This window comes from Fischerella thermalis PCC 7521 (assembly GCF_000317225.1).
Classification (GTDB): Bacteria; Cyanobacteriota; Cyanobacteriia; order Cyanobacteriales; family Nostocaceae; genus Fischerella; species Fischerella thermalis.
The window spans coordinates 1-57671 of record NZ_AJLL01000097.1 but is presented as its reverse complement, the minus strand read 5'-3'; the positions used below and the strand labels follow the sequence as shown (position 1 = coordinate 57671).

Annotated in this window: 41 protein-coding genes, 1 tRNA gene and 2 pseudogenes (1 of these 44 running past the window's edge); 14 read left to right on the top strand and 30 right to left on the bottom strand. The window is 39.4% G+C overall.

Annotated features, from left to right (window positions below; genetic code table 11):
• The 17 genes and pseudogenes from UYK_RS0120515 to UYK_RS0120440 all read right to left on the bottom strand — a co-directional run.
• Window positions 1-445, bottom strand: partial view of an alpha/beta hydrolase gene (locus UYK_RS0120515; protein WP_009456393.1) — the 5' end (the start) only. 455 nt of this gene lie to the left of the window's left edge; the window shows 445 of its 900 coding nt (coding positions 1-445); the start codon lies at window positions 443-445; the stop codon falls past the left edge of the window.
• 631 nt (window positions 446-1076) lie between these two features.
• A complete protein-coding gene (locus tag UYK_RS0120510; protein ID WP_009456392.1) occupies window positions 1077-1469 on the bottom strand; it encodes a hypothetical protein in 393 nt (130 codons plus the stop codon).
• Window positions 1470-1724: 255 nt separating this feature from the next.
• Entirely contained in the window at window positions 1725-2894 is a 1170-nt protein-coding gene (locus UYK_RS0120505) for a glycosyltransferase family 4 protein (RefSeq protein ID WP_016872075.1), read from the bottom strand.
• A 47-nt stretch (window positions 2895-2941) separates the two neighbouring features.
• On the bottom strand, window positions 2942-4108 hold the full coding sequence (locus tag UYK_RS0120500) for a glycosyltransferase family 4 protein (RefSeq protein ID WP_016872074.1): 1167 nt from the start codon (window positions 4106-4108) through the stop codon (window positions 2942-2944).
• A gap of 94 nt (window positions 4109-4202) precedes the next feature.
• A complete protein-coding gene (gene hepA, locus UYK_RS0120495; RefSeq protein ID WP_009456389.1) occupies window positions 4203-6080 on the bottom strand; it encodes a heterocyst formation ABC transporter subunit HepA in 1878 nt (625 codons plus the stop codon).
• A gap of 4 nt (window positions 6081-6084) precedes the next feature.
• Window positions 6085-7281, bottom strand: a complete 1197-nt coding sequence (locus tag UYK_RS0120490) for a glycosyltransferase family 4 protein (RefSeq protein WP_016872072.1) — start codon at window positions 7279-7281, stop codon at window positions 6085-6087.
• A 32-nt stretch (window positions 7282-7313) separates the two neighbouring features.
• Window positions 7314-8444 carry a glycosyltransferase family 4 protein gene (locus UYK_RS0120485; RefSeq protein WP_009456387.1) on the bottom strand — a complete coding sequence of 377 codons (1131 nt, stop codon included), beginning with the start codon at window positions 8442-8444 and terminating at the stop codon, window positions 7314-7316.
• Between the two features lie 43 nt (window positions 8445-8487).
• On the bottom strand, window positions 8488-9447 hold the full coding sequence (locus UYK_RS0120480; protein ID WP_009456386.1) for a glycosyltransferase family 2 protein: 960 nt from the start codon (window positions 9445-9447) through the stop codon (window positions 8488-8490).
• A 72-nt stretch (window positions 9448-9519) separates the two neighbouring features.
• Window positions 9520-10473 (bottom strand): glycosyltransferase family 2 protein, encoded by a 954-nt coding sequence (locus UYK_RS0120475; protein ID WP_026086536.1) that lies wholly within the window; start codon window positions 10471-10473, stop codon window positions 9520-9522.
• A gap of 163 nt (window positions 10474-10636) precedes the next feature.
• Window positions 10637-10777 (bottom strand): annotated as a pseudogene (locus UYK_RS25375) (glycosyltransferase family 2 protein); the annotation flags it as partial.
• Between the two features lie 15 nt (window positions 10778-10792).
• Window positions 10793-12013 carry a glycosyltransferase gene (locus UYK_RS0120470; protein WP_016872070.1) on the bottom strand — a complete coding sequence of 407 codons (1221 nt, stop codon included), beginning with the start codon at window positions 12011-12013 and terminating at the stop codon, window positions 10793-10795.
• 159 nt (window positions 12014-12172) lie between these two features.
• Window positions 12173-12901, bottom strand: a complete 729-nt coding sequence (locus tag UYK_RS0120465) for a class I SAM-dependent methyltransferase (protein ID WP_016872069.1) — start codon at window positions 12899-12901, stop codon at window positions 12173-12175.
• Window positions 12902-12940: 39 nt separating this feature from the next.
• Window positions 12941-13651 carry a class I SAM-dependent methyltransferase gene (locus UYK_RS0120460; RefSeq protein ID WP_040469503.1) on the bottom strand — a complete coding sequence of 237 codons (711 nt, stop codon included), beginning with the start codon at window positions 13649-13651 and terminating at the stop codon, window positions 12941-12943.
• Window positions 13652-13661: 10 nt separating this feature from the next.
• A complete protein-coding gene (locus UYK_RS0120455) occupies window positions 13662-15083 on the bottom strand; it encodes an O-antigen ligase family protein (protein ID WP_016872067.1) in 1422 nt (473 codons plus the stop codon).
• Between the two features lie 33 nt (window positions 15084-15116).
• A complete protein-coding gene (locus UYK_RS0120450; protein WP_009456379.1) occupies window positions 15117-17261 on the bottom strand; it encodes a GumC family protein in 2145 nt (714 codons plus the stop codon).
• Between the two features lie 97 nt (window positions 17262-17358).
• The gene (locus UYK_RS0120445; protein ID WP_009456378.1) at window positions 17359-18531 is read right to left on the bottom strand and encodes a glycosyltransferase family 4 protein; all 1173 of its coding nucleotides are present in this window, start codon (window positions 18529-18531) and stop codon (window positions 17359-17361) included.
• A gap of 73 nt (window positions 18532-18604) precedes the next feature.
• Window positions 18605-19804: a glycosyltransferase gene (locus UYK_RS0120440; RefSeq protein ID WP_009456377.1), complete on the bottom strand. Its 1200-nt coding sequence runs from the start codon at window positions 19802-19804 to the stop codon at window positions 18605-18607.
• Window positions 19805-20855: 1051 nt separating this feature from the next.
• Here UYK_RS0120440 and UYK_RS0120430 point away from each other — a divergent pair.
• From UYK_RS0120430 to UYK_RS0120410, 5 genes are all read left to right on the top strand, one after another.
• A complete protein-coding gene (locus UYK_RS0120430; protein ID WP_016872065.1) occupies window positions 20856-22556 on the top strand; it encodes a dynamin family protein in 1701 nt (566 codons plus the stop codon).
• A gap of 14 nt (window positions 22557-22570) precedes the next feature.
• Complete coding sequence (locus UYK_RS0120425; protein ID WP_016872064.1) at window positions 22571-22933, top strand: zinc ribbon domain-containing protein; 363 nt, start codon at window positions 22571-22573, stop codon at window positions 22931-22933.
• A gap of 745 nt (window positions 22934-23678) precedes the next feature.
• Window positions 23679-25721 carry a dynamin family protein gene (locus UYK_RS0120420; protein WP_016872063.1) on the top strand — a complete coding sequence of 681 codons (2043 nt, stop codon included), beginning with the start codon at window positions 23679-23681 and terminating at the stop codon, window positions 25719-25721.
• An 82-nt stretch (window positions 25722-25803) separates the two neighbouring features.
• On the top strand, window positions 25804-26772 hold the full coding sequence (locus tag UYK_RS0120415) for a M48 family metallopeptidase (protein ID WP_016872062.1): 969 nt from the start codon (window positions 25804-25806) through the stop codon (window positions 26770-26772).
• A gap of 6 nt (window positions 26773-26778) precedes the next feature.
• Window positions 26779-28593, top strand: coding sequence for a dynamin family protein (locus UYK_RS0120410; protein WP_016872061.1), 1815 nt, complete (start codon window positions 26779-26781; stop codon window positions 28591-28593).
• Between the two features lie 42 nt (window positions 28594-28635).
• Here UYK_RS0120410 and UYK_RS25680 read toward each other — a convergent pair whose 3' ends face one another.
• Window positions 28636-30444 (bottom strand): WD40 domain-containing protein, encoded by a 1809-nt coding sequence (locus UYK_RS25680; protein ID WP_016872060.1) that lies wholly within the window; start codon window positions 30442-30444, stop codon window positions 28636-28638.
• 729 nt (window positions 30445-31173) lie between these two features.
• Window positions 31174-31407, bottom strand: coding sequence for a Nif11-like leader peptide family natural product precursor (locus UYK_RS0120395; protein WP_009456369.1), 234 nt, complete (start codon window positions 31405-31407; stop codon window positions 31174-31176).
• A 141-nt stretch (window positions 31408-31548) separates the two neighbouring features.
• On the opposite strand from UYK_RS0120395, the gene UYK_RS26350 reads away from it, so the two are divergent.
• The gene (locus UYK_RS26350) at window positions 31549-31776 is read left to right on the top strand and encodes a hypothetical protein (RefSeq protein ID WP_131474237.1); all 228 of its coding nucleotides are present in this window, start codon (window positions 31549-31551) and stop codon (window positions 31774-31776) included.
• Here UYK_RS26350 and UYK_RS0120390 read toward each other — a convergent pair.
• Window positions 31754-34081: an NHL repeat-containing protein gene (locus tag UYK_RS0120390; protein ID WP_016872059.1), complete on the bottom strand. Its 2328-nt coding sequence runs from the start codon at window positions 34079-34081 to the stop codon at window positions 31754-31756. The two genes, UYK_RS26350 and UYK_RS0120390, sit on opposite strands and share 23 nt — an antisense overlap.
• 1063 nt (window positions 34082-35144) lie before the next feature.
• On the opposite strand from UYK_RS0120390, the gene UYK_RS0120385 reads away from it, so the two are divergent.
• Together UYK_RS0120385 and UYK_RS0120380 are read left to right on the top strand one after the other, a co-directional pair.
• A complete protein-coding gene (locus UYK_RS0120385; protein ID WP_009456367.1) occupies window positions 35145-36329 on the top strand; it encodes a glycosyltransferase family 4 protein in 1185 nt (394 codons plus the stop codon).
• An 84-nt stretch (window positions 36330-36413) separates the two neighbouring features.
• Window positions 36414-37553, top strand: coding sequence for a glycosyltransferase family 4 protein (locus UYK_RS0120380; RefSeq protein WP_009456366.1), 1140 nt, complete (start codon window positions 36414-36416; stop codon window positions 37551-37553).
• 30 nt (window positions 37554-37583) lie between these two features.
• Here the strand turns inward: UYK_RS0120380 and UYK_RS25340 are convergent, their stop codons facing one another.
• Both UYK_RS25340 and UYK_RS0120370 read right to left on the bottom strand, forming a co-directional pair.
• Complete coding sequence (locus UYK_RS25340; RefSeq protein ID WP_257998929.1) at window positions 37584-37901, bottom strand: transposase; 318 nt, start codon at window positions 37899-37901, stop codon at window positions 37584-37586.
• A gap of 90 nt (window positions 37902-37991) precedes the next feature.
• Window positions 37992-38861, bottom strand: coding sequence for a DUF5895 domain-containing protein (locus tag UYK_RS0120370; protein ID WP_016872058.1), 870 nt, complete (start codon window positions 38859-38861; stop codon window positions 37992-37994).
• A 723-nt stretch (window positions 38862-39584) separates the two neighbouring features.
• On the opposite strand from UYK_RS0120370, the gene UYK_RS0120365 reads away from it, so the two are divergent.
• Together UYK_RS0120365 and UYK_RS0120360 are read left to right on the top strand one after the other, a co-directional pair.
• Complete coding sequence (locus UYK_RS0120365; RefSeq protein WP_016872057.1) at window positions 39585-40952, top strand: sensor histidine kinase; 1368 nt, start codon at window positions 39585-39587, stop codon at window positions 40950-40952.
• A gap of 96 nt (window positions 40953-41048) precedes the next feature.
• A complete protein-coding gene (locus tag UYK_RS0120360; protein ID WP_235182363.1) occupies window positions 41049-41372 on the top strand; it encodes a cytochrome P450 in 324 nt (107 codons plus the stop codon).
• 24 nt (window positions 41373-41396) lie between these two features.
• Here UYK_RS0120360 and murD read toward each other — a convergent pair whose 3' ends face one another.
• The 5 genes from murD to UYK_RS0120335 all read right to left on the bottom strand — a co-directional run bounded on the left by murD (window position 41397) and on the right by UYK_RS0120335 (window position 50366).
• Window positions 41397-42803, bottom strand: coding sequence for a UDP-N-acetylmuramoyl-L-alanine--D-glutamate ligase (gene murD, locus UYK_RS0120355; RefSeq protein WP_016872056.1), 1407 nt, complete (start codon window positions 42801-42803; stop codon window positions 41397-41399).
• 84 nt (window positions 42804-42887) lie between these two features.
• Window positions 42888-45074: a glycine--tRNA ligase subunit beta gene (gene glyS, locus UYK_RS0120350; protein ID WP_016872055.1), complete on the bottom strand. Its 2187-nt coding sequence runs from the start codon at window positions 45072-45074 to the stop codon at window positions 42888-42890.
• Window positions 45075-45483: 409 nt separating this feature from the next.
• Window positions 45484-45554: transfer RNA gene (locus tag UYK_RS0120345), tRNA-Gly, on the bottom strand.
• Between the two features lie 52 nt (window positions 45555-45606).
• Window positions 45607-46740, bottom strand: coding sequence for a hypothetical protein (locus UYK_RS0120340; RefSeq protein ID WP_009456358.1), 1134 nt, complete (start codon window positions 46738-46740; stop codon window positions 45607-45609).
• A gap of 128 nt (window positions 46741-46868) precedes the next feature.
• The gene (locus UYK_RS0120335; RefSeq protein WP_026086533.1) at window positions 46869-50366 is read right to left on the bottom strand and encodes a response regulator; all 3498 of its coding nucleotides are present in this window, start codon (window positions 50364-50366) and stop codon (window positions 46869-46871) included.
• A gap of 751 nt (window positions 50367-51117) precedes the next feature.
• On the opposite strand from UYK_RS0120335, the gene UYK_RS0120325 reads away from it, so the two are divergent.
• Together UYK_RS0120325 and UYK_RS0120320 are read left to right on the top strand one after the other, a co-directional pair.
• Entirely contained in the window at window positions 51118-51738 is a 621-nt protein-coding gene (locus tag UYK_RS0120325) for a GNAT family N-acetyltransferase (protein ID WP_016872052.1), read from the top strand.
• Window positions 51739-52552: 814 nt separating this feature from the next.
• On the top strand, window positions 52553-53107 hold the full coding sequence (locus tag UYK_RS0120320; protein WP_009456352.1) for a hypothetical protein: 555 nt from the start codon (window positions 52553-52555) through the stop codon (window positions 53105-53107).
• A gap of 7 nt (window positions 53108-53114) precedes the next feature.
• Here the strand turns inward: UYK_RS0120320 and UYK_RS0120315 are convergent, their stop codons facing one another.
• Both UYK_RS0120315 and surE read right to left on the bottom strand, forming a co-directional pair.
• Complete coding sequence (locus UYK_RS0120315; RefSeq protein WP_009456351.1) at window positions 53115-53795, bottom strand: YqiA/YcfP family alpha/beta fold hydrolase; 681 nt, start codon at window positions 53793-53795, stop codon at window positions 53115-53117.
• A gap of 262 nt (window positions 53796-54057) precedes the next feature.
• Window positions 54058-54777 carry a 5'/3'-nucleotidase SurE gene (gene surE / locus UYK_RS0120310; RefSeq protein WP_009456349.1) on the bottom strand — a complete coding sequence of 240 codons (720 nt, stop codon included), beginning with the start codon at window positions 54775-54777 and terminating at the stop codon, window positions 54058-54060.
• Between the two features lie 343 nt (window positions 54778-55120).
• On the opposite strand from surE, the pseudogene UYK_RS24425 reads away from it, so the two are divergent.
• Window positions 55121-55541, top strand: a pseudogene (locus UYK_RS24425) (SRPBCC family protein).
• Between the two features lie 64 nt (window positions 55542-55605).
• Here the strand turns inward: UYK_RS24425 and UYK_RS0120295 are convergent.
• Window positions 55606-57204 carry a CocE/NonD family hydrolase gene (locus UYK_RS0120295; RefSeq protein WP_016872051.1) on the bottom strand — a complete coding sequence of 533 codons (1599 nt, stop codon included), beginning with the start codon at window positions 57202-57204 and terminating at the stop codon, window positions 55606-55608.
• Window positions 57205-57281: 77 nt separating this feature from the next.
• Here UYK_RS0120295 and UYK_RS0120290 point away from each other — a divergent pair, with 77 nt between their 5' ends.
• Window positions 57282-57653, top strand: a complete 372-nt coding sequence (locus UYK_RS0120290; RefSeq protein WP_009456345.1) for a GxxExxY protein — start codon at window positions 57282-57284, stop codon at window positions 57651-57653.
• Window positions 57654-57671 lie beyond the last annotated feature (18 nt).

The window sequence follows — 57671 nt, the reverse complement described above, 5'->3', positions numbered from 1 at the left end:
GCCCTAATGCCACTTTTACCAGAGGCAGGTTAACTTTTCCTAAAGCAGGTGCTGTCAGGATCAATCCTTGCAAGCTTTGAGGAAAGCGCAAGGCGTAATCTACAGCTATCACTGCGCCTAAACTGTGACCCCACAAAAAATATGCACAGCCAGAACTTTGTTCCTGAATATGTGTCAAAAAGGTATGTAAATCTTCTCGCAACTCTGCCCAAGAGTTAATATGTCCTCGTTGTCCAGGCGATCGCCCATGTCCTCGCAGGTCAAAAGCATAGACAGCATAACCCAAGGGTAATAAATGTTGCACGGCATTCATAAATAATCCGCTATGTGCTCCCAAGCCGTGTACTATGGCAATAATTGCCCGTAATTCTCCTTCTGGCTGCCAACTTTGATAATAAAGACTCAGCCCTCCTGCTCCTATGAAGGTTCCTTCGATGTGTGTCATTGCTGTACCTACCAAATGCGTTTTTCTACAATTCAACCTCAAGACGCAATTGGAGTTTTTTGAGTGTAGTTTGTGCAATTAGTAGCCTTTGTAATCTAGCGATCGCTAAAGTTCTGCTACAAATTTCGACAACTAATCAGCTATTACTTAGTTAAAATTTTACCGTAGATATCCTCTTACCATTTGGTCGCTACTTTACGGCGCTTACCAAGTTAGGCATCGATTATACCTATGTAAAAATGTTAGCATAAGCAAGTTGCGTCTTGAAACCTTTGATACAAATTGATTCAGGAATTTGTTAGGTCTCAAAACTTAAGTATTAAAAGTTATTGTGCATCTTTGTTATAACAAATATAGCTCATTTGCATTGAACTATCATCTAACGATTTGAGGATATAGCAGTCCACTTTAGATATTTGAAATTAATCGTAGAGGTAGGCAATAGAAAAGAAAGCTCTTTGGTGTACCTAGCTTCGCAACACTCAAATAGGAGTTTTGTATGAAATAATTTATACGTAATATAAAATTCTATAAGTTAAATAAAGTTTGGTTGCAATTATCCGGATTGTACATTTTTTCCATTGCCTATCAAGGTGTAGGCGATCGCTACGTACAATTTAATTTCATAAATTTAACCAGCTTTATTGCCTTTTAACACTTGATCTAACAGGTTTCTAGCTGGTTGCGCTTTAGCCAATGCTGCTTGATGTTCACTATAAGTACGAACCAGACGAACAAGACCACTTACACCTGACTTGAGTTGCTCAAGTTCTTCACCAGCAAGCAATTCTCCATCAAGCATCCGCATCAGCAAAGGTTTAATATCGCCCACTTCTTGTCGGACTTTTTGGAGCTTTTCTACAGTACTTAGTAAGGTTTTTAAAGAATTCAATACGTCATCAATATCCTGGATATCTTCCAATTGTTCCGATGAATCTTTAATTGCGGCTGTATCTTCAGAATCTAAAATATCTGGTGAAACTTCCGCTGATGTTTGATTTTTTAACCCGTTTGTCCGTGCCATCAACACTTCCTCAAGAAATCTTCCCTAGTTTATCATCTATTTCCAGTTGCCCAAGATAGTATTGTTATAATTTTTTAGATACTATGGTCGTGGAATGTGCGGTACATTTGCTCAATCAAATACTCACATCTACAATCTGTGTTCATCGGTGTTCGTAATTATCAATTCTCCTGATTTTTGCAGGAAATTTAACATTTATAGCCTTATTTTTTGACCAATTTCTATTCCTGAAAATTCTTATGCATACAAGATTTTTCATTTTTTAGCAACCTGTAATAACACTTTCTCAATACCATCAATCATTTTATCTATAGTGAATTTACCTAAAATATGCTCACGACACCTGTGAGCTAAATGAGAGTCACGATCTCTCCAATGAATCATCCAATGCAATTTATCTGCCAAATCTAGTTGATTACCAGGTTCAAATAGCCATTGTTGAAATTCTCCCGTCAAAATTTCGGGAATACCGCCAATTCTGCTAGCTACCACAGGAGTTCCACAAGCCATTGATTCAATAATTACTCTACCAAAAGGTTCTGACCATTGACTAGGTAGAACAGTGACATCACTGACTTGGTAAAGGGAGACTGTATCTGCTACATGTCCCAAAAAATCTACATTCTTTTCTATACCTAAATCTATTGATAACTGTTTTAAGGAACGCTTGTATTTTTCACCTTCTTCAGGATTTTCTTTCCCATCAGCAGCAAAGTGAAGTATAGGATTCCCAGCAATCAATAACTTGGCATCAATACCACTTTTTACAAGTAAAGAAAAGGCTCCAATCAGCGTTTCTAATCCTTTATCTTTATCCAGTCTTCCTACATATGATACAACTCTAATATTTTCAGGAATATTCCATTTATTTCTAACATAGAAGAAGTTTTCTGACAGTTTATACTTTTCAATGTTAGTACCATTATATACAACATCAAATTTATCCTCTTTAATGCCACACTTTACCCAATCAAGTTTTGTTTGATTGGATACAGTAATAAATCTCTTTGAATTCTTAAATCCAAGTAATTTTTGATAATTAAAATTTTTACTAAAAGGCGGAATTTGAAAATAACAAACAAAAGGGATGTTTTTCATGATAGATAAAACATAAGCAAAAAAAATGAAATCATAGGCATTGCAAAAAATAACACTGTTTTTTATAACTGGAATATTTATGGTACTAAAAATTCCAGGCAAAAAATATAATAATTCATTAATTTTATAACGATTAAACTCATAACTATTTATCTGTCTTAGATAATTACAAAATTTCCGGTACTCTTCCAGAAGATTTCCTGATTTTAAATAAATCAGACTAATATTATGTCCGCGCTGAGATAATCCATTGCAAATCTCAAACATGTTCAATTCCTGTCCACCACGGAAAGAAGAAAGTTCGTTTTCTAAACCAATAAAATGCATAAAAACACCGATTTTATTTTCAAATTATTAGCAATTTTTAGGCAATATTACACTAGCTCAATAATTAATTGTTTTGCTGTTTTTGCAGCTACTTCCCAACTTAAACGAGATTTATATTCATGGAATGATGAGCGAGCTAATCTTTTATATTCACTATAATTAGATATGAGAGAAGCAATATAAGTAGAATATTCTCCCACTCTAGAGTTAACGGAAAAAGTTTTTCCGTTGACACCATCTTTGATAATAGTTGGTATACCGCCAACGTTTGTAGCTATAGAAGGAAGTCCAAAAGAATTTGCTTCACAAAAAACGTGTCCATAGGTTTCTGCTCTGGAAGGTACAATTAGGAAATGGGATGTACAAAATAATTCGTTGATTTGCTTAATACCTTCTGTTGTATATTTATTAATAAATCCAATAAATTTGACATAATTGGGAAAAGTTTCACTTGTTGGAGGTTCAGAGCCAACTACTATTAATTCAGTCTTCAAGCCACTTTTATTTAATTCTTTAGCCACATGCAGAGCCGTATCTCCTCCTTTTCTTAACCAATCAACTCCAATAAATAATAATCTACAAGAACGTGTATTTTTAGATTCCACTATATTATTAATATCCTCATAGGTTCTATTACATTCTATATTTGCTCCCCAAGGAACTATTCTTACTTTAGATGGGTTAATTCCATAAATATTGATAGCATTTTGAGCAGCCCAATCTGATAGAAATATTACTAATTTACTTCTATCTAATGCTGCTTTTTCTAATGCATATACGTGTCTTTTAGACTCATCACAGAAATTGCTAAAAATAGAGTAAAAATCGATTAATACTGTCTGAGGTGCATCTGTCCAGAGAACAATAGGTTGCTTACATTCGAGATATGCTATTGTTTGAGCATTCTCTGGGCATAAAACTATATTTGCTGTGGAACTAGATAGTTTTCTATAGACTTGATCTGCATAGCCTCTAATCACTGCTGGATCTGCCCAACAGGCATAAACTTTATGCAAAAATTTCCTATAAAATTTCCTCTTCAACCTATTTATAAATCTATATTCTTGTTTTAATGGCCCTATATAATCAAGTTGTACAGATTGCTTTTCTAAGTGTTGTGCTAAATGATAACCTGCTCCTCGAAGTCCTACTAGATTTTCAGGCCAATCCGAGTGGTCTAAGACATTATAACTAGTAACATATGCTAGATGCATAAATTGATAAAACCTCCTTAAATTTTTATTTTTGTAATCTTATCCAGTTTCCTTGTACCAAGAATATTGAAAGTTTCTTGACAGGTTGATTGTTCTACCCTACTTGACTCAATTCATGTTGAAGTTGGTGATATTTCCAGAGTTTGCCATGTTGTGCTAATAAATCTTGATATCCTCCTTGCTCTACAATGCGTCCCTGTTCAAGCACTACGACTTTATCTGCTCGGACAATTGTAGAAAGGCGATGAGCGATCGCAATCACTGTTCGACCAACAGCAAGCTTGTCTAAAGACTCTTGAATTAACCTTTCAGACACAGAGTCTAAAGCACTCGTCGCCTCATCTAAGATCAGAATATCTGGATCACGCAGCAAAGCACGAGCGATCGCTATACGCTGACGTTGTCCTCCAGATAGCCGGACTCCTCGATCTCCAAGCTGGGTATCAAAGCCTTCAGGTAACTGTTGAATAAATTCCAGCGCATGAGCCAATCGAGCTGCTTCCATAATTGCAGCTTCATCTACCTCTTCCATTGCATAGGCAATATTATTGCGGACAGAAGTATTGAAAATGAATGTATCCTGACTGACGACAGCTATCTTGCGGCGTAGCGAGTTAATCTCATACTCTCCCAGTTCTACACCATCCATGAGAATTTTACCTCTGGTTGGGTCGTAAAATCGTGGAATTAAATCAGCCAGTGTTGATTTACCAGCACCAGATGCTCCAACGAGTGCTGTCATCTTTCCCCGTTCGATAGTTAGAGAAATATTATGTAATACCAATTCATTAGCATCGTAGCCAAAATCTACACCTACAAACCTGATGGCTCGCTGCAATCCCGAAAACTGGACTTTACCATTTTGTAAGTAAAGTTTGTTGTCAGTTCTCAACAGCTCCTTAATATTGTTGAACGCTCCCTGAAAATTGTTGAACTGCGCTCTGGCTGCATCGATCGCACGCACATTTGGCGCAACACGCAATAAGACGAATAAAAATGTCAACAGCGAAGCTGATTCCAACAGTCCATTCTGAATTAGGAACCTAAATGCTAGAATCAGCATACCAATGAGCAGTGTGATCGAAACCCCTTCTGAGACGGGTTCTATCAATGACATCGCTGAAACAGATTTGGTCGCGCTTTGTAGGAGCTTCGTACTAGCATCATAAAACCGTTTGCGCTCATAGTCTTGAGCTGCAAACGCCTGAACTGTGCGAATACCATTGATAAATTCCAGCGCCACTGAAGTATACCAACTACCAGCGCTTGTCCTTGCAAAACTAGCCTCCCGTACTCGTCCTAATAATGTTGTCATCCCTACCGATAGCAAACTAAACAGCATCACGGAAATCAGCGTTAGTTGCCATGATAGTAATAACATTGACACTGTATAAACTAATAGAATTGAACTCCTGGTCAAAAGAAAAGAAATTACATTAAAAGCTTGTATTAACTGGTAGATCTCAGATGTGATGCTATTAATTAAATCACCAGAACGCGTCTTGGTAAAATAACTCAGACTTAATGCTTGCAATTGTTCAAAAACTCGTCTACGTAGTTGATCAGCAAGATGCAACTGAGTTTTCTGATTATAAACCTGTCCTAAGTAATTAAAGAGTGAACGTAACCATGTCGTCATGATTATTAGCGCACATATTCGATAGATGCGCTCAGCAGCAGGAGCATTTACTCCCAATATCCAAATATCAAACCAGGAAATGCCTGTTTTAATTGGTGGTGCAGTGGGATTGGTCAAATTTTGTAAAAATGACAGAATAAAACCAATCCCAAATCCTTCTAAAATTGCTGCTATGAGAAGATACACCAGAGCCAAAATAGCCATGCGCGGAAAGTATTTGAACTCTCGGAAGATAAAATAGTTATCTTGCCAAAAATTCGTAGCTTTTAACAACCTAGAAATTGGCATTGCCAGTTTAAAATGTATGTAATTTCCTACAGCAGTAAATATCATAGCCCTAGTTCCTCGCTGAACTGAATCGGCGTTCTAGTACTTTTTCAACACCATCAATCATTTTGTCCAAACTGAATTTTTTTAACACATGTTCACGACATCTTTTACCTAACTCGGAGTCATTCTCTCTCCAATTAATTATTTGATTGAGAGTATCTGATAAATCTCGCTCATTTCCTGGTTCAAATAGTCCTTTTTGAAACTCTCCTGTCAAAATCTCTGGTATTCCTCCAATGCAGCTAGCTACCACAGGAGTTCCACATGCCATTGATTCTACAATTACTCGTCCAAAAGGTTCTGACCATAAACTAGGTAGAACTGTGACATCACTTACCTGATATAGACTTGTAGTATTACTTATATGACCTAGAAAGCTGACATAATTTTCTATGCCCAAATCGATTGTTAGCTGTTCTAATGATTTTTGATATTTCTCATCTTCGTTGAGAGGCTTTCCAGCAATTAATAATTGAGTCTTACTACCATTTTTTAGCAAAATAAAAAATGCTTTAATTAGCGTTTCTAATCCCTTTTCTGGATCTAATCTGCCAACATAGGAAATTACTCTAGTATTTTCGAGGATATTCCATTCTTTTCTTCTAAGAACAAAATTAATTGGAGATGTGTATATTTCTAGGTTGATTCCGTTATGTACGACCGCAATTCTATCTGCTGGATAACCATTTTTAACCCAGTCTCGCTTCGTCCGATTGGAAACAGCAATAAACTGCTTCACACCTTTTAATCCAGTTTGCCACTGCCATCTAATATATGACTCTCTGAAAAACTGTTTTACACTTTTTATTGCGGTGTTACCAATTAATATTCTATGAGATGGAGGTAAATGCAGATAACATACCAAAGGTATATTTTTTGATAAAGCTAAAGCACGAGCAAAAAAAGTATCTTGATACTGATTACTCAGCAATATACTATTTTTAGTAACTGGAATTTTCCTATTTATTTTAAAAATATCAGCTAGAAATCGAAAGTTAGATTTTGGTGGATAAATTGTAAATAAATTAACCTTGATGACATGGCTACAAAACTTTTGATACTGCTCAAGTAAATTCCCTTCTTTAGTATAAACAAGGCTAATAATATGTCCCCTTTGAGCAAGACCACGGCAAATATCGAATAGGACTATTTCCTGTCCACCCCGACAAGAAGTTGGTTCTAGTTCTAAAACAATCAGGTGCATAATCAAGTTTTGTTATTTAACTAGATACTTCATCATGAATTAACACATTTTTGAAATAACTTAATATATTCTGGACGCGCTTGATCCCAACTAAATCGTTCGTAAATAGTACGATGACGACGACGCTGTTTAGATATGTCATGAGATTCTGCTAGGGATTGAGGTATTAAACTTGCCAAACTACCTGCTAATTCAAAATTAGCGAAATATCCCTCTTTACCTAATATATAGCGGGGAGTTTCATAGTCATGAGCTAAACATGGTAGACCGTAAGACATTGCCTCTAAAAACACACGTCCAAATCCTTCGCTCAGAGAAGCTAGAACGAAAGCATCTGCTATTTTGTAGTAATCTGCCACTTGATTGTAAGCAACAGTTCTAATTTGAAAATGCTCTTTTCCTAATAATTCATTACCTAAATTTAAAATTTCTGCTGATTCCTCACCTTGTTGACCAAGTAACAAAAGATAAGGACGTGGCTGAGATAAACTAGCAACTTCACGAATCACATAATTCATCCGCTTGTGAGAGTTATTGATAGCTGCCACAGAAAGAATCAAAGGTTGTTTTTCAGGTAATTCCAGCTTATGTCGCAAAGCTTCTCGTTCACTTGTAGTAAGTGTCTGAAATTCAGAGTTCATGTGAACTCCATAGAAAAGTAAAGTTTGTTTTTCAGCAGGCACTCCTACATCTAAAGCAGCTCGAAAATGAGTAGGAGATAATTGTAATATATGATCCCAACGATAAAATAGAGTTGGTGTACAGGGACCTCCATTTTTAAATAAGAGCTTATAATTTTGCTTTGTTAAATGCCGCCATTGTAATAAAAATGTCCCTAAACTTGGTTCACTAAAAAAGATGACATCTGGTTTTTTTATATGTATATGTGGCACTAGACTAATAAAAAATGATAATAACTGAACAAAGTAAGGATCTCTTCTTTCAACTTTTTTAAAAACTCTACTGATTTTCCTAGCTAGATTAGCATGATACGGTAGATTCCATAAAACAATTTCTTGACTAGAAGAATTTCCTCTACCTTTAAAAAGAGTGATGTCTAGATAGTTATCTTTTGATAATGCATCAAAAATTTCTTGAGCAAAAGACTCATACCCACGTCGAATATAACCAAGTCCTGGACAGAGGATAAACACTTTAATCATGGTTTTGAATTTGCTAAAAGATGAAATTTAAAAATAATCAATCTTAGCTGGCGATACCTAAGATTAGCCGACGCATAGTACGGGTTAGCGATCGCACTTCCTGATAAGTTTGAGATCCAAGCCAACGTATGATTGCTATTGCTACACTCAAGCGTACATACATCAACGTGTAGCGTAGTTGGGGGTAGTGTAAAACAGCTTGTCGACTAAAATACATTGCGTCGTTGTAGTTATTCTCTCCTAGCAGAGCAGACCAAGCTGCAAAATAGTTCATCCAGCCATAGCTACGATTTCGCAAATACAGCAATTCTAAAGGAGCAGACTGAAAACTTTTCTCGATTACCTGATGCAGTTCATGAACTATTTTTTTGCTGTTTTTAGTTGTATTTCTAGAATGTCTACGATAGAGAGTTAAAGGTTCTTTGACCACTGCAAAGGGGTAACGAGCAGCAATGCGGCTCCACATATCTCGGTCTTCACCAATACTAATATTGGCGTCAAATACTCCTACAGATGCAAAACATTCACGGCGAATCATTGGTGAACTACCTGTAGAGATCATGTCTCTGACAACAATTTGCTCCCATACATTCCCCTCTGCATTAGAAACAATTGTTACACCTGTAGGCTTATCTGATTCATCAATAAAATTTGTCCAGGTATAAACTAAACCTACTGCTGGGTTATCTTCCAGACAACACACTTGTTTTTCTAACTTGGTTGGTTCCCATAAATCGTCTGCGTCCAAGAATGCAATGTATTCTCCTTGTGCATGGGTAATACCTGTGTTGCGTGCAACAGATACACCCTGGTTTGGTTGCGAAATCAACCTGACACGTGGATCTGTTATCTGCAACGCCCATTCAACGATATTGTCTGAGCTACCATCATTAATGATGAATACTTCAAAGTCTGTGAAAGTCTGCTGCAAAACACTTTCTAGAGTTTTTGGCAGATAAGTCATGCTATTGTAGGCTGGGATAATAACAGATACCTTGGGCATATAGTTTAGTTTTTGGTAATTGGTAATTGGTAATTGGTAATTGTTAGTTGTTTACTCCCCACCTCCCCTACTTCATATACTGAATACGTGGCGACGCATGGTATAAATAAATGCCATTACTCTGCTGAAGCCGAATGGCCCAAACCATTTCATGATTGCGATCGCTAAAGTTAGACGGATGTACTGGCGAGAGTAACGCAACTGAGGATAGTATTTGACGGCTGAGCTAAGAAAATGACGTGTCCACTCGCAGTCTTTGTCGTCACTTTGCAGAGCTTGCCAAGCTATATAGATGTTGCTATGACCATAACATCGATGTTTTAGATACTGAGCTTCTGATGGTATCGATTGGAACACTTTCTCAATCACTGGACTCAGACCTTGTTCTATCAATCGCCAGTTTTTGGTCGTATTATGAGAGTGCAGTCGATAAAAAACCAAAGGTTCTTTGACTACTGCCAATAGATAACGAGAAGCAATACGTACCCATAATTCCCAATCTTCAGCAGAACGTAAATTTTGGTCAAATACCCCTACTGTTTCCAAACAACAGCGACGAACTAAGACTGTGGAAGTTTGGATAGGGTTTTGTTCAACTACTTGCTTCCACGCATTACCCTCTGCATGTGAGGATATAACTCTACCCAAAGATTTACCTTGCTCATCAATTAAAACTATCCAAGTATGCACAAAGCCTATTGCTGGATTTTCTTCCAGACAATGTACCTGTTTTGCTAATTTAGTTGACTCCCACAAATCGTCAGCATCCAGAAACGCTATATACTCTCCTTGGGTATGGGTAATACCTGTATTACGTGCCGCAGATACACCTTGATTTTCTTGGGAAATTAGTTTCACACGCGGATCTACTATTCCACAAGCCCATTTGAGGATAGGATCTGAACTACCATCATTAACAATCAATACTTCAAAATCTGTGAAAGTCTGCCGTAAAACACTCTCTAGGGTTTGTGGCAGATAAGTCATTGCATTGTATGCCGGAATAATAATAGATACTTTGGGCATATTAAGTGGTTGGGCAAAAGGAATAGGAGAAAATGGGTGTTGTTTATTGTATTGAACCGCCAAGACACCAAGTACGCTAAGGTTTTGTAGAAGGTGGTTTGTTAGCTTTTTAAGGTTAAGATACGTCGTCGCAAACCACGGCTGAAGTTTGGCATTTCATTGATTCCTTGTAATTATCGGTGCTACCGTCGTTGATAATTAATATCTCGAAATCAGTAAAAGTTTGTTTCAGAACGCTCTCCAATGTTTTGGGGAGATAGTTCATAGAATTGTAAGCTTGAATGATGATAGAAACTTTAGGCATAATATACCCCTCAATTTAATTAGTTTGTAAAGATAATTTCTTCTGAGATTGCACAATCGTTTCTAGAATCACATCACGATAACGCAGCGCGATCGCATCCCAACTAAACCGTGCTGCATTTTGTTTTGCACGCTCACTCCAATTGCTACTCAAGGCATCTTTAATTGCATGAGCATAAACATCTAGATTGGTGACATCACAGAGAATCCCGCCGTCGCCAATGATATATCGCCGCATTTCATCTTCAGTAGCGACTACAGGTAAACCAGTAGCCATTGCTTCTAGATAGACAAGCCCAAACGGCTCATAGATAGAAGGAAGGGTAAATGCATCAACACTGCGGTAGATTTCAGGCATTTGTTCAAAGGCAAAGGTGCGAATGGCAAAGCGTTCTGCACTCAAAAGACGTTCACCTAGTGACTGAAAATGGGCGCGATCAGGGCCATCTCCACAGATCAGAAGACTAACTTCACTGAAGCGAGATACAGCCTGAATGGCTAGTTCAACTCGCTTTTGGTTCTTGCGATTCAACGAGGCGACACACAGCACCACTGGTTTGGGCAAACCTAGATCAATTTGATTACCATCACAAGTAAATTGATCGAGATTTACACCATTGGGAATGATGCTGATTGGTTGCGTTGGTTTGAGAGTACGAGCAAATGCAGCAGCAGCTTCATCGAAAACTACCAAACGATCTGGACAAAAGCGAAGATTCCGCCTCAAGCATCGGCCATTTTTTACTAATGAGCCATCATCTCCTTTTCCCAGTAAGCTATTGTGTTCGGTGAAAAGTATCGGGGTTCCCCTGAGCGATCGCACAAAAGCAGCCATTGCTAAACCACCATAATCGTTGCAGGGAAAAATCAAGTCAGCAGGACGAGTCAGACAGCGAATTGCACAGGGTAAGAAACTGGTAAGGTGTTCTATAACAATCTCAGGATAATTGCTCAAACTACCCAACAGGGGAGTAATTAGAGGATGACGCACCAAACGGTAGGAATAGGTGCGGGGAATACCTCCCGCCGGATAGCTGAAGCAACCGCACGGAGAACCACTCAGAAGTTCTACTTCAAAATAAGCACTCAGCCGACGTGCTAGTTCGATCGCCATAATCTCCGAACCACCACTCCAGTTAACTCCTGCACTGGGATGGACTATAACAACCCGGTAAGGTTGTTTGTCTTTTACCCGATGCTGGAGATGATTTTTAGAGCCAATTAATTGCTGAGTCATATCATGTCCGTTTGAAAACTTGTATTATTCGTTGAGGTCGGTAATCGGTAATGGGAAAACCAATGACATAAGCTCAATGACTAAGCTTTATATCGTAAGCAATTAGCCGGACTTGATATCATTCGATTTTGGATAGGTATAACGGTTTTTTGGAAATATTCAAGACATAAGGACAACATTAACTTGTTGCTTTTTCAGCATCACAATACAATCCGTAAGTTCTGCATCAATTTTGCCAAAACTAAGTATTTTGATCATTGATTTGAGCAAATTCCATCCTCCTCTTAATATTTTATTTTTCTCTTTCATCTCTTTCTGACGAAAATTTTCGTATAAGACGAAATGTTCAATTGTTAAACCATTCATCATGGCAAATTGCTTGATTGATTCTGGAGCAATAAAAAATCTTGAGAATGTCCGAAAAGGCCCAAGGTGTCCTGCTCTACCTGCTCTCTTTTCACCAAAGATATGTTTATATACCCAGATATGGAACCAGAGCGGAGTATATTTTGTGATTAAACCCCAGATAGACATAACATTAGGAAATGCAAGAATGATAATTCCATCTTCTTTGACAGCATGAAAAAAATTGTTGAGAGCTTTTTCTGGTTCAGGAAGATGTTCCAAAACATACCAACAAACAATTACATCAAAATTTGCAACTGGTAAGTTGTAGACTTGTATATCTCCTAAAATCTTTTCGTTTAAGACAGAGTTACTTTTAAGCTGTTCTTCTGATATGTCAATGCCTACCAAATATGCATTCTGCCCAAAGTTAAAGTGACTTGCAGAACCACAGCCTGCTTCCAAAACTCGGATATTTTTTTTGTTGCTTAATAATTGATGAGATATTACTGACTGTAATTTATTTATTTCTTCCTGACTCATTGATTTTCCTCCACTGAGATTAATGGTTGAAATTGCTTGCTAGTCAGAATTTGTATTCAAAATAATTACAAAATCAAGGACAAAAAATAGGAATCGATTTTTGATGATTTTAAATTCGGTAATTCCAGCAGCATTTATTAGCCTGTGCAAGTCTCGCAGCGACAATAAGTGCATATAATCATCAGCCGCCCATCCCTTACCTATAAAATGTAAATAGCGGTCAAAAAATTTTTTGGGCAAAAAATGTAACAATGGCGTGCGCGTATGCACTTCAATGGGAAAATATTTATTCGGTGTAGTAATAAATGCTTTTTTAGCTACTCGTTTAATCTCTTTTAAAAAGATAATTTGCTGTGTCTCGTCACCTACATGTTCTAAAACAGCATTTGACCAACAGATATCAAATTTTTGATCGGCAAATGGAAAATTTTGACCATCATAAGTAACAATTTTTAATTGCGGATATCGTGATGAGGATTCCTGTCTTTTCGATACAATTTTCTCTTCAGGAATTTCAAGCTGTGAATCTTTACGGGCATACAGATATAAATCAGGAGTCTCAATACAAAGAGCAGTTATTTGCTGTAAATAAGGATAATGTTTCTCTAAATAATTATCCGTATTGCTGTATTCTTGTTCACTAAAACCAACATCTAAAATTGTGGTTGCAGGAGTCGGCTGAATTTCTGACAGGAACAAATGCCATTTACGTCTGCGATTCCAAGCAGATACTTTGTAAGCAAGCGACATAATATCTCCTTCAAACATGTGTAACGGGCATAGATTTATCCCAAGTCTGCTTTTCGTTCCAGTTCCAGCCACAAACAGCAAACACAGTCCAATAGTAAAAATAGAAAGCAGTTGAAACTGCTACATTTTCGGACAACATACCTACAAGTAAAGCTATAAAAACGGCCAATAGATTCCAACACAATTGATGCTGAATACTGTTGGGAGGTGTACGCCAGAGTAACTGAACCAAACGTGCAAACTGTGCGCCGAAAAATATTAAAAGAGCAGTGAAACCAAAGATTCCTCCTTCTACCAAAGCCCTGACGTAATCATTGTGGGGAAGATGTTGATCAGGATGTATATGGCTACTTAACCCTAAACCGTAACCAAAGATGGGAAAATGCTGCCAGGCTTGTATGAGGTAATTCCAATAGGCAATTCGCCAGTTAAAACTGTTATAGTCTCCCTGTGATAAGAGAATTGCTCGAGATATATCAATGTCTGGATTGAGTAGGGGTGTCTGAGTAATTGTGCTAAGGCGTTCTTGTCCTAATTCCGTACTGACAAATAGTCCTATGAGGGCTGCAAACAAAAGCACTCCAGCAATGAGGTTAGTTAGGCTCAATTTCGGAGCTATCATGACTATCACAAAAATGCAAAGCATCGCTAAGCCAACCATAGTCTTGGTAGTTGAAAGAACAAAAACCAATAAACCCAGCAAAAGAACCCAAGACCAACGCCGTCTGGCATAACCTAATTTCCACCAAGTCAAACCGATGAACAAAAATAGATAGACTGTAAAGTTGTTCGCGTGAACAAAAGTACCTTTTATTCGAGTTATACTTCCACCACCCAGCACTTGAGGCAGTACTGAAGGCAGAAATATCTGGAGTAACGCAACTGTAAGTGGGAAGACCAAGGAGAAAAACAACAGAGAAACAATCTTTTCAGGATGAAGTTTGTCCTTAAGCTGCATGATCAGCAAATAAATCATCAGAAAAGAAAATAGACGTATCCACTCACGGATGCTAATCGGTAATAAGGAAGCATCCATTCCCAGTTCTCCTAGAGGTAAGAGTATCAGCCACAAAGCTTGTAGCATTATCCAGCTTGCAAATAACCACCAAAAGCGATCAGTGTGTACTGGACGACCAAGCAACAGCATCACGATTACGTATAGCAAAGTCAGGCCATCTAAACCAATCGCAAATGCAGCTGGTATTTGCAGAGCAAACCAAGAATCGAGAGAGGAACGTAGGATCAATAGACCCATTACCGTTTGTTCAAACTTGGTAAAGAAGAAGATCAGCACAGGTACTGCTACTAGAGCTAAGCACAGGTAAAGAGGTTTAGCACCTGCAAAAAACCCTGCAACTATACCAACTCCTACACCTAATAACCCAACCAACAGTGGCAAAAAAGAAGAATGTACACGTTGATTAGTCAACATAGTTAGCTAGATTTCAAATGGTTTTTAGCAACTTTAAGCGGAACCACCCCCACTCAAACGTCTAGATGACAAAGGTTCATAACCATTAACGGCATAACGGTAATATCGTTCTGTTTGGTCTGTAATTCCATTGACAACTACTCCCATGATTGGTATTTGATTGTGTGTTAATTCTGATACTGCTCTTTGTAGAACTTCTTTGATTGTAAAACCGGGACGTGTAACTAGCAGAATTCCGTCACTTTGTCTTCCTAAGGTATGAGCATCAGCACAAGCACTAAGAGGAGGAGTATCTATAACTACAAAGTCATACTGCCGAACTGCTTCTATCAGCAGAGACTTCATAGCCTCGGACTCTAGTAAATGTGAGGGACGCCCGTGCAATTCACCGCAAGTCAATACAGAGAGGTTAGGAATATTAGTTCGTTGCACAGTCTCTTCTAGGGATCTTTCTGAGTCAATCACATCCGTAATACCTGGTCTGGGAGCTAAGTTAAACAATGTGTGGAGGATGGGACGACGCAAATCTGCATCAATCAGCAGTGTCCGTCGAGATAACATAGCGGAAATCGCAGCTAAGTGTGAAGCAACTACAGATTTACCCTCCCCGGTAATGGTGCTACTAACAACAATCGATCGCAACGGTTCACTACTACGAAACTCTAGGTTTTTAAATAGAGTGCGGTATGGCTCAACCAAGCCGACATGATCTAAAAATTGTGCGGATGGCTCCAGAGCGATCGCATGACCTGGTAAACGTGGTAATACTCCTAGCAATGGCAACTTCAGTAATTCCTCTGCTTCGGAAGCATCTTTCAAAGTGTGATCCATCAACTCTAGCAACAGGACAATACCTGTGGCTAAAGCAGTCCCAAATACGATAGCGATCGCCAATACGGTTCTTTTGTTGGGTAAGGAGGGTTGAGTTGGTGGTTGTGCTGCTTCAATAATCTGGATATTACCAACTAGTTGAGCTTCAGCAATTCGTGCTTCTTCTAGTTTGCTTTGCAGTAACTTCAAAGATTCCGCCGACTCTTCTCGTTGGCGTGTGAGTGGAGTCAGCTGTTGCTGTTGAATTGGTAATTGTGCTAGACGAGTCTGGAGGTTAGCCCGATTAGTTTGTACAACTTTTAGCTTGTTTTCCAGTGCCAAGCGCTCAACATCATTAATAATCAGTTGAGAGGTCAAGTCTTGACTGATTTGATCGCCTGCGACAGAGCCAGAAGAGATAGATTGATTTCTGGGGGATACGCGGGCTAGTCCTTGTTGATACAAAGCACCTAAACCGTTTCTTTGTCCCAGCAGATTTATGACAGTCGGATGATTATCTGTTAAAGACAAACGAGCTTGAACTAGTTGAGTCTCTATCTCTGCTAACTTATTGCGTAAGGCTTTGAGTTCTTCATCTTGACCACCACGTACAGCTGCATAAGCTTGATTGAGAGCTTTCGCATCGGTGACTTGTTGCAATGAAGCTTCCTTGGAACGCAATTCTTGAAGTTGAGCTGAAAGAGTGTTCTCCTGCTGTTCCAAATTAGCCAGGCTCTCCACCAAACTTTTGGTTTGCTCATCAAAGGAGACAATACCGCTACTTTGTCTATATCTGTTTTCCTTCTGTTCAGCTTCCTGTAGCTGCTTGCGGGCTTCAGGAACCTTTTTTTCTAAGAATTTGCGGACGTTGGCAGCTTCTTGACGAATAACTTGAGTATTATCCTCAACCATTGCTCTGGAAACAGCATTGACGACTTTGGTTGCGAGTATAGGATCTTCGTTGAGATAGCTGACCTCCAAAATGTTGGTAGCAGGAACAATTTTGATTTTCAAGCCTTGACTGAGCTGATCGACAGTAAGTTCATTTTCCGGTGAACGAAATCCAGACTCAGCCGTAACCTCAGTCAACGCTCTTTGGAGAACCCGTTGCGACTTGATTAATTCTGCTTGATCAGCTAAGGGGTTAGAACCACCTGGTGTACCTGAATTGAGTTGCGTCAGGTCGCGTCCCAATTCTGAAACGCTTACCCTCTTTTGATCCAGCATCAGTCGCGTCGATGTCTGATACTGACGTGGGGTAATCTGAAGGTAGGCGATCGCTCCACTAATGACAGCAGCAAATGTAACTAGGGCAGGTAAAGCACGCCGTTTCAAAATAGATGGTAAAGATGACAAGCCTTTTTCCATAATTTTTTGGGCATCAGGGATCGGAGACAAGGGAAGGGGGACAAGGGAGAATAACCAATGACAAATGACTAACAATCAACAACCAACAATCAACAAACTATTGACTCTTGACCATTGACTCTGGACTATTGACTACTAGTTCAGGTGAGTTCAACAGAGTTGTATATAGTTTTAAGGTTTCTGAGGTAATGCGATCCCAGCCGTAGTGAAGTTGCACATGTCTTTGTGCATTCTCAGCCATTGCAGCTATTTGTGTTGGGTGATGAATTGCCCAATCTAGAGAACGAGTACAAGAGTGGAGATTTCCAGCCTCAAAAAGCATTCCTCGTCCTCCACTAATCAATTGCTGGTGGGGTGGAATATTACTTGCCAGGACTGGTATACCTTCGTGCATTGCTTCTAACATTGCTAGAGGTAGTCCCTCTAAATCAGAAGGCAAAACAAATAATCCTGCGCCCCGGACGATTTCCCACAGACGAACACCCCTGAGTTCGCCTGCAAATATGATATTGGGATTACTAGCAATCTTTTCTAACAACCTTGCGGTAAAGGATTTTGTATCACTAACACCTCCAGCTACAACTAGTTTCCATCCTTTGGGTTTCAAGCTACTGAAGGCTTCTATAAGTAAGTCGGGACGTTTTTCCGGGACTATTCTGCCCAAAAACAGGATGTAGCGCCCCCAATCAAGACCTAGCTGCTTTCCATAGGTGAAATTTGGATCTGATTCACCATACCTGGCTGGAGCATTGGGAATGTAGACTGTCTCTCGACCATAGGTTTGTAAAAAGTAGGATTTCAGCGCATCTGATACGACAATGATTCCGTCAGCAAAACGTACTGCTGTTTTCTCGCCCATATGAATTAAGCGAGTGGAAAAACTACCCCACTTGGCGCGTTGCCAATCTAATCCCTGGCAGGTGACTACCACTTTGGCGGTAGTGGTAATTTTAGCTAAACCAGTAAATAGAGATGGACCAAGAGCATGGAAATGAATAATATCGTATTTTTTTCCAGCAGCAGCGATCGCACTTAATGCTGAGGTCAGGAAAGCGTCTACGCCTTTCATTGGCAAACCGGGTAAGGAGATGACTCGAACTCCTTGAAAATTATCATGAACCAGCCAGGAACTCTGGGTATAGGAACAGCGGGCAAATAAATCTACAGTGTGACCCTGTGCTGTCATGCGCGGATACATTTCTGCACAGTAATGTTCGATTCCACCCTGTTTAGGAGGTAGACCTTTTGCACCAATAACGGCAATCTTCATACCAACATACCAATCAGTTGTCCTTGTGCTCTAAAGCCTCTTGATATAAGAGTCAAACCTCAAATTGACACGGTCAATTTGATTTGTTCCAGCGTTGCCACATTTGGCTATAAACTTCTTTAATGACAGTATGTGCAGCATAAGGCTTGGCAGCCTGTAGACAAGACTCAGTTGGATAATTCTCTGGATGCAGCAATACCTGTTTTAAAGCATCTGCTATACCCTGGGGAGTGCGTTCTTCACAAACAACTCCAGTATCAGCAGCCAGAATTTTTGGGGTTTCACCGCATCTAGTTGTAACTACAGGTGTTCCACTAGCAAGTGCCTCAAGCGCCACTAAAGGTAAACCTTCGTAGGCACTGCTGAGAACAAATGCATTGCTGATACGATGCAATTGTGCCATTTCTGTTTGCTCCACTGCGCCCAGCATGGTCACTTGCCTAGATAAGCCTAATCGCTCAATTTCTGTACGTACAATATTTGTTAACTCCCCATCACCTGCCAACAGTAAATGAACATTGGTAATGTTCAACGCCGCAAATGCACGTACCAACAAAACCGGGTCTTTCTGTGGGTGTAATCTGCCAGCAAATAGCACAAAATGCGTATCTTCAGCCAACCCTAAATCAGATGCTAGTTTGCATCTTGATGCTTCTCGTTCTTCCTTACTCAATGGATAAAAAATTTCATTGTCAAATGAATTTTTGATGTAAGTTACACGTTCTGCTATTGTTGGGTAGCGCTGTCGGTATAGTTCTACTGCATCAGTGTTACATGACAATATGTGGTGAAACTGTCTAAGTAAAAATTTTTCCAAGGCAAAATAAGCCGCGGGAAATTTTCGCCACAGTATCGCCTTCTTGTCACCCCCAGCCTGCATCTGTGCCCGAATATCATTATGAACAAACAGAGTTTTCTCCCCACACCAATTCAGGGCTGCTAAGGTTGGTTCCAATCTGTGAAAATGCATGAAGTCTGAAGCAAAGCAATGCCCTACAAGGGCGCTTGTATACTTCAAGGTGGTAGGTATCAAACTTCTGATATTGTCATTGTGCAATGTAAATAAAGGCAGGAAACTAATTACCCTACCAGCTAATTCTGCTTCTTGCCATTTACCTACAGCTTGGCTGCTACTGCATCCTGTTCCTACCAGGCGCACCTCAAATTCACTGGGAGCGTACTTGATAAAATTCTTGATGAGTGTCTGAATTCCGCCAATAGTGGTATTCCAAGGATTGAATTGATAAAAAATTGTCAGAATAGGTTTACGCATGAGATGCACCCTGCACAACAATTGTGCAATTAATGAGGTGTTTTCACTTCAACAAACTCTCAAGAAATATTGTCTACTTCCATCGGTTCTGTATTTTTTCAAATGTAAAAACATTGATGATTTTTGAATTCCTCCGATGGTAGTATTACGTGTTAAGGATCTATTTGGAAACTTTGAAAAATACCTACGCTTAGCCACAAAAGCAGATTGCTCTCGCATATACACTGAGCAAGCCTTCTACTTTCCAAAACACGCAAAAAATTTTTATGCTGTTTTCATCAATGCTTCATTACGCCTTTAAATAAAAATGTAGTCTTTCTGAAGTTGAATGACACTTAGATCAGGAAAGCTTTACACAATCTTTATTTTGTTTTGAGATTAAGGTTTTTTTATGAATAAAAGTATTATTTTTTACCATTTTTTTGTTATTTTTGATGCATACTGTATTTTTTTATGAAGTTTTCATTAAGTTTGTAATTTAAAAAACTTTATAGTGATTTGAAAATTAAGATATTGATTTACACAAGTCTTATATTAGGATTTTTTGAACAATTAGAAGTTTACTACATCAGGCTTTACCCAAAACTGAAGTAAGCTCAAGTATAAAGTGAGCAGTTATGAGCGATCGCTTATCCCAGCCAATTGATGTTTGCGCGTGAAGACTTGCAATTCGACAAAAAAGTTGGTGTTTGCATATGACGCATCGTGCTTACTGCAATTCCAAAGCGCGCATTGCTCCTATCCGGGTTAGACTGGCTAGCAGGTTAGTACTCGATCATATAAGTTCTGAGGGGTTGCGAGGGGCCAGATCCCTGGCTTTTTAAAAAGTCGGGGATCTCAAAGCCTATCAAAATTAATGTGGTTGAGTACTAGTATTGCTCTACTGAAGGACTAACTCTTTGTATCAGCCTTAACTGGAAGTCATCACATTTTTCATTGGAACTGCCTTGTGTCTTTATTCAGTAAAGTGGAGTAAGACACAGTGTATCGACAAGATTTTTGATGCATTGTTAGTATGATACGTAATATATCACAGCATTATTAAATATATATGTCGTTTGCCGCCGATTATAAGCAATTAGTGCTTACGCTGGTAGCTTATTTAAAGCAATTACGAAATTTTTCAGAAAAATTTCATCTGGAAAAGCTGATCCAACAAACTGATAATGCCATCAAGCGGATTGAAACAGATTCATTTTCTATTGCAGTTGTTGGCGAATTTAAACGAGGTAAAAGTACGTTTATTAACGCTATTTTAGGCGATGAAATTCTGCCAGCAGATGTTTTACCAACAACGGCTACTCTTAACCGCGTAACTTATGGTTCAGAACCATTCGTCAAGATTATATTTAAAGACGATGAAGAGCGGGACATAGCTATTCACAAATTAGTCAGCTTTGTGACTAAACTCACACCAGAGTGTGAAGCTGTTGCTGCAACTGTTAAAGAAGCTGTTATTTATTATCCAGTAAATTACTGTCGCCAGAATGTAGAAATTATTGATACACCTGGCTTAAGTGACGATGAAAACATGACAGCAGTTACACTTTCTGTTCTGGAAAAGGTTGAAACTGCCATCATGGTGACATCAGTATTAGCACCTTTTGGTGAATCTGAAGGTAATTTTCTTACCCAGAAGTTGCTCACAACTGATCTGAGCCAAATTATATTTGTAGTCACAGGAATTGATCACTACAAGCGACATCAAGATATTGAGAAGGTATTAAAAACCGTTAAACAGCGTATCAAAGACTTTGTTCAAGATTGGGTTGAAGAAAATTTTGAACAGAATTCTCCAGCATACAAACTCTATCTTAATAAAGTTGGCAGTATCAAGATTTTTGGTCTTTCTGCTTATCAAGCATTGTCAGCAAAAATTGCTAAAAATGATGTACTTTTGGCTCAAAGCCGTTTTCAGGAATTTGAATTTGCACTCCAGAAAATTGTATCGCAGGAACGAGGAAAAATACTTTTACAGGTAGTTGTAAATCAAGTTATTAGTATCTCTACAGAAATTAGAGACTACTTGAATAACACAAAGAATAAATCATCGTATTCTTATCAAGAAATTGAAAATAAATATGCTAAAACAAACAATCTAATTACAAATTTGAAAAATGTAAAAAATCAAAAAAACTTACAGATATATGCATCTATTGATAGTATCAAAAAACAAATAAATCCGTTAATTAATCAATTAGAAGATAGATTAAAACAAGCAGCAGAGCAAATAATTGAATCAACAGAAACAAACTCTTCTCATGATATCAATGCTCTACTACAGCAATTTGCTACTCAAGTTGACAATGCAGTGCAAAAGGTTAGTCAAAGCATAGCCAAGGAAATTCAGGCTGTAATTCATCGAGAATTATCAACAGCTTTGCAGCAAGTCAGCACTTTAGTAGAAATTGCATCTGAAGTGATGCGTACTGTTGAAACACATTTTAATCAGTTTGATGAGAATATTATAGTTGTTAAAAGTAATTTAGGAGCAGTCAACAACTCCCTGTATCAAGCCCTGCATGAATTTAATCAAGAACAACTTGGAAATTTATCAAACTTGTTTCCTAGCAGTTCAGAAGTATTTCTGTTGAAAGATGAGGCCAATGGTTTATACACAATTGTTGGTGGGGTTGCTGGTTCCTTGTTTGGCCCTGTAGGAATGGCTGTAGGTGCAGCAGTAGGTGCTGGATTAGGTAATTCTCAGAAAGTTAAAAATTTAAAAAAAATTATACATCGAAAGTCATTTTAGAGATTGAAAAACAATTGCGATCGCACAACAGCAATCAAATAGTTGATGATTACGTTTATGCAGCTAGCAGAAGAATAGATAAACTCAAAAATCACATCGATCAAGAACTTACTTCCTGGATTGAAGATACTCAAAATACACTCGCCAAATTACAGGGAAAACAACAGGCTGTGGTTGAAAGCGAACAGAGAAAAATCAATGCAATGCTCACCGAAACCCAAAATATCCTCAATCATGCTTGGGTTTTATCTGAGCAGCTTTACCAAACTATGCAACAGGAAGATAAGTTAGAAACAAAGATTTGTCCAAATTGCAGTTACGAGAATGCGGCTAATTGCAAATTTTGTATTAAGTGCGGTACTAGACTATCTGAGTAGATAGCTAGATGAGCAAACTACGTGAGATTTTGTAAATATTTTCTTGCAAAGAATTATAAGAAACGTAACATCCCGGATTTCAGGTAGGTAATTATAAACCTGATTTTAGCTTTTTCTGGATTGCAAAAAAATAGTAACAAAGCAACGAGCCAGATATAACTTCTATATTTGCAATTATGATGACATAAAACTGCTCATTTGTCATAAAATGCTGACAATAAAATTTTAGCCAATCCGAAATCGCTGCATTTCAAGGTGTATTGCTCATTAGTCTGCTAAAAAAAATAGCTAGCGAATCGTATTCGCTACTAAACATATCAAATCTGTTCATCTCATATTTTGCGCGGTATTTTCACAAGCATATCTATCAAGCGACAAAGCCCTTTACTGGTCAATAGTTCATACAGGTAGATATGCTTTTGTTTTACCATGATTTACCCCTGTTTGGGCTTTATGCAAGATATCCCTGTTCTGTCACTCTCGGAAAACAATAATCTCGGCCAACTTCTGAGACTTTGATTTCATCCGGGTTTGAGGCTTTATTTTCTAACAGAAACTAAAATTTATAGACGAAAAGTGGAAACTAAAGCCCCGTAACTATTTGAGCGATTGGATTCTCCCAAAGTGACAAATGAGGGATATGAACATCGGATCAACAGACCTACTCAAGAAATCTAATCAGAACCACAAAGTCTAGTATTTGAGTCGAAAGTTTTGGAAGTAAACCACATATACAGGAGTGAAAATGAAAGCTGACACTAACCAAAATACACCGCTGATCTCACTCACAGATTACAATAAGTTAGCTAATAACTTAGTACTAGATTTGAAAAGATTGCGCTCTTTTTCGGAAAAGCTAAATATCCAACAATCTCTGACAGCAATTGATGATGTTTTGGAAAAGATAGAAAATAAAACTTTTTGGGTAGCAGTTGTTGGAGAATTTAAACGTGGTAAGAGTACCTTTATTAATGCTTTGTTAGGACAGGAAATTTTGCCCTCAGATATTGAACCCTGCTCTGCTACAATCAATCGCGTTACTTATAGTTTGAATTCTTATGTAGAAGTGGAATTCAAAGATGGTCGTAAAGAGAGAGTAGAGATTGACAAACTAAGTGAATATGTCACGAAATTAACCCCAGAAGCTGAAGCAACTGCGGCAAATGTTAAAGAAGCGGTTGTTTATTATCCGGCTCCTTATTGTAGAAATAATGTAGATATAATTGATACCCCAGGATTGAATGATGATCCGAGTATGACAGGGGTGACACTTTCAGTTCTACCAAAGGTTGATGCTGCTATTTTGGTAATTATGGCGCAGTCGCCAGTTTCGGAAGTGGAAAGAGACTTTTTAGAGAATAAACTATTAACAAATGATCTCGGTCGGGTCATTTTTGTAGTCACGGGAATTGACCGCTGTAATCGGCCTGGAGATGCTGATAAAGTGATTGCCAGTGTCAGAAAGCGAATCAAAGAATATGTATTAGAGCGAGCAGCCCAACAGTGGGGTGAAGACTCAGCAGAATATGAGGTTTACTTGAAAAAAATTGGTGAACCGAAAGTTTTTGGTCTGTCTGCTTACCAGGCTTTAGAAGCCAAGGATAACAATGATGATGAATTGCTGGCTAAAAGTCGTTTTCAGGAATTTGAAAAAGCATTAGAGCAATTTTTGGCAAGAGAACGGGGTGCAATTGAATTGCAAGTGCCTCTCAATCGAGTAATTGCTTCGGCTGGGGAAATTTTATCAACAATTAACATTCAAGAGAATGCCCTCAAAATGAAGCTGGAGGATTTTGAGAAAACCTACGAAACTTCTATTCAAGAAATTTCCGAATTGCGCCGTAGAAAAAAAGAAGAAATGCAGCTAATTGATCGAGCAGCTGAAAATGTCAGATACAATGTTAGACCTTTATTGAATAAGTTAGAAGAAGAGTTGAAGCAAACAGCAATCCAAGTTATTGATTCAACTACTATTACCGCCAAGGAAGTCAGCAACAAAAAAGCTCTGACTGAGAAACTTGGTCGCAAAGTTTCTAATAGCTTGCAAAATACTGGGCAGAAGTTAGCAGATAAAATTCAAACAGAGATTCAAAAAGGGTTGGCAGAAGAAATTGACCGCTTACAAGATTTTGCTAACTCTGTGGTGACTGTTTTAAATCGCATTGAAATGCAGTTTGTGGATGTAGAAGCTGATGCTAAACGCAAAAGAAGTGCAGGCGGAGAAGCGGTTGCTGCGGCTTTAGCTGTATTCACAGGATTTGGTGGTATTTGGGCAGGTTTTCGGATTGCGGGTGTGAAGGGTGCAGCAGTTGGTGCAGTTGGTAGTTTCGGTACAGCATTTGGTGCAGGGATGTTAGCCGCATCAATTGGATTACCTATTACCTGGCCTGCACTTGTTGCTATTGGTGTTGTGTCTATATTCACAGGTGGTTGGCTGACGAGACTGGTGTTTGGTGGTGAGCAAGTGGAAGCCTTTAAGGAAAATTACAAAGCAGCTATTCTCCAAGAAATTGAAAAACAAATGAAATCAAATCCCATCAACCAAAAAGTTGAGGATCACATTTCTGCGAGTTTCGATCATCTCAAACAAACGCTTTCTCAGGAAGTAGAAGCTTTGCTAGATAACACCCAAAATACTCTCACAGAACTGAACCAAAAACGGCAGCGGAACGAGGCTCTCACCGAAGCTGAACAAAAGGAACTAGATGAGATGCGTGCAGAGACAGAGAGAATTTTGGGTAGTGCTCAAAGACGATCGCAGGAGCTGGTCGAAATCATGAGTGTATAAAAATTTACATAAATGCAACTGTGAGGTTGAAAACTCTGACCTCACAGTTGAGAGATTGCATTTCACAATCCTGGTTTGAACTATGCAAAATCCATCACCTACCAACCCGACAGCAGCAGTTGACCTGAATTTTGGCCATTATTTGGAAGTGCGCGATCGCCAATTATCTGCTCATTTGGTCGCTGGAATCCCCGACTATGCCTTTTCTTTAGATCAAAAACTGCGCCAGCAACTCACAGCAATGGGGCCAGTCAGAACTGTAGCTCAGGCGTTAGTTAGTTGGTCTGTGCCTATTTTTCAGCAATTACTCCTGATGGAAAGTATTGAGGTAGGCCCACAACAATATCCCAATATCTATGCACTTGGTGAAGATTGCGCTCACAGATTGGGTATTGGTGTCCCGCAGATTTTTATTCAGCGCGGCTCTGAGTCTGATGCTTATACTTTCGCCACTGATGATATCGCACCAATTATTGTCCTCTCTAGTGAAATTGTCGAATCTTTTACACCAGAAGAACTCAAATTCGTCATTGGTCATGAATGTGGACACATTCATAACTTACATGGTGTTTACAACACTGTGATCGAAATTATGACCAATCAATTAGCAGAAGGAGTTTTACAGTCAGTTCCCACACAAGGAGTATTGGATTTATTTGTCCAAGGCGGACTAACAATATTTTTTAAACGCTGGAGTCGGTATGCAGAAATTACTTGCGATCGCGCCGGATTAATTTGCTGTGGAGATGTGAGAACCGCAGAATTAGCTTTCGTCAAGCTGATTATTGGCAGTGGAGATTCTTTAAAGCAAATTAATATTGATAAATACCTGCAACAGATGAGCAAAAATCCATCTCCTCCTATGCAAATGCAAGAACTTTTTCAGACTCACCCACTAATTCCTAAACGGATTAAGGCGCTGCGCTTGTTTGCTGAATGTAATGTTTTTCATTCTTGGCGACCGGATGCAAAAACAGCAGATGTACGCAGCAAACAAGAAACTGATAATTTATGCGAGCAAGCTCTTCGTGTCATGCCTCAAGGATATTAAGTTGTTATGGAATCACTTGCTAAATCTCTCAGTTATGACTTTACCTATTTACGCCAAGAGTTTCTAGAAATTCTCACTAATTTTACAGAAGAATTGCGCTTAGAAAAATTTCAAAATGCTCTAGGTAAAAGGCTCATCAAACAGATTCAAAGTCAAATAAATCAGATATTGACTCGTTTAGATGCAGACTTTGTACTTGTAGTAATTGGTGACTTCAAAAGAGGTAAATCGACACTCATCAATGCTTTATTAGGTGAAGCGATCGTGACTACAGATGTGTTGCCAGAAACAGTAACAATTAATCATATACAATACGGTTCCGAACATAAAGTTTTTATTTGTTTGACAGATGGCGGACAAATTCAATTAACAAAAGAAGAATTAAAATCAGAACAACTTAATCAGATTTTAGCCCAACTACCTCAGCCCATTAGTCATTTGACAATTGAAACTCCCAATAAATGGTTACGAGGACTGCGACTTGTAGATACTCCCGGTACAGGGGATATTTTCAAGCGATTTGATCGCCAAGTTCATACTTATCTTTTACAAGCTGATGCAGTAGTATTTGTATCTTCCGCACTAGCACCATTTGCAGAATCAGAACAAGCATTTTTGCAAATGTCCGTCATCCCTCAAGATTTTCCGAAAGTCTTTTTTATTTTGAATCGGATGGATGATATTCGCACAGACCCAGAAGCAGCTAGATTATTAAATGGGACTTATAAAAAAATTAGTAATTTGTTTCCTAATCCTCAACTTTTTGGGATTAGTGCTTTGGATGAATTCTGTCGGATTCAATCATTATCCAGACCAAATCATGCTTGTGTAGCAACATTAGAAACAGCATTTCAGGAATTTCGTCAATGTTTGGAACAAACTATCCGTTTACAACGTGATTTAATTCAACTTGACCGAGCAACTGACCATACAGATCAGATGTTGCAAGAAATGGAAGACAGTTTGTTGTTGCTGCGTAATGCAATGCAAGCAGACAGAGAGCGTTTAAGTCGTGTTATTAGTCAATGTGAAGATCCAACTTCAGAATTATTTGGCAAGGTCGCCCAACATATTAAGTTGATGAAAAATGAAATTAATCAACTTAGTGACCAAGCTTGTCAGTGGATGACTGAGTTTCTCAATCGCATTGATAATGAAGCGATCGCTAGCATTCATAAATTTAAAGTTGAAGATATTAAAAGACATTTTCAGTTCTTTTTAACTAACTCCTTGAGAGAAGCAATTGATAAGTGTATAGCTGTGCATAAACCAACTATTTTTGCAAGTTGTCAAAAAGCGCAAAAAGCTATTTTTGCAGAATTTAAAAATTTAACTAATGTTACCAGGATAGAAGACACTGTTGAACAAAAAACAGGAGCTAATCATGAATATTTAGGGACAAATATTGATACTTTTGAAATTTTGTCGGAGTGCGACACCTCGACTTTTATTGCTGACTTAATAATCAGGCAAATTCAAGATTTAAAAACCGCAAGACAGAATGTGAACTACCAACAAAAACTGCAAACGGTATTACCAGATTTTAAACTAGCTATTATTAAAGAAATTCGCTTGCTTTATGAGAATATTGCTACAAAAATTGAGCAACAAATCGAAAACGCTTATTCTCAAGATATTGAAACTTCACTTTCAGTAATGCAACAAGCACAAGAAGTATGCGCTCAAGAAGCACAGACAGTCACAGCAACGAATGAAGCATTACAAGAGGCATTATCAATTTTGCACCATGGTCGTCAGCAACTCAAGGTTTTAAAACAAAAACTTTGTTCTGAAGATATGCTGGAGACTGTATCTCAGTAGAAAGTGCATTAGTTAAAGTCCTCAAGCGGACATGATATAACTTCATCTTTGCCAGATTTTAATTGTCTTGTCATCACTGGCACTAGCAATTATCCTACTGTTTGGACTAAAAGCAATGGAATTCAGACCATTTGTATGTCCCGTGAGGGTGTGGATTAGTTGCCAATTTTCTCCACTCCAAAGTTTGATTGTATTGTCATAACTACCACTAGCCAGAATTTGACCGTCCCAGCTAAAAATTACTGAATGCACTGGACTGTGATGATCTGTGAGGGTGTGGAGGAGTTCGCCTGTTTTGAGGTTCCAGAGTTTAACTGTGCAATCTTGACTACCACTGGCCAGGATTTTACCATTAGGACTGATAGCGATCGCCCAAATCCAATCTGCGTGGCCAAGAAAACTTTGCAACAGTTCCTCAGTATCCCAAAGACATAACTTAATAGTATGGTCTAAACTATCACTAGCGATCGCCTGACTATCTGGAGTGATTGCTAGGGAATAAACCCCCCATGAGTGCTGGGATAGCGTACCTGTTTGTTTTCCTGTTGCCAAATTCCAGAGCTTGATTGTATGATCCCGACTACCACTGACGAGAGTTTGACCATCTGGAGTGATTGCCAAGGAACATATAGAGTCTAAGTGTACAGAGAACCAGCCACCAAGGTTGCGAACTTGTTTTCCAGTATGTAAATTCCAAATTTTGATGGTTTTATCAGCGCTACCACTCACAAGAGTTTGACCATCAGGACTGATCGCAACACAATTGACTGTATCTGAATGTCCCTCAAGAGTGTGAACCTGTCTTCCCGTATTTAAATTCCAAATTTTGATGGTTTTATCGGCGCTACCACTGACAAGAGTTTGACCATTAGGACTGATCGCAACACAATTGACTGTATTTGAATGAGCAGTCAATGTATGAATACATATCCAGTTGTCAGCTTTAATTGTTGTGACTGTATCTACTCTAGTTTGTGGTTTATAGTCTTCCTGAAATATTTGGATATCTGGATTCTTTTGAGTAATACCTCTCTTCCATAAGATTGGTATCGAACCTTCTAAAAGGTTTTCCATTTGAATAGCAACCATAGCTTCATCAAAGGCTCTTTGAAACACATCTTGGTTGCCTAATAATTTGTAACCTAAGCCATCATAAAATCCTTTAGCAAACTCAATCGCAGCTCTGTCTTTAATTGGTTTATTCATGCCAATTGTGTAATCAATGTACTGGCTAATTGCTCCAGCAGGTTTTTCTGAATAACAAGCATTTAGCAGCACACATTTAACATAATTGACATGCAACTTAAAAAGAGATGCTAACGCTTCTGCGGAAACAGGTTTATTATTTCCCCCTTCATCTTCTAACAGCAAACTGCCATCTTTTAAGCCGTGTCCACAAAAGTGGACAATTTCGGGTTGTTCTTCTGCAATTGCTCGACGAATATCTTGAGGACGTACAGCAGTTCTCACACGAATTTCAAATAAATCTCGATTGGAGGCTCGTCGAATAGCTTCCTCTATTTCTCGAATCTCTTTATCTAAGCGCAATCCGTGAGGTATTGCTGTTAAAATTAATATTTTGGTCTGCTGTATAGTTTTAGATTCGTCCTGTATATTTATACTTTCTACTGATTGTATTTTATTTTCAATCTCATCTAATCTATCACTAAGTTTCTGAAGTTCATTTTCTTCTTGTATAATCTGCTGTTCATATTGAAACTTGCGTGATGGGTCAGTTTCAATAACCAAAGCTTGTCGAATTTTTATTAATTTATCCCTTTGAAGTTCATAGACTTGTTCAAGGGAGTTTTTTTCTCGTTCCAAGCGAAGTCGTTGTTCTTTTGATAGCATATTAATTATTTTACAAAAACAAGTTTTTTATATAACTCATATTACACATATTAAATTTGTTCAATTGGAATCGGTAAACAAGACTACAAACCTACAAAATATGATTCCAGATAGTTGTTATTAAAGTTCATGCAAGCCCCAACAGCTGTCCGCATCACAGCCAGGATCGCTCAAAGGTCAAAGGTACGACCCTGGCGAATACAGTTTATGAACCAACAAAGTGAAAAGAGTTGCGTCACACAGTTGAAAGTAATTCTTTAGACGTAATTTATACTTGCTACAAATAAACTTTTCTTGATCAAATCTCATCCTATAGACATTGAAGAGAATAGTCTTTTCAGCAGATGGAAAGCACTCAGCACTAATCATATGATTAGTGCATTAATTCTTGCTTAATTACTAAAAAACAAGAGGAGCTTTATATGGTTGCTGCTGTCATATTTTTTGCTAGTTACGCTGTAATCTCTACACTCTTTATTTCTACCGTTGAATAACAAACCAAAAACTTTTCTTATAATGCTTTTGCTTTAAGTGTGAGTTAGGACTTTTTATTGCTTGTATCGTTATTCGTACTTCTCTGTTTCACCTCGGTTGGTTTCACCGAGGTTTTTTATGGACTAGGTGATAGATGCGTAACAGTGAGTTAGTGCGCTCATAGGGAAGCTGTGGACGTTTCCCCATGAGTAACTGGTGTTCGCCTTTGCTGGGTGGAAACATTACCCGTAGGAATTACCTTGGATAAATGTGGAGTCTAGGCGCTACTCCTGGATTGACAATAGATGCGAGTTCTTCACAAGATAATTTACTCAGTTCAGTCTCTAGTTCTTCAATTGTGAAATGATAGCCACGCTCTTGAGCAATCTTGATAAAACCTTCGGGATCAGATGCTGCTTTGAGTCTTTCTTTTAGCACTTGATCTTCTTTCACTGCTTTAAAAAGTTGGGCTGCATGTTTTTGTGACATGAAAGTTTATCTCCTTTTTGAAATATCAGATTTGAATGTAGTTATTTAACTTTTGTGGTTTCACCAAATCCAGCTAAAGTCGCTGCTAACTAAAGTCATATACTTCAATCTTGAACCAAGGAGAAGAATGTCTTATTGATTTTGACAAAAAAATATAAGTTCCCAGCGATCGCTCCCTTCAGCAACTGGGTACAGTTAAACGCCGCAAGAGTCGTACCATTAGCTAGAGGTGGCAAAACTGCTGATTCTCTACAATGGCGCTTATGTTGTCAGGATAAAACCTATTACCCACTACCGATTACCGACCTTTACAAATATGACAAGTGTGCAAACGGACATGATATATCTATCCTGGTAGTCGATACATAAGAACTTTAGCTTTCAAGTCTTCTTCTACAAACACTAAATACTCACCATTGGAACGACGAAAGGCGCGAATCCCAAAGGGTATATCGATCCAGCCGCTTTCGCCTGCAACCTCGGGCCCTGGTTTTAACTGTTGTACTTGTTTTCCTGTGGTGGCGTCGTAGACAAACACGTCTGCGGTTTTACTACTGACAGCAAACACTCTGTTAGCTGCTACATCCATTGCTTTGATGTGCAATTTAGGATCGCGTTTGACTTCATATGGTAATGCTATGCGCCAGCGTATTTTTTTGGCTTTGCTCCAATTATCGTAGCGGATGATTTCTGTACCAACCAATCCCCAATCACCATCAATGTTGGGGCGATCGCTTGTATAACCGCTTAAATACATGGCATCCTGTTCCGGAAAATATCTAATTCTTGTGAGAGTTTTAAACGGTTGGGACATGGCTGTTTTTTGCACAGCTTTGGTATTGTAAACTGGACAACCATGAGCATTCAATCCACCAAAGCGGTAATGTTTGATATAGCCTGCTTCTGCTGCTAGCCAAACATCTCCTTTGCTATCTATGTCCCAGCCCCAAACAGAATCATCTTTTTCACCCGTGGCTTGATATTCGTTGGCTTGAGGTGAACCGTCACCATTCGCATCAATCCAGATCCAACTACTATTAGTTGGTTCATTAGCTAGCCAGTCTTCTTTGCCTTTGCCAAATATACCGCAGGGGACTGCGATCTCTCCGTCAAAACGATACATTAACAGGCGTTCTGACATCATTTCTGAAGAGAGATATAACAAACGCTTTCCTTGCAAACGCCGAACAAAAGCTGCTGTGGGCGTGGTGTGGAGTCTGGCATCATTAGGATAACGGAACCTATCTACGGTATAGGCTTTGTATTGCCATTCTTTACCGCTACCTTTGCTGTAATCCATGATGAAGTGTTCGTCTTTGGTGAAGACATTTGCGCCATCAGTACCAACATCAGCATCAGCAGTATCTATAAATTGCAAGCCTAGCAATTGCCATTGTAATTTGCCCGATGGGGAAAGCTTGCGTAAATCTACGCCGGAACGATTGAAACCAACATTACTAACATAGATATTTCCGGCTGCATCTGTACCGACTCCACTCAAACCGTAAAATTTCAAATCTCCGATTTCACCACGCTTACCTGAATAAACTCCTCCTTGAGTGCCGAAGGTGCCTACTTGTTTGGGTTTGCTGGCAATGTCGTATATTAATACTTGCTGACGTGGGCCGTTGTCTGCAACTAATAACCTGTTTTGATTATCGATTGCGATCGCGCTCGGTTGGGCAACATCTGTGATCGCACCAGGTAATTGCTTTCCTGTTGGCGAATAATGCCCTATCTTGTTTTTGTCTTGAATTATCCACAGATTTCCCTGTTTGTCAAGGGCTATTTTGCTAGGATTATTGACTTTAAAGCTACGTATTTCTTTCATCGTAGCGGTATTGTAAACATGAACTAAGTTGGCTGCTTTGTCACTTGCATACAACTGCTGGCCATCAATTGCTAATCCTGCAATTTTACCTTTGGTGCTGACTATTAACATGCTTTTATCCCAGCCGCGCCCTTGGGGAAAAGGTGCAACTTTTCCAGATAAGTTATAGCGTCTGATGCAATACCATGTTGTGCCTTTGGGGGGGTAATCTTCTCCTGGTTTCCCATCAGCAGATTGCTGCATCCCTACATACATATACTTTTGATCGACTGCGATCGCATCTCCCCCCATCCTTCCCCATCCATGCAAGTCATCGGCTTTACCAATGACGTCTCCATTTTTATAAATTCCTACCTCTCTTCCGGCTTCATCCCAATCTGTATTGGTGTACACTGTGCCATCAGGAGTCACGTACATATCAGTTACTTGGATTTGTACCCATTTGTTACCGCCACCAAAGGAGTTACCTATCCAAGATGTTTTATAGGCATTTGTCGTAGCTAGTGTGTAAGTGTCTGTAGCAGTCGGTGTATAAGTATCTTGATCTGGGAATGTATACGTATTAGCAGCAGATGTGGTGTATGTATCTGTGTTAGAAGCTGTATGAGTATTTTTTTCAGGTAGCGTGTATGCCTTGATTGTTGATGTTGTCTGAGTATTCGCTACAGATGTAACTCTGCCAGTCAAATAAATAGCAATTAAAGTTACACTTATAAAACCGACGATAATACTAAGTAAAAAACTTAACCTTTTGTTATTTCTAAAAACACCTCTTCTTAATAAGTTATTTATATGTCGCCTTTGATAGAGTTTCTCAATCTGCCGTAGCAATTTATTTTTCATGTGTGATTTTTTGTCAAAAAACTATTGATGGAATTTTGGCTTATTTCTGAAATATCTAAGTAATTATATTTTGATTAGTTAATATTAGGATTTAAGCAAGAATTCTCAAAATTTAATCTATATGAACTATGCTTCGGCTACTCTACGAGGAGCCAATGGGTCTGTCGAAGTGATGAGAACCACCAAGATGCCAAGGGTTCTTAGACTTTAAGTGATTCATATAGTTAAATAAGTATGCTATTTACTAATGGTTAACAAATATACTTAGTTGCAAGGCATTAGTTATTTAATTAGAAGTAATCATGATTATTTATGCGTACGATCTTCATCCATAAAATAACTAATATCTACAGTGAATATGGCTAATTTCATGAAAAATTTACAAAAAGCACATTATTTTTTTAATTTAGCTAAGGACAATTTCGTAAAAATTATATGGTAGGGTCTTTACCGGAATGAATTACTATATTTTCTGCTCTTTTGTAATCTAAACCACAATCACAAAAATTTTGATGCATCATTATCTATTGATTAGTTATTATTTTTATTGAAAATTTCATGTGAAGTACTATTTCACTTAGCCTCATTAAACATAAAGTATGTAAATATGCAGAATTAATTACACATATGGTTTCTCTATTGCAAGAGTGCCTATTGCTTATTGCCTGTCTCCACGAGTAAATTCATTAATCAAATCGGATGACTATAGGTGACGTCAGTCCTCATGCAAGCCAGGTGCAGGTGTCCAAAGGGTTACGAACTTTAAGTACTATTGCTGTACCTGCAAAGCTTAAATATTTGCAAATAGTATTTAATTTATGGAGATATCTCAAATTCTTGTTGAATGTGTAATCAAAAACCTGATGATTTTAAGTAGTACATTTAAACTATTGTAATGTTTAGTGATGAGCAAACTTTTCTCAAATCTATCTTAGATCTGACAAAGATGTACTAAATAATGTGTTCAATCAAAAAATATAAACCTTACAGCCACTAGTTTCCTGGTATTTTCAAATAAGGTGGCTAAAATGCTGGTAAAAGTAAATACAAAGATGAGCAGTTCATGATTGGGAATATATACGTGGAAGGTAACAAAAAAGACCACAATTCATCTGCATCCATTCTCTGTGTGGGAGTAGGTTGGTTTCCTACAACACCCGGAGGACTAGAGAGATATGTGTACGAACTGACTCAGAAATTAGCAGCAAATCAAGACCAGATTGAATTATGTGGAGTAGGTTTACCGGAAACACAACCAAATCTACCAATCAAGTTGACCAATTTGAGTTCACCAGATAGTCATATTTGGCAACGGTTATGGTCAATTCGCCAAAACTTCAAGAAAACAAGAATGGGCAAACCGGATGCAGTTAATTTGCATTTTGCCTTATATAGCTTCCCCATATTAGATTTATTACCCAAAGGAGTACCCATTACCTTTAACTTTCACGGGCCTTGGGCATCCGAAAGTAACCACGAAGTAGTTCGTCAGCGATTAAGTGTTGTTCTTAAGCACCAACTGATCGAAAAAAGAACTTACGATCAGTGCGATCGCTTTATTGTTCTCAGTAAGGCCTTTGGTAAGATACTACACGAACAGTATCAAATTCCCTGGGAAAAAATTCACATCATTCCTGGTGGAGTGAATACTGATCAGTTTCAGTCTAACTTATCACGTAGCGAGGCCCGTGCCAAACTTGACTGGCCACAAGACAGGTCTATTATTTTCACTAGTCGTCGCCTAGTGCATCGAGTTGGAATTGATAAATTATTGCAAGCTTTGGCAATTATTAAACCAACAGTAGCAGATTTTTGGTTAGCGATCACTGGTCGGGGGCCTATCCAAGGAGCATTGCAACAGCAAGCAACAGAATTGGGACTTAATGAACATGTGAAATTTTTAGGATTTCTACCTGATGAGGATTTGCCCATAGCTTATCAAGCAGCTGATGTTAGTGTCATGCCCAGTCAGTGTTTTGAAGGATTTGGCTTAGCAGTAGTAGAATCCCTTGCCTGTGGTACTCCCGTCGTGTGTACTCCTGTGGGTGGAATGCCAGAGATTTTAGAACCATTTTCACCCCAGTTAATCACTTCTTCTGTAGAAGTCTCAGCTATTGCGGAAAAATTAGAACAAGTGCTATTAGGAAAAATACTAACACCTTCACGAGAAGAGTGCCGTGAGTATGTTACTGCTAATTTTGATTGGTATAAAATCGCGCAAGATGTTAGGAAAGTAATATTAGCCTAATTATATTTATTTTATAATGACTATATTATTTTTGTATTTTTATTGATCACTGAATCTAATGGTGGAAAGATGAAAGAGTAAAACATGAAAATTCTGTTTTTAGACCAAAGTGGTAAACCAGGTGGCGCAGAACTATGTCTCATAGATATTGCCAAACCTTATCGAGATAATTGTTTAGTTGGCTTATTTGCTGATGGTGATTTTAGAACTTTACTAGAAAAAAATCATATTCCAGTTCAAGTTTTTAGCAATAAAATCATCCAAGTTCGCAAAGAAAGTTCCTTTGTACAAGGATTAGCAAGTCTTGGACAACTCATACCTTTACTTGCTAAAGTTGTGCAAACAGCTCGTGAATACGATTTAATTTACGCCAACACTCAAAAAGCATTAGTTGTGGGAGCGATCGCTAGTTTTTTAAGTGGGCGTCCTTTGGTTTATCATTTACATGACATTCTTTCACCAGAGCATTTTAGCCAAACTAACCGTCGTATTGCTGTTACTGCTGCTAATCGGGCATCATTAGTAATTGCCAATTCCCAAGCGAGTAAAACGGCATTTATAGAAGCGGGAGGACGTGCAGATATTACCGCAGTTGTCTACAACGGTTTTGCTCCCAAAAACTATCAAATAGATGAATCTATTATTCATAAAACCAGACAAGAACTAGGGCTAGAAGGAAAATTTGTAGTTGGACACTTTAGTCGTCTTGCACCTTGGAAAGGACAACATATATTAATTGAAGCATTAATGCAATGTCCTCCAGAAGTGATAGCAGTTTTAGTTGGTGATGCGTTATTTGGTGAACAAGAATATGTCCAAAAATTACATCAACAAGTTGTCACTTTAGGACTAGAAAATCGAGTCAAATTTTTAGGATTTCGTTCAGATATTCCCCAATTAATGTCAGCTTGTGACTTAGTCGCCCATACCTCCACAGCTGCTGAACCTTTTGGCAGGGTCATTGTTGAGGCTATGCTATGTGGAAAACCAGTCATAGCAGCAAAAGCTGGTGGTGCAGTGGAATTGGTAGAAGATGGTGTAAATGGTTTTTTAGTCACACCAGGAGAATCTCAAGAACTTGCACAGGTAATTACCACCTGTTTACAAGAGTCATCAAAAACTGCGATGATTTCTAATCATGCTCGGACTACAGCTAGTCAGCGTTTTGATGTGACAAACATTAATCAGCAAATTGCCGAGTTGTTAGCAAATTTACATCAGTGAGGCAGGTATTGACACTCTCACCGCTAATTGCTAAAGCAATGTAGCGGGAGATTCTTGTTTCTCAGAAACACGCTTTTTGGCGCAAGTACCAACGAGTCTTACTGTTTCTCCACAAGCTTGAAATTCTGTGTGTCCCACAGTATTTGTTTCTAGTATTCTTATCCCTTCTGCTCTCAAGTTCCGTGAAGCATTTTCATCTCTGTCATGGGTTGTTTGGCAACTTGGACAAATCCACTCACGGATACTTAAGTTCAGCAAATATCCGCAACAGAAACAAAGCTTTGTACTGAGAAAGAATCTGTCAACTTGGATAAATTTACCCCCCTCTCTCTCTAGTTTGTAGCTAATGAAATTAAAAAGAAGAGATTTTCGGTGCGTTAGGACTAATGTCCATAGCGCACGCTACTTGCTAATTGCTTTTTGCCTTCTTCAACCAATTTAATAAGGTGGATAACTAAAGTCATCCTCATCAGGATAAATATAGGAACTAGAAACTCCTGCTGCTACCATCTTAGGTGGTTCTGCCTTAGTAGGTTCCTTGCCAAAATCTTTGTATTCTTCGTAATTCTTGATAATTATCTCCGACTCTGGAGCATCAGAAGCTATTAAATATTGGGTTAAAGTCGAAACCGTCGGATGTTTGTAGTCCACAGTAGAAGCAACCAAAACTGTATTTGGTTCAATACCTCTTTCTTCCGAATCAATGATTGGGCAAAAAATGCCGTGAGCGTGAAATAGCGGCCCTTTTGGCGTTAATGGTAGTTTGCGGTAAGCAGCATAAGCCCTTTCTAGTTCTGCTAGAAATCCACCTGTAATTCTGCCTTGTTGATATTCACAATAAGCTTTACTAAAACTTGCTCCGGCTGCACCATTTAAAGTCAGTTGTAGTGGTAATTCATGTAAAAATTTTTTATTTTCTCCAACTATAAAAATTAGATAACGTGTAAAAGTTTTAAATTTAAGTTTGTCTGCTAAAAAAGCATCATAATTATCTCTGAGTGTACCTAATTTGACTCCAGTTTCTCGGTCTTTGACAGACAAGGGTCCGCGCCGTACTACTACTATGCGTGGGGTGGTAGTAATATACACTGTTTCCACTCCGGAGCTAAATTCATGCTCGATCTGCTGCCAATTCTCATCCGGCTGAAACCCTACAGCATGGGCATTATCTAACTTTATTGCTAAGCCATAGGGCTGGATACCATCTTGACCATAGCGAGGATTAATCATCTGACACCAAGGGATGACTTGAGAAGGCGGTGCGTTAAATTTATCATCCTCAAAGTCGAAATTTCCGGGGGTTTTCATTGTCTTGAGCATTTGTGAGTGTCTTGCAGATCTAGTGTAAGAAATTCGTGGGGTGTTATGAGATGGGGAGAAATTCTCTCCGGATCGGCAGATGCTTCAACTACTCTTTTTGAATGCAACTTAATTGTGACTGGGATAGAAAACAGGCGATCGCACCCAAGGCAGGGAAGTTAAACAATGATACCTTGTGTATCGACATCACGCACATTCACGACAGCAGATTTTAATAACAGTTATGGAAACGAAGGGAAGGAGAGTTAGAGTATATGTAGCTCGATTTACTAAAAACTGCTATACATACCACAAATTTTTATTGACTTGAGAAAAATACACAAATTTTTTACTAATATCAATTTCTAATCATAATTTTTATTTCATTACCGAACTATAGCTACAGATTTTTTACCAAAAAAAAGGGTAAATTATGCTCATTAAAATATTGATTTTTTGTTTACGAGGTTAAGAAAAGGTTATATAGAGAGTTGATCTAGTAATCACAAGATCCCCGACTTTTTATAAAAGTCGGGGATCTGAATCTGGGTGATGTGATTGTTTACAACTCAAATAGGATTGCTATATCAAGAGTCTTACTGTTTTACCAAGTCGGTAATTTTTCGTTTTTTCATAAATAGATAGCTGTAAATGTATAAAAAACAAATTTTTTGGGATTACTAAAGATATAGACACATAGCTGGTAATCCTACAACTTAAAGTAAATTGGTAATGCGTGTGATGCAAAAGCTTGATGAGTTGAACTTAGGGCTAGAGTCAACTATACAGAAGTTACCTCTTTGGGATGTTTATATAGAACTAGATCGTCCAGGAGGTGACTTATTTAAACTCTTTGAAATGGAACCTTTACTTCCAGGGATTATCTTAACCAAAAATCAAGATTATGTGGGAATGATTTCACGACGAAGATTTTTTCAGGAAATGAGTCGCCCCTATAGTTTAGGACTATTTTCATCACGACCCGTCGAAATTTTCTACAACCTAATTAAACCTGAAGTATTTGTACTTCCTGGAGATGCTTTGATTGTAGAAGCAACCCAAATGGCGTTACAGCGATCGCCCGAACTCGTCTATGAACCAATTCTAGTTAAAAATGATTCTGGCAACTATGGGCTAGTTGATTTCTATCAGTTACTGCTAGCTTATTCTCAAATTTATGTCTTAACTCTGACTCATTTACAGCAGGCGCAGAAAGAATCACAAGTAGCTAAAACAGGTTTGCTTGACCTTCAAAAAAACTATACGCGATTAGTACAAAATGAAAAATTGGCATCTTTAGGACAGCTTGTTGCTGGAGTTGCTCACGAAATTAATAACCCTGTTAACTTCATTGCTGGCAACTTGGATCACGCTAGCTGCTATTTTCAGGATTTGCTCTTTTTACTCAGCCTATATCGACAACATTATCCCGAACCAATAGCAGAAATCCAAACTGCGATCGCCCAAATTGAGCTAGATTTTTTAACTACTGATCTCCCCAAAATTCTTGCTTCTATGAAGGTTGGTGCGGAACGCATCAGGGAAATAGTTTGTTCGTTGCGAAACTTTTCTCGACTGGATGAAGCTGAGAAAAAAGCAGTTGACATCCATGAAGGTATTGATAGTACACTGGTAATTTTACAAAGTCGTCTCCAGCTTCACTCTAAAGGCGAAACTATCAAAATCATCAAGAAATATGGCGATTTGCCTTTAGTGGAATGCTATCCAAGACAGCTCAATCAGGTGTTTATGAATATCTTAAGTAATGCCATTGATGCTTTGGAAGATAGTGGCAATTCACGGATGATGGATCGATTACCATGTAGCAGTTATCAATCACCAACTATTTTTATTCGTACTGAGATGTCAGATCCAACTTATCTAGCGATTACTATCGCAGACAATGGTATTGGTATGTCAGAAGAAGTGAGAAAACGTATATTTGATCCCTTTTTTACTACTAAACCTGTTGGTAAAGGAACTGGCATGGGACTGCCTATTAGCTATCAAATTATTGTGAATCAACACAATGGTCAACTGTACTGTACCTCTGCACCAGGGCAAGGAACTGAATTTGTCATTAAAATTCCAGTTGTATAATTAAGTAATACTAAGTACTAGGGGATGACAGATAAGCAAGGGCGTTGCTGAATCAAGATATGAATTTACAATTCACGGGTATGACCAGACGTAGCATTGCTACGTCTCTACAATGATTTGGCTTGCGCGTCTATGGCGGTTCATTATACCCTGCGGGAAGCCGCTACGCGTCTACATCCCCATTTTATGCAACACCGGTTTTTGCTTTCACAGCATCCCCAGGTAGAGGCGAAATTGCAACAAGAGTTAGAAACGGTTTTGGGCGATCACTTGCCAGATGATGGAAGCTACTTTATTGCTAGCTGCGATCGCCCGTTCATTTCGCCTCACACTACAACCAAGCAATCCGGTTGCGTTTCTCCCCTCATTAACACTGCGACCAAATTACCCATTATCGATTACCAACCTTCACAGATATGATAACTGTTCAAACGGACATACATATTACCTATTTTCCACCCACTCCAAGCACAACTGCCGAAAATGCTCACCTCGTACTTCAAAGTTGGGATACTGGTCAAAACTAGCACATGCGGGCGACAGCAACACTACAGCTGCTTGATATTGCTTAGCTAATTCTGCTGATTTGGAAACTGCCTTGTCCATCGTTTCCACAATTTCGTAATTGGTGTAGCCTACTTCTTGCAAGCGTTGAGCAAAGACTTTGGCAGCATCACCAATCAGTAAAACTGCGGCAGCTTTGGCTTTAATTTTTGCCATCCAAGCAGTATCATCACCAGCTTTAGCTTCGCCACCAGCAATTAAGATGACTGGACTTTGCACCGATGCTAACCCAACCTCGGCTGCGTCATAATTAGTAGCTTTACTGTCGTTGATAAAATCAATACCTTCCCAAGTACAAATGTGTTCTAAGCGATGGGGTACACCAGGGAACTCACTAATGGCTCGAGCGATCGCATCTTGATCAATTCCTGCCAACCGCGCCGCCGCTACTGCCATCAGTAGGTTTTGCTGATTGTGTTCTCCCACCATCCGCAATGCAGATACTTCGACAATCGGTTCATCTTTTGCAGAACCGTCGTGGTACGTCTGGAAAACCCAGCCATCTTGAATGTAAAAACCTTTTTCACCAATTAGAAAATCTTTACCCTGCACACTTGTCCAGTAGGCGTCAGGCCAATCACTCAAACCAACTTTCCGCAAGTATGCATCATCACCATTAAAGATTTGGATTTCACTCTGACGCAACAGACAAGCTTTGATGTTGTAATAATTCTCTAATGTTTTATGACGACTGAGGTGATCGGGTGTAAAAGTTGTCCATACACCGATACGTGGTTTTAAGGTGGCAGATGATTCGATTTGATAACTACTAATCTCTGCAATTACCCAGTCAAGGGAATTTTGGATTGGGCTTTCTTCTCTCCCTGCTGCTTGCGAGAGGGCAACCTCACAGGCAGCGTAGCCAATATTACCGCAAGCCGGAGCATTTAACCCTGCTGTTTGAAAAATGCTGGCAATTAAAGAGGTAGTGGTGGTTTTACCGTTCGTGCCAGTAATCGCCACCCAAGGTATAGATCGTAAGTAGCGCCATGCTAGTTCCATCTCGCCGATGGTTTCTATGCCCAAATCTCGTGCTTGGACTAGTACGGGAATGTCCCAAGGAACGCCAGGACTAACAACTATTAGCTGGGGTAAATCTGAACCAGTCAAGTCCAGGGTATAACCCAGTTCAACAGTGATTTGTTCGGCTGCGAGTTCTTGTTGTTGTGTACGGAGGTTAGAAGAGGTGTTGCGATCGCTTAGCACCACCTCCCAACCTTGCCGCTTCAACAATCTCGCCGCCGCAACACCGGACTTTCCTAATCCAATTACATGGGCTTTGGGCATAGACTGTAGCAGAAATCCCTGGTTAAGCACACCTTATCCTAACGTTTCTTGGCACAATTTACACAATATTTTTATGGACTTTGGCTACAAATTTTTTACAACTGCGCCAAAATCTGCTAGCACTCGCGCGTGATTACGCAGCAAACCCAGCAAATTTAACCGATTGCGCTTAATATTCGGATCTGGATCTATAACCAACACACTTTCTGGCCCATCAAAAAAATTACTCACGGTAGGAGCAATCTTTTCGAGTGCTGCTACTAACTGTTGATAATTGCGTGACTTTTGTGCAGCTTGAGTTTGGGGAACTAATTCTAGTAAGTCATGATAGAATGCCGTTTCGCAGGACTTTTGGAATAGTTCTGGCTGCACTATAGATGTAGGATCAAGTTGTTTGGTATCTAAATCACCTTGGGCTGCCAAACGGGTAGAACGGTTAACGGTTTCGTAGATTTTATCTAAAGTCCCATCTGTGCGGATTTTTTGCAGGAATAAGGCGCGATCGCGTACATCCAATAAATCTTGTAATGCTCTTTGGGTATATTCGGGGTCATTTTCACCCAAGACAGCATTCACCAAGTCATAATCTATTTGTTTTTCTTCCTGCAATAAAGTGCGAATGCGTTGTAAGAAAAATTCTTGCAAATTCCCAACCAATTCTTCTTTATGTTTGTTATGTTGTGCAACAAAATCTGTGGCGATTTGCTCTAATAACTGCTGTAAATTAATTGCTAAATCTGCTGTCCATGTGATATTTACAACAGCATTGGCTGCCCGTCGCAAGGCAAAGGGATCAGAAGAACCTGTGGGAATCATCCCTAAACCAAAGATACCGACTAAAGTATCTAATCTGTCTGCCAAACCCACAACTTGACCTGTAATTGTTTGTGGCAAAATATCATCTGCACCACGAGGCAAATAATGCTCAAAAATTGCTGTTGCTACAGCTTCTTCTTCTCCACTTGCTAGGGCATATTTTTGTCCCATAATTCCCTGTAACTCTGGGAATTCATAGACCATTTGACTAACTAAATCAGCTTTGCATAATAAAGCGGCACGGTGGATATTATGACTTTGTTCTGGGCTTAATTGCAATTGTTCAGCAATCTGTGCAGCAATTTTAGAGATGCGTCCGACTTTATCTAACAGTGAACCCAAATCTTCTTGAAAAGTAACTTTTGCTAGCTCTGGTAAAAAACTATCTAAAGGATTTTTTAAATCAGCATCATAGAAAAATTTCCCATCAGCTAAACGAGCGCGAATCACTCTGGCATTACCAACGGCAACTATATTTGATTTTGCTGGATCGCCATTGGATATGGTGATAAAATACGGCAGCAATTCTTGTTGCTTGCTATCTTTAAATACAGGGAAATAACGCTGGTGATGCACCATTACAGTAGTAATAACTTCTGTAGGCAAATCCAAAAATTCGCTTTCAAATTCACCAATTACCGCAGAAGGCCATTCGACTAGGTTTGTGACTTCCTCTAATAAATCTGGGTAAATTTCTACAGAACCATTTAACTTGTGAGCAGAGTTTTGAATTTCTTCAACAATAATATTTGTCCGTTCCTCAATATTTACAGCCACCGAAGCTAAACGCAGTACATTTACATAATCGGTAGCTTGGGGAATTATAACTGGTTGGGGATGTAAAACCCGGTGACCTTGAGAAATGCGATCGCTTTTAATCGTCTCGGAACCATTCACCAATTCTATGGGCAAAACAGCATCATCTAACAAACTTACCAACCAACGAATGGGACGAGAAAACCGCAAATCCCCATCACCCCAGCGCATCAACCGCTTACCTTCTAAGGCAAAAATCCACTGGGGAACAAGTTCTGTTAAAATCTCTGCTATCCGACGACCAGGAATCAGCTTGCGTACAAAAACAAAATCCCCTTTGTCAGTGTTGCGAATTTCCAAAGCATCGAGTTCTACACCTTGCTTTTTGGCAAAACCTTGTGCTGCTGGGGTAGGTTTTCCGTCTTTAAAAGCAGTTTGTGCGGGTGGACCTTTTATTTCTTCTTCTCTGTCGGCTTGCTGGGATGGTAAACCTTTGATCAATACTGCTAAACGCCGAGGAGTACCATAAATTTCTACAGATTCACTCTTTAAGTTATGTTCTTGGAGACTTTGAGGAATCAGCGATTTCCACTGTGCAACAGCACTACTCAAAAAGCTTGCAGGTAATTCTTCTGTACCAACTTCTAATAAAAATGCTAAGTTCTCTTTTCTATCAATATTTTCAGGCTTTATAAGCATAATGCTACACAGTTGCTACACAAATAGTAGGTTAATTAAGTGTTTTGTTCTTACATTTCAGTCTAAAATAATACATAAATGCTAAACATTTGTCTGTACAGGTTAGACTTTTATGAATTTTATCATCTGACCACGCTTGGGATTATTGACAGGACTTTGAACGGCTAGCCTGACTTTTCATAAGATCTGGAAAACCTCTCTCCTACCTCTGCGCGGGTTCACCAGAGTGGCACCTCTTGTGAAGTTTTTCATGCTTGGTGGTGAAATTTTTTCGTCGGGACTGCGTCGAAAAATGCTACGATTTCATCAAAAATCGACGTTGCTCAATTTGGTCATGAATTGTGTTTATCTACATTTTGTAGAGACGTAGCAGACGTAGTAGAGACGTAGCAACGCTACGTCTCTCAAAAGCGGGCAGCGGGAATCGAACCCGCATCAATAGCTTGGAAGGCTATGGTTTTACCACTAAACTATGCCCGCGGAAAATTTTCAACTCCAATAATATAACATAATCTTAGCCACAAATCAAGAACTAACGGCGCTCTATTTTCACACGCACAAATAAGTTGCTTTGGAGCGGCTGGCTAACATCTTGGTTTCTACCAGGACTAAATGACACATTCTGAAAAACATCAATCAGAAGTTGCTGATATTTAGTTTTTTTCGTTGCGAGTTCTTCGGGAGTCATATCTATAATCTCAACTCCTGGGTTACCATTGGCATCACGTGCAATCAACTTACCTTTTTCATCAATTGCCAAGGAAGCAACCAAATCTACATTATCCAAATCCGGTTCGCTGCTGATAAAACTTACAGGCAATTCTTTTGTATTGTCTCCCAAAGGTTGAGCCACAATATCTGGCGGTACATCTTGTATCACCACCCCTTTTCGGATCAAATCAATCATTTCATCTCTAGAAAAAGCATCCCAGGTTGCTACCAGCCCACCACTAGTTTGAGTTTCGTCTGTTGGTAATTGGGGTGGTGGTTGCAGCGATGGATCTATTGTTGGTAGCGGCGTTGATTTTCCCAGCGAAATATTAGCATTTGGTTGTTCTGGGAGTTGGGACTCTAGTTGCTCATTTGTGGAGGGAAAACTGTCTTTTGGAGGAGTTGTAGGGTTTGTATTTGGTAATAAAGCCTGATTTTGCTCATCTGGTATGGGATTTTCCGATTCTGAGGTGGATGTGTCTGTATTATCAGGAGGCGGTGTTGGAGGTATAGTATCAGGCTGTTGATTTGCTGGTAATTCTGGTGTGGGTGTAGATTCGGGTTGTGTAGTTGGTTGAGGTTTTGCAGAGGGTTGCTGGCGTAGAGAAGAATTAGGCTTAGAGGCGATCGCTGTTTTTTGATCAATCAAAGCGATCGCATCCTCATTAGTGAGCAAAGATGATGACTGTGGTGAAGCTGGTTTGACTTTGGCTTGTGATTGAGCTTTTGCAGATTCTGTTGGGGAAATTTCTATGATTTCAATAGGTATATTGTTACTCGAGTTTTGCTGTTGTCTCAGGCTCAACTGATATGAGTATAAGCGCAACATCCAAAATGCAAGCAAATGTATGGCTACTGAACCCGTAAATACAGCAATCCACAAACCAGGAGGATCGCTATGCCGGCGATATATTGGAGATGAAGTTGCTTTTTGCTCAGTAACCGATTTTGTCATAATTTTGCTAATGGTTGGTTTGGTTGTTGATTGTTGGTTGTTGTTTGTTGGTTCCGTTAACCACTAACCACTAAACAGACGTGCCATGGCACGTCTCTACAACAACTAATCACTAACCATTGACCATTTTAGCGATTAGCCATTAACTCTGGCGTCAGAGCGAAGGTCAGAACCGTTTCGTCTACTCCTTTTAGTTCTAGCGGACTACGTTTGATAATTTCTTCTTCTTGTAAATAATCTGCAACCGCCGCCGAAACCAAGACAGTACCGGGAGCAGCTGCTTGCTGCAATCTCGCAGCAATGTTTACACTCGGACCAATGGCTGTATAGTCGGCGCGTTCAGAGCTACCAAACATACCTACAACAGCTGTACCTTGGTGGATACCACAGCGAAACTGTACACTTTGACGTTCCGTCGTATCAAAAACACCATGCTCTCGCCAATGTTCGTTTAACTTTTCTAGCGATCGCAGCATCGCCCTGGCTGTATTCACAGCACGTCGCACCTGTTCGTTAGGTGTTAACTCTTCTGGCGCTCCAAACAAAGCTAAAATAGCATCTCCCATAAATTTATCTACAGTACCGCCATTATCAAATACCGCTTTTGTCATCACTTCTAAATATTCATTGAGCAACTCAGCGACACGGCGTGATCTGAGGGTATTTGCTAATTGGGTAAAACCAACAATATCACTAAATAAAACTGTAATTAAGCGCGGTTCTGGTCGCAAATCTAAAACTAAGTCTCCAGCTGCGGCTTTTTGTACTAAAGCTGGTGGTAAAAATCGTTTCAGTACTGATTCGGTAAGATAAGTATTTAATTCTACTACTTTACGTTCAGTAGCCTTCAAGGCTAACAGGTTCCTCACCTCTGCCAAAAGTTCGCGATCATTAAATGGTTTAGCTAAATAAGCATCTGCACCCAGTTCTGTACCTTCGATGCGAGTTTCTTCATCAATTTTTGCTGTCAGCAGGATGATTGGAATTCCTTTTAATTGCTCTTCGTTGCGGATCATCCGAATCATCTCTAGCCCCGACACTACAGGCATCATTAAATCACTAACAATTAAGCTAGGTGAAGTTTCCTTGGCCAGTCGGAATCCTTCTAAACCATTATGAGTTGTCCGTACGTGATAGCCGTGGTCGCGAAGAATACCAGATACGTAAGCTCTTAGATCCGGGTTGTCGTCTACAACTAGGATATAGGGGCTAGTGGCTAGGGGCTCGGGGCTATTACTAAAATCTTCTTCCCTGGTTTCTAGTTCCAAATCCCCAGCCCTTTCTTCGAGTAATTCTAAATCTGCCAATTCCACAGCAGCACGGCTAAGATTGACTTCTACAGTCACTTCCGACACTTGATCTGGGGGTAAATGAGCATTACCAGGAATTAACCAGACGCTAAAGGTAGTACCTTGACCATAAACTGATTCTACAGTTACCTTGCCACCGTGGAGTTCTACTAATTCTTTTACTAAAGCCAAACCTAAACCAGTGCCTTCATAGGAACGGTTTTCAGAGCCTTCAGCTTGGCGGAAGCGTTCAAATAGGAGGGGGATTTGTTCTGGGACAATGCCAATACCAGTATCTTCTACTGTCAAAATGCAATGATCATCTTGAGACTGGATGGCAACAGTGATTGTACCACCTTCAGGAGTAAACTTCATGGCATTAGACAGGAGATTGTAAACCACCTTGTCAAATTTTTCCATGTCCAAGTATACTTTTGGGCATTCAGCCATGTCGGTGGTCAGGCGCAGTCCTTTTTTTTCGCAGTAGGGACGAAACGACTCAACAATTTGACTGACAAATTCGACTAAATCACAGGGACGAAAACTTGGTTGCATCCGACCTGCATCTAAGCGTTGCAGATCCAGTAATTGGTTGACAAGCCTTAACAAACGACGGGAGTTACGTAAGGCGATCACGCTTTGTTCGTAAGATAAACCCTCTTTTTCAGATACTGCTGTTTCTAGTGGCCCTTGAATGAGGGTAATGGGAGTACGAAATTCGTGGGAAATATTTTGGAAAAACTCGGTTTTTTGTCTGTCTAATTCCAGTAAGCGTTCGGCTTGTTCGCGAGTTTTTTGGTACAAGTGAGATTGCTGTACTGCGATCGCTGCTTGTGCTGCTACTGCTTTTGCTAACTCTATTTCTGAAGGCAACCACTGACGTGATTTTTTACTTTGCTTTAAAGTAATACTACCAATACTTTTACCATCAGCTAAGAGGGGAACTACCATTAGCGATCGCGCAGGTACTCGCAAATGTAAGTCAAATCCCTTGGTTTCTGGCGAACACTGGCCCATATCTGGGACAATCACCGGTTCTTGTGTCCGTAACATTTCTTGCAGAATCGGATTTCCTTTGATCGGTGCTTGCGACTGAGGTAAATTATGAGTTTTGACATCCTCAATATTTGTGGGACTATGAGTATTTACATCTTCAGAACTGTCATACAAACCTACGCAGCGAACATATTCATCATCTTCTGTCCACAAAGACAGCACACAACCATCCACTTGTAAAGCTTGTCCTAATTTTTGGGTAATAGCAGCAAAAATATCTTGTGGATCTAAACTAGAGCGAATCGCACTGGTAATTGTATTAATCAGAGCTTCCCTTTGAGCAAGAGCGCGTACTTGCTCGTAAGCATAGGCTTGAGACAAAGCCAGAGCGGCTTGATCTGCTACCATCATCACCAACTGCACTTCATCCTCACTCCAGATCCGGGGTGCATAACACTGGTGCAACGCCAGCACCGCCATTAGTTCCTGCCGACAAATCAGCGGCACAATTAGACTAGAGCAAATATTAGCATCAGTGAAAGCAGCAGCACGCGATCGCAACTCAACAGCATCCCCTTGAATGCGTTCGTCACTGGCTACATCATGAATTACTTGTACTTCCCGGGTTTCCCAAACTGTTTGAGACAACAGGGGTAATGGAGTTTCAGAAGACACGGAGAATGTTTGATTTACATTCTCCGCGTCCCCCTGTCCTAATGTCTCCGTGTCTTTCTCTGGTAGCTTCTGATAAATAAACCCTTCATCAACCAATTGATTCTCTTGGAAAGGACGCAAGAGGCAAACATCCACCTCCAGCATATGCCCTACCGTATCCACAATGGTTTGCAGAATCTGTCGATAGTCTAAAGCGCTGCGAATAGTGTTGGTAACGGTGTTCAGCAGCGATTCCTGGCGGAGTGTACGAGTTAATTCGCGAGTACGGGCCTTGAGGACATTGTGGGTATCCAAGGCTTGGCGTACTACTGCTTTTAGTTCCTCTGCTTCCCACGGTTTGGTGACATATTTGAATACCTTACCGGAGTTAATGGCTTCTACTAGGTCTTCGACATCGGTGTAGCCAGTCAAAATTATCCTGATGATATCTGGATACTGAGTTGCTGTTAGGCTTAAAAATTCAGTACCACTCATCATTGGCATTCGCTGATCGGAGATGATTACTGACACATCTCCCTCTTGCGCCAGCAGCTCCAACGCCGCTGGACCAGAACCTGCCCTCAACACCTTGTAGTCACGATAAAAAGTGCGGTAAAGCAAGTCTAAGTTGTCAGGTTCGTCGTCGACAACTAAAATTTTAGGCTTATTGTTTGCTTGGGATTTCATGCACCGCTTTCCTGCTGCAAAGGCAGTCGGATAAACAATAATCTGATCAGATAAGGATGAAACTGACTCAGGTAAGAGCAGAGCATTTTGACGACCTAAGCCGTTTGCCCACATGAGTGCTGATTGGAAGAGGGTTTGCTCACAGCCATCTGTCTCAATAAATTATGCCGATTACTGTTTGCTTTGGTGCACCCCAATTAATTTGATGCTCAGTATTAGTTTGACAGAATTTTTGTTTTGTAGCCAAATCTCTGCTCACCTCCAACGAGAACTGTTTTATAGCATATACAGCAATCAAGACTGGTTGAACAATCCAACTGAAGCTGCATATTAATTTTTCCCGCCGTAGCATCGACACTAACACTTTTGGGTAAATTTTATTTATAACAGTCATTTTCAAGTCAGCAATCCCACAACAACTAAGATTAAAGAGCAAAGTATACTATTAGACAAATAGCTATTTACAATTTAGCCATTAGGATTATCAACTAGACAAGTGGTAAGAGAATAGATAATAGGGACAAGGGAAGGGGGACTATGGAGACAAGGGGGACAAGAAGGACAACTAATCAGTTATCAGTTATCAAATTAAACTGGTCACTGATTCATGCCCAATCCCCAATCCCCATTCACCTATCCTCTATCCCCTATGCCTCACACCAGCTTTTTTTAAGTTTTTCACATAGTATTGAATGGTGTTTTACGATATTTGAAAGGATTTTTGTTCTATTAATTCACCACATAACTAGCCTTGACACCCTGGTTTTTCCAACAATCCCATCAACCACCAGTCACAGCAGCATCTGCTGAACAAGCTTCCTGTCGGTTCCAAGTCCGTACAGCGACACCTGCTGATTTGACTAGCGTTGCCCAAATTATTGCTGAAAGCTTTCACTCCCAAAATGGTATCTGGGCATGGGCTTTCCCTTTGCTACGCTTGGGTATTTATGAAGATTTAAGACACCGATTAGTATCATCTACATCCCACCACGTCTGTTTAGTTGTCGTTGACACCGCAGCCAATACACCTAATAACTTAGTTGGTACTTTGGAGGTAGGTGTGCGGTTCAGTGATTCTTGGACAGAGGTTGGCAAAGTTTTTCCTTACCTGTCTAATTTGGCTGTTTTGTCAAAGTGCCGTAGACAGGGTGCAGCCTCTCAATTACTTCAAGCTAGTGAAAAATTTGTTAGAGAATGGGGATTTGAAGATTTATATCTTCATGTCCTAGAAAACAACCATCAGGCACGGCAACTCTATCTCAAGTTCGGATATCGTGTGCATAAAGTGGAATCTAATTGGAATATATTATTTTTTAGAAACTCACGACAGATATTATTGCATAAGCATCTTATGCCCAATTCAACTAGCTAATTTTTAAGTGATGGGTGGACGGGAAATGTCAACTTTCTTTTACTTATAACTAGGAATAGCCTAGAAAAGTCTTTTTGCCTGTTTACTGTATCTTTTGTCTTCTACTAATCCTCGATTTGAGAATAGCAATTAATTCCTTGCTAAATCATGGAAAACTTTGGTTGGCTGAGTATTCAGTTGCTCTTAGCCATACATACTTAATTTCTAATCACTTTGTAATTTGATGGTTTTAATAAATTTTTATTACATTAGTTAAATAAATGTATATCTTTTCTCGTGAAATTCAGAAGATGCCAGCCAAGGTAATTTTTGATAAAATCTGTTATAAATAAAAAACTAATACTTTTATATTAGATTTGAAAAATCATGATAGAGTCTTGTTAAAATTCAATTGTGAATTTGTACAAACAAAAATATATGTTTTTTAGTATATATTGTTCAAATTTGTTGGTCGAAAAATAATATATAAATAATGAATAATGATTTATGAGTGCGATATAAAATATTTCGTTATTTTAGATATATTCAGTAAAAACACTGAAAGTCATCTGTCAAGACCTCACAATAACTTTGTATTAAAAATCTTCATCTTTATAGAAACTTTAAAAAAAATACCATGTATACAGCAGACAAATCAATGTTAAGTCTCATAAAATATGGATAATCAATTACAGCACAGTCTCTATTAAGTTTCATCATAAGTTACATTCACAGAAGCAATCTTGTTAATAAAAAATCAAAACTTTGATTTAATAGCAATATATCTATATTTAGACACAAACTAGTCCCAAATTCATCCTCGTTTTGAAAGAAGATGGATAGCGAAAAAAATCAACGCTATCAGACTGCTATGGTATCTACTTATTACCCAGACACAAGTTTTCTTGACTATATTGTCATGTCAGATGGAACTGAGCAATCCTATGGCTCGGATATCCTAACAAATTTGCTAAGTAGAAAGGTTTTCATTGTTAACAGTCGAAGACGAAATGGGTTGATACTCTTTAAACGCTACCATACAGAGTTTGCTGGTCCAGGAGCAGCGGTAGGCGGCGATTATGATTGTGATTGTCAAGGAGTATTACCAATAGGAAATTTATCTTTATTAACTCCTGAAACCAATGAAGAGCGGCAGAAAGCTTATTTAATTAGGCGACAATGGATTAGGCTAATCAAACAGATTACAGAAAACCCTGTACCTACTCAGCGAGTTCAAAAGATTCTGGATCAATTTGAGCAGTACTTTCCGCTTGAGATGGTAGAACATTTGCCAGATGAAGCATTTGCACTATTAGTAGGTGTTTTACCACAAACAGTTTCAATAGTACGCCGTTTAGGCAGTAATATAGATAGTAGACTAGTTTATTAAACTTAATTTAACTTTTATTTAGCTGGCAAAACTGGTAGATTGCTTGCCAAATTTGTCTTAGGACATTACTTAAGGCGTGATCACTCTCTAATTCCACTAGCTCTACCCAAGGACGTGATTTAGCAAAAGCACGACTGGCTTGGATCGGAATAACCTCATCATTTTTTCCATGTAGGATGAGGGTAGAAATTGGGCGCTGTAATATTTCTTCTTGATATTGAGCCGCATCTGTTAGGAAATCATAACTTAAAGGTAGCGATCGCCCTTCGCCATAATGATAAACCATTAAATACTTTTCTTTTTGCCAAAGTTGTACTTGTGCATCTCCTAGCTGGGCTAACCAGTGGGATAAAAAGCCAAAGGCTGGTGCTAACAAAATCAGCTGTTGCACCTGGGGATATTGCTGTGCTAGGTGAGCAGCTGTTAAACCGCCGAGACTGGAACCAATGAGGGTTACTGGTGTAGATTGAGGTGGAGATTGTTCTGTATCCCCTTTACCATCTGCTGAAATGATTGACGCGACTTGATTAATTTGGCGAGTAATTGTCAAGTGGGAAAAATCACCAAAATTTAAATCAGGAATATTCACCTTGATATTAAGTTCCGCAAAGCGATCGCGTATATACCGAGCTTTGGCAGAATTAGGACTAGAAGCAAAGCCGTGAAGATAGATAAATTTGTTAACCATCAAGCTTTAGAGATATTTATAAAGTATAAATAAAATTACGGTTGGGCGTGTTAGGCGCGTATTTCGAGATGATTGGTAACAAAAACTTTATCAAAGCGCCTAACCTACCGCAACATAAGATAGTGCGTCAGGCTAAAGCTGTGACACAACGCCAGATGCTTTGTACCGGGAAACCCGTCCACCGCACCGGCTCCCCTACTTTAGATTTACTTTATAAATTAATTCTCCTCAGTCTCCCTCGAAATGATCACTAGTCACTAATTTATACTTTTAACTGAGTGACTGCGATTTTACCTGAAAAGCAAACATCAACATCACTGCCAGGAGTGCGATCGCGCTGTTGATATACGCCAGCATAATAGAATTTATCACCTTCTATGCGGTAGTTAATGGGCAATGGTTTAGTACAAGGTTGGCAAAATACTACTTCTGGATCGGGTTCTCCTAGCAAGAGATGGGGTAAATTTACATTCCAAAAAGTTCCCGCTTCCCAAGGACGGTTGAGTAGGTCAGCTAAAACATTCGCTGTCCAGCGTGCAGCTACATGCCAATCAACATTAAGTTTACCTTTGCGATAGTGAGATATCGCAACTCCCGGAATACCATGCATCGCTGCTTCCCTTACCGCAGCAACAGTACCAGAAATATAGGCATCTACTCCTAAATTACCACCAGCATTGATGCCAGATATGACAAAGTTGACATGCTCACAGATATGTGTTATCGCAATTCTCACGCAATCAGCAGGAGTACCTGCAATGGCATACTCATGATCTGAGCGATGGTGAACGTGTATCGGTTGAGTTGTGGTTACTTGATGCCCACAGCCGGAGAGATGATCTCTAGGAGCGGCTATAATCACGGGTAAGTGAGTACTGGATGCTGGATATTTGCCATTCATACCAAGTCTGTTTACAGCTTCACGAAGTGCTTTAATACCTGGAGCGTCAATCCCATCGTCATTAGTCAGAATTAAGGTCATAATATTTTGGCAATATCCAACTTTTACATTTTCTCCTTTTTAGCTCATTTAATATTTCTGTAATTCATTTCTCACTGCAAGAGTTTATTGCACGGCGTTGCTGAATCAAGATATGAATTTACAATTCACGGGTATGACCAGACGTAGAGACGTAGCATTGCTACGTCTACGTCTGGTCAATGATTTGGCATCGAACTACAAAAATGTATGCACACATAATTCATGACCAAATTCAGCAACGCCTATTGCACGGGTGAGCAAAAAAGAGGGAGTAGAACCAACTGCTGCTGCAATACATATTCGTTCAGTGTTTACAGTTCTCCAAGATACTGTGACACCAGGAATGAACCAAGCTATCAAATCCGCAGATGAACTTTACCGCTTTTGGCATAACTTTGAGAATCTGCCCAGGTTCATGAAGCATCTTAAAAATGTGGAGGTGTATGACGAAAAAAGTCGCACTGGATTGCTAATGCACCTTGGGGTCAAAGTGTGGAATGGGATGCGTATATCCTAGAAGACCGGGAAAACGAATTTATTTCTTGGGCTTCCGCAGAAGGGTCAGATGTAGATAACTCTGGTTTTGTCCGCTTCACGAAAGCACCTAGTGATCGGGGTACTGAAGTCAAAGTGGTTATGGAATATAACCCACCCGGGGGGCATTGGGAGCAGCGATCGCTAAACTTTTTGGTGAAGAACCAGAACAGCAAATTGGCGATGAACTACATCGAAGGTCAAACGGTTCTGTTGGAAGCCATTCATGAACGTTGGTACATAACCAAACATGAAAATTATTACCCTTCCTGCCTTCTGCCTCCTACCTAGTTTTCAAGATCCTGCAATTACAGGGAGTAAAATTTGGGAAAGGGAAGCGCCTCCACAACTGATTGTTAATGTAATAATTTCTGCTTCCATACCCATACTTGAATTATTACCAAAGTTAATTGCATAGGCTGGAAAACAAGACGCACTTAAACTTAATCGCAAGGCATTACCTCTAGCAATGCGCGCACAAGTTGTTTGTAATTGAATTTTTCTAGTAGTATGATTCATACCATCTTGACAACGTAGATAACCTTGTGTCAAGTTATACACTTTTCCATCAGGATAAATTTCCGATAGCACCACAGATAAATCAAAGCTGGGTTTGTCAGCACTACAAGAAATAGCTACGACTACATCGCCTGCTAAATGCAAGTCAAAATCAAGTGGTTCACTGGTGTAAGTTAAAACATCAGAACGACAATCAATGTGCGATCGCTCAAAAACACCCGCAGGTATGCCCGCATGACCACCCAAACTAGGAACAGGTCGCCACGGGTCATGAACTAAGACATCATCTACGGCATTTTCTGGGCAAGCCGTGGTGAGAATGCCTTCGTCCTCGCGAATACCAGCTATTCCGTAACTTGACAAAAAGTAGGGTTTGTGTTCAAATTCAGGAAAGCTGAGAAATCCTTGCCAAGTATTGCTGCCCATCTCAAAGAGCCACACAGGTAACTGATGGGTTAAACCAGTGTCTATACCTTTAAGGAACTGGTCAAACCAACATATTTGCATTCGATCTACAGGGCTAATAGCATTAACACCAAAGTCCACTTCACCAACTTTGCGACCCCAAGGTAAATGCGCCCACGGCCCCACTAAAAGCTGTTGGCGGTACTGACTGCGGGCTGCCATCTCTTTATATAAATTCAGGGTACCACGCAAATATGTATCAAACCATCCCCCGATATGAAACATGGGCAAATCAATATTTTGCAAATGCGTTTTGGGCGAAAGATTTTCCCAGTAAGCATCGGGTTGGGAGTGTTCTACCCACTCGTGATAAAAAGAATCTGGGATAAGATTTTGGAGAACTTCAGGACGTGTGGGAATGGGATCGTATAGAGGTAAATTCCGAGATGCTGCTAATAAAGCTTGATAAGCTTGTTTATCTCCTCGCAAACGGGCAGTTTCCGTCGCTAATTGTATTGCCCAAGCCAGATTAGTGTGCAAACAGAATGCACCACCTTCATAAGCCCAATCTGTGTATAAATCATAACCAATCATCGCCGGACAAATCGCTTTCAGGGCTGCTGGTTTAGCAGCAGCAGCATATAGCTGAGTCATTCCTTGGTAGGAAAAACCATACATTCCCACAGCCCCATTACTACCGGGTAAACTTGCAGCCCAATTCACTGCATCTTCACCGTCAGCAATTTCATGGGCAAACAATTTAAATTCACCAGTTGACGTACCGCGTCCCCGGACATCTTGAATCACCACAATATAACCTTGGGCAGCGTACCAACGTGGATGGGCATAGACAACAGTAGATGCGATCGCTCTACCATAAGGTTGGCGCATCAATAATACCGGAAATTTCCCTTCAGCATCAGGGCGATAAATATCTGCATCTAGACGAATTCCATCGCGAGTGTACATGGATGCGGTTTGTTTAGGAAGGACTTTGAGCATGGGTATGATGGAGGAATTATGAACTTAACTATAAATGAATACAGATGCATCCAGATGAAATAGATAAAATTACGCAGAAAATTATCGGCTGTGCGTACACAGTAAGTAACATTTTGGGCGTCGGCTTTTTAGAAAAGGTGTATGAAAATGCTTTGTGTCATGAATTACGGAAGGCAGGGTTACGAGTAAAACAACAATACAATTTACAAATACTATATGACAGTATTGTAGTTGGAGAGTATTTTGTTGACTTAATAGTAGAAGAGTGCGTACTAGTAGAACTCAAAGCGGTGAAAAACTTGGATGATGGTAACTTTGCCCAATGTATGAGTTACTTAAAAGCCTCTCGACTAAAAGTCTGTTTACTGATAAATTTCGGTAATCCCAAAGTCGAAATTAAACGGATTGTGCGATAAAACCAAACACCGATAAAA

What these genes read in the sequence shown, in the direction of transcription:
- UYK_RS0120510 (WP_009456392.1), bottom strand. Translation starts at nt 1,469, where the DNA reads ATGGCACGGACAAACGGGTTAAAAAATCAAACATCAGCGGAAGTTTCA.
- UYK_RS0120505 (WP_016872075.1), bottom strand. Translation starts at nt 2,894, where the DNA reads ATGCATTTTATTGGTTTAGAAAACGAACTTTCTTCTTTCCGTGGTGGA.
- UYK_RS0120500 (WP_016872074.1), bottom strand. Translation starts at nt 4,108, where the DNA reads ATGCATCTAGCATATGTTACTAGTTATAATGTCTTAGACCACTCGGAT.
- hepA (WP_009456389.1), bottom strand. Translation starts at nt 6,080, where the DNA reads ATGATATTTACTGCTGTAGGAAATTACATACATTTTAAACTGGCAATG.
- UYK_RS0120490 (WP_016872072.1), bottom strand. Translation starts at nt 7,281, where the DNA reads ATGCACCTGATTGTTTTAGAACTAGAACCAACTTCTTGTCGGGGTGGA.
- UYK_RS0120485 (WP_009456387.1), bottom strand. Translation starts at nt 8,444, where the DNA reads ATGATTAAAGTGTTTATCCTCTGTCCAGGACTTGGTTATATTCGACGT.
- UYK_RS0120480 (WP_009456386.1), bottom strand. Translation starts at nt 9,447, where the DNA reads ATGCCCAAGGTATCTGTTATTATCCCAGCCTACAATAGCATGACTTAT.
- UYK_RS0120475 (WP_026086536.1), bottom strand. Translation starts at nt 10,473, where the DNA reads ATGCCCAAAGTATCTATTATTATTCCGGCATACAATGCAATGACTTAT.
- UYK_RS0120470 (WP_016872070.1), bottom strand. Translation starts at nt 12,013, where the DNA reads ATGACTCAGCAATTAATTGGCTCTAAAAATCATCTCCAGCATCGGGTA.
- UYK_RS0120465 (WP_016872069.1), bottom strand. Translation starts at nt 12,901, where the DNA reads ATGAGTCAGGAAGAAATAAATAAATTACAGTCAGTAATATCTCATCAA.
- UYK_RS0120460 (WP_040469503.1), bottom strand. Translation starts at nt 13,651, where the DNA reads ATGTCGCTTGCTTACAAAGTATCTGCTTGGAATCGCAGACGTAAATGG.
- UYK_RS0120455 (WP_016872067.1), bottom strand. Translation starts at nt 15,083, where the DNA reads ATGTTGACTAATCAACGTGTACATTCTTCTTTTTTGCCACTGTTGGTT.
- UYK_RS0120450 (WP_009456379.1), bottom strand. Translation starts at nt 17,261, where the DNA reads ATGGAAAAAGGCTTGTCATCTTTACCATCTATTTTGAAACGGCGTGCT.
- UYK_RS0120445 (WP_009456378.1), bottom strand. Translation starts at nt 18,531, where the DNA reads ATGAAGATTGCCGTTATTGGTGCAAAAGGTCTACCTCCTAAACAGGGT.
- UYK_RS0120440 (WP_009456377.1), bottom strand. Translation starts at nt 19,804, where the DNA reads ATGCGTAAACCTATTCTGACAATTTTTTATCAATTCAATCCTTGGAAT.
- UYK_RS0120430 (WP_016872065.1), top strand. Translation starts at nt 20,856, where the DNA reads ATGTCGTTTGCCGCCGATTATAAGCAATTAGTGCTTACGCTGGTAGCT.
- UYK_RS0120420 (WP_016872063.1), top strand. Translation starts at nt 23,679, where the DNA reads ATGAAAGCTGACACTAACCAAAATACACCGCTGATCTCACTCACAGAT.
- UYK_RS0120415 (WP_016872062.1), top strand. Translation starts at nt 25,804, where the DNA reads ATGCAAAATCCATCACCTACCAACCCGACAGCAGCAGTTGACCTGAAT.
- UYK_RS0120410 (WP_016872061.1), top strand. Translation starts at nt 26,779, where the DNA reads ATGGAATCACTTGCTAAATCTCTCAGTTATGACTTTACCTATTTACGC.
- UYK_RS25680 (WP_016872060.1), bottom strand. Translation starts at nt 30,444, where the DNA reads ATGCTATCAAAAGAACAACGACTTCGCTTGGAACGAGAAAAAAACTCC.
- UYK_RS0120395 (WP_009456369.1), bottom strand. Translation starts at nt 31,407, where the DNA reads ATGTCACAAAAACATGCAGCCCAACTTTTTAAAGCAGTGAAAGAAGAT.
- UYK_RS0120390 (WP_016872059.1), bottom strand. Translation starts at nt 34,081, where the DNA reads ATGAAAAATAAATTGCTACGGCAGATTGAGAAACTCTATCAAAGGCGA.
- UYK_RS0120385 (WP_009456367.1), top strand. Translation starts at nt 35,145, where the DNA reads ATGATTGGGAATATATACGTGGAAGGTAACAAAAAAGACCACAATTCA.
- UYK_RS0120380 (WP_009456366.1), top strand. Translation starts at nt 36,414, where the DNA reads ATGAAAATTCTGTTTTTAGACCAAAGTGGTAAACCAGGTGGCGCAGAA.
- UYK_RS0120370 (WP_016872058.1), bottom strand. Translation starts at nt 38,861, where the DNA reads ATGAAAACCCCCGGAAATTTCGACTTTGAGGATGATAAATTTAACGCA.
- UYK_RS0120365 (WP_016872057.1), top strand. Translation starts at nt 39,585, where the DNA reads ATGCGTGTGATGCAAAAGCTTGATGAGTTGAACTTAGGGCTAGAGTCA.
- murD (WP_016872056.1), bottom strand. Translation starts at nt 42,803, where the DNA reads ATGCCCAAAGCCCATGTAATTGGATTAGGAAAGTCCGGTGTTGCGGCG.
- glyS (WP_016872055.1), bottom strand. Translation starts at nt 45,074, where the DNA reads ATGCTTATAAAGCCTGAAAATATTGATAGAAAAGAGAACTTAGCATTT.
- UYK_RS0120340 (WP_009456358.1), bottom strand. Translation starts at nt 46,740, where the DNA reads ATGACAAAATCGGTTACTGAGCAAAAAGCAACTTCATCTCCAATATAT.
- UYK_RS0120335 (WP_026086533.1), bottom strand. Translation starts at nt 50,366, where the DNA reads ATGAAATCCCAAGCAAACAATAAGCCTAAAATTTTAGTTGTCGACGAC.
- UYK_RS0120320 (WP_009456352.1), top strand. Translation starts at nt 52,553, where the DNA reads ATGGATAGCGAAAAAAATCAACGCTATCAGACTGCTATGGTATCTACT.
- UYK_RS0120315 (WP_009456351.1), bottom strand. Translation starts at nt 53,795, where the DNA reads ATGGTTAACAAATTTATCTATCTTCACGGCTTTGCTTCTAGTCCTAAT.
- surE (WP_009456349.1), bottom strand. Translation starts at nt 54,777, where the DNA reads ATGACCTTAATTCTGACTAATGACGATGGGATTGACGCTCCAGGTATT.
- UYK_RS0120295 (WP_016872051.1), bottom strand. Translation starts at nt 57,204, where the DNA reads ATGTACACTCGCGATGGAATTCGTCTAGATGCAGATATTTATCGCCCT.
- UYK_RS0120290 (WP_009456345.1), top strand. Translation starts at nt 57,282, where the DNA reads ATGCATCCAGATGAAATAGATAAAATTACGCAGAAAATTATCGGCTGT.